58 protein-coding genes and 2 tRNA genes (1 of these 60 cut by a window edge) are annotated in these 55,015 nt (G+C 71.7%); 47 read left to right on the forward strand and 13 right to left on the reverse strand.

The annotated features are described in order from the left end of the window. Positions 1–104: 104 nt before the first annotated feature. Positions 105–428 (forward strand): histone-like nucleoid-structuring protein Lsr2, encoded by a 324-nt coding sequence (locus TR42_RS05090; protein WP_042213650.1) that lies wholly within the window; start codon positions 105–107, stop codon positions 426–428. Next, positions 425–1,492 (forward strand): lactonase family protein, encoded by a 1,068-nt coding sequence (locus TR42_RS05095; protein WP_052405626.1) that lies wholly within the window; start codon positions 425–427, stop codon positions 1,490–1,492. The genes TR42_RS05090 and TR42_RS05095 overlap by 4 nt, the downstream gene beginning before the upstream one ends. A 23-nt stretch (positions 1,493–1,515) precedes the next feature. Here TR42_RS05095 and TR42_RS05100 read toward each other — a convergent pair whose 3' ends face one another. The 3 genes from TR42_RS05100 to TR42_RS05110 are packed head-to-tail and all read right to left on the reverse strand — an operon-like array spanning position 1,516 to position 3,153. Next, positions 1,516–1,755, reverse strand: a complete 240-nt coding sequence (locus TR42_RS05100) for a thioredoxin family protein (RefSeq protein ID WP_042213652.1) — start codon at positions 1,753–1,755, stop codon at positions 1,516–1,518. Positions 1,756–1,777: 22 nt separating this feature from the next. Next, positions 1,778–2,824 (reverse strand): permease, encoded by a 1,047-nt coding sequence (locus TR42_RS05105; RefSeq protein WP_042213863.1) that lies wholly within the window; start codon positions 2,822–2,824, stop codon positions 1,778–1,780. Positions 2,825–2,832: 8 nt separating this feature from the next. Further along, positions 2,833–3,153 (reverse strand): ArsR/SmtB family transcription factor, encoded by a 321-nt coding sequence (locus tag TR42_RS05110; RefSeq protein WP_042213654.1) that lies wholly within the window; start codon positions 3,151–3,153, stop codon positions 2,833–2,835. 124 nt (positions 3,154–3,277) lie between these two features. On the opposite strand from TR42_RS05110, the gene trxB reads away from it, so the two are divergent. The 4 genes from trxB (at position 3,278) to TR42_RS05130 (ending at position 6,537) form a co-directional block, all read left to right on the forward strand. Further along, complete coding sequence (gene trxB, locus TR42_RS05115) at positions 3,278–4,243, forward strand: thioredoxin-disulfide reductase (RefSeq protein ID WP_042213655.1); 966 nt, start codon at positions 3,278–3,280, stop codon at positions 4,241–4,243. An 18-nt stretch (positions 4,244–4,261) separates the two neighbouring features. Then, entirely contained in the window at positions 4,262–5,305 is a 1,044-nt protein-coding gene (locus TR42_RS05120; protein ID WP_042213657.1) for a metalloregulator ArsR/SmtB family transcription factor, read from the forward strand. After that, positions 5,302–5,724: an arsenate reductase ArsC gene (locus TR42_RS05125; protein WP_425305728.1), complete on the forward strand. Its 423-nt coding sequence runs from the start codon at positions 5,302–5,304 to the stop codon at positions 5,722–5,724. Before TR42_RS05120 ends, TR42_RS05125 begins: the two co-directional genes overlap by 4 nt. 66 nt (positions 5,725–5,790) lie before the next feature. Continuing rightward, on the forward strand, positions 5,791–6,537 hold the full coding sequence (locus TR42_RS05130; protein ID WP_042213661.1) for a phosphoglyceromutase: 747 nt from the start codon (positions 5,791–5,793) through the stop codon (positions 6,535–6,537). A gap of 266 nt (positions 6,538–6,803) precedes the next feature. Here the strand turns inward: TR42_RS05130 and phoU are convergent, their stop codons facing one another. Beyond that, a complete protein-coding gene (gene phoU / locus TR42_RS05135; protein ID WP_042213664.1) occupies positions 6,804–7,463 on the reverse strand; it encodes a phosphate signaling complex protein PhoU in 660 nt (219 codons plus the stop codon). Between the two features lie 139 nt (positions 7,464–7,602). Between phoU and TR42_RS05140 the strand changes: the two genes are divergently transcribed. From TR42_RS05140 to pstB, 6 genes are all read left to right on the forward strand, one after another. After that, positions 7,603–8,715, forward strand: coding sequence for a sensor histidine kinase (locus TR42_RS05140; RefSeq protein WP_052405628.1), 1,113 nt, complete (start codon positions 7,603–7,605; stop codon positions 8,713–8,715). Beyond that, positions 8,712–9,407: a response regulator transcription factor gene (locus TR42_RS05145; protein WP_042213665.1), complete on the forward strand. Its 696-nt coding sequence runs from the start codon at positions 8,712–8,714 to the stop codon at positions 9,405–9,407. Before TR42_RS05140 ends, TR42_RS05145 begins: the two co-directional genes overlap by 4 nt. 184 nt (positions 9,408–9,591) lie before the next feature. Then, positions 9,592–10,734 (forward strand): phosphate ABC transporter substrate-binding protein PstS, encoded by a 1,143-nt coding sequence (locus tag TR42_RS05150; protein ID WP_042213668.1) that lies wholly within the window; start codon positions 9,592–9,594, stop codon positions 10,732–10,734. Positions 10,735–10,830: 96 nt separating this feature from the next. After that, entirely contained in the window at positions 10,831–11,829 is a 999-nt protein-coding gene (gene pstC, locus TR42_RS05155) for a phosphate ABC transporter permease subunit PstC (protein WP_174435458.1), read from the forward strand. Beyond that, positions 11,829–12,791 (forward strand): phosphate ABC transporter permease PstA, encoded by a 963-nt coding sequence (gene pstA / locus TR42_RS05160; protein ID WP_042213670.1) that lies wholly within the window; start codon positions 11,829–11,831, stop codon positions 12,789–12,791. The genes pstC and pstA overlap by 1 nt, the downstream gene beginning before the upstream one ends. 19 nt (positions 12,792–12,810) lie before the next feature. After that, a complete protein-coding gene (gene pstB, locus TR42_RS05165) occupies positions 12,811–13,590 on the forward strand; it encodes a phosphate ABC transporter ATP-binding protein PstB (protein ID WP_042213672.1) in 780 nt (259 codons plus the stop codon). 94 nt (positions 13,591–13,684) lie between these two features. On the opposite strand, the gene TR42_RS05170 is transcribed toward pstB, so the two are convergent. After that, complete coding sequence (locus tag TR42_RS05170; RefSeq protein ID WP_042213674.1) at positions 13,685–14,146, reverse strand: hypothetical protein; 462 nt, start codon at positions 14,144–14,146, stop codon at positions 13,685–13,687. A 173-nt stretch (positions 14,147–14,319) separates the two neighbouring features. Between TR42_RS05170 and TR42_RS05175 the strand changes: the two genes are divergently transcribed. From TR42_RS05175 to rlmB, 5 genes are all read left to right on the forward strand, one after another. Beyond that, complete coding sequence (locus tag TR42_RS05175; RefSeq protein ID WP_042213676.1) at positions 14,320–14,802, forward strand: CarD family transcriptional regulator; 483 nt, start codon at positions 14,320–14,322, stop codon at positions 14,800–14,802. Continuing rightward, positions 14,799–15,494 (forward strand): 2-C-methyl-D-erythritol 4-phosphate cytidylyltransferase, encoded by a 696-nt coding sequence (ispD, locus tag TR42_RS05180; protein WP_143058933.1) that lies wholly within the window; start codon positions 14,799–14,801, stop codon positions 15,492–15,494. The genes TR42_RS05175 and ispD overlap by 4 nt, the downstream gene beginning before the upstream one ends. Next, on the forward strand, positions 15,491–15,964 hold the full coding sequence (gene ispF / locus TR42_RS05185; protein ID WP_042213679.1) for a 2-C-methyl-D-erythritol 2,4-cyclodiphosphate synthase: 474 nt from the start codon (positions 15,491–15,493) through the stop codon (positions 15,962–15,964). Before ispD ends, ispF begins: the two co-directional genes overlap by 4 nt. 198 nt (positions 15,965–16,162) lie before the next feature. Then, the gene (gene cysS, locus TR42_RS05190) at positions 16,163–17,587 is read left to right on the forward strand and encodes a cysteine--tRNA ligase (RefSeq protein WP_042213681.1); all 1,425 of its coding nucleotides are present in this window, start codon (positions 16,163–16,165) and stop codon (positions 17,585–17,587) included. Positions 17,588–17,645: 58 nt separating this feature from the next. Then, entirely contained in the window at positions 17,646–18,611 is a 966-nt protein-coding gene (gene rlmB / locus TR42_RS05195) for a 23S rRNA (guanosine(2251)-2'-O)-methyltransferase RlmB (RefSeq protein ID WP_042213683.1), read from the forward strand. A gap of 46 nt (positions 18,612–18,657) precedes the next feature. Here the strand turns inward: rlmB and TR42_RS05200 are convergent, their stop codons facing one another. Together TR42_RS05200 and TR42_RS05205 are read right to left on the reverse strand one after the other, a co-directional pair. Next, entirely contained in the window at positions 18,658–20,130 is a 1,473-nt protein-coding gene (locus TR42_RS05200) for a DUF4032 domain-containing protein (RefSeq protein WP_074789307.1), read from the reverse strand. Positions 20,131–20,233: 103 nt separating this feature from the next. After that, positions 20,234–21,397: an ABC transporter ATP-binding protein gene (locus TR42_RS05205; RefSeq protein ID WP_042213684.1), complete on the reverse strand. Its 1,164-nt coding sequence runs from the start codon at positions 21,395–21,397 to the stop codon at positions 20,234–20,236. 190 nt (positions 21,398–21,587) lie between these two features. Between TR42_RS05205 and TR42_RS14185 the strand changes: the two genes are divergently transcribed. From TR42_RS14185 to TR42_RS05225, 4 genes are all read left to right on the forward strand, one after another. After that, positions 21,588–23,180 (forward strand): serine/threonine-protein kinase, encoded by a 1,593-nt coding sequence (locus TR42_RS14185; RefSeq protein WP_052405630.1) that lies wholly within the window; start codon positions 21,588–21,590, stop codon positions 23,178–23,180. Between the two features lie 104 nt (positions 23,181–23,284). Further along, positions 23,285–23,791 (forward strand): MauE/DoxX family redox-associated membrane protein, encoded by a 507-nt coding sequence (locus tag TR42_RS05215; RefSeq protein ID WP_042213686.1) that lies wholly within the window; start codon positions 23,285–23,287, stop codon positions 23,789–23,791. A gap of 54 nt (positions 23,792–23,845) precedes the next feature. Next, positions 23,846–24,673 carry a DsbA family protein gene (locus TR42_RS05220; RefSeq protein WP_052405632.1) on the forward strand — a complete coding sequence of 276 codons (828 nt, stop codon included), beginning with the start codon at positions 23,846–23,848 and terminating at the stop codon, positions 24,671–24,673. An 81-nt stretch (positions 24,674–24,754) separates the two neighbouring features. Then, positions 24,755–24,830 (forward strand) — tRNA-Thr (locus TR42_RS05225). Between the two features lie 180 nt (positions 24,831–25,010). Here the strand turns inward: TR42_RS05225 and TR42_RS05230 are convergent. Beyond that, positions 25,011–25,685, reverse strand: coding sequence for a uracil-DNA glycosylase (locus TR42_RS05230; protein WP_042213688.1), 675 nt, complete (start codon positions 25,683–25,685; stop codon positions 25,011–25,013). A gap of 90 nt (positions 25,686–25,775) precedes the next feature. On the opposite strand from TR42_RS05230, the gene TR42_RS05235 reads away from it, so the two are divergent. The 3 genes from TR42_RS05235 (at position 25,776) to groL (ending at position 28,548) form a co-directional block, all read left to right on the forward strand. Next, positions 25,776–26,048: a DUF3263 domain-containing protein gene (locus TR42_RS05235; RefSeq protein WP_042213691.1), complete on the forward strand. Its 273-nt coding sequence runs from the start codon at positions 25,776–25,778 to the stop codon at positions 26,046–26,048. 22 nt (positions 26,049–26,070) lie between these two features. Next, entirely contained in the window at positions 26,071–26,679 is a 609-nt protein-coding gene (locus TR42_RS14190; protein WP_143058932.1) for a LytR C-terminal domain-containing protein, read from the forward strand. 240 nt (positions 26,680–26,919) lie between these two features. Beyond that, positions 26,920–28,548 (forward strand): chaperonin GroEL, encoded by a 1,629-nt coding sequence (groL, locus tag TR42_RS05245; protein ID WP_042213692.1) that lies wholly within the window; start codon positions 26,920–26,922, stop codon positions 28,546–28,548. 74 nt (positions 28,549–28,622) lie between these two features. Here the strand turns inward: groL and TR42_RS05250 are convergent, their stop codons facing one another. From TR42_RS05250 to TR42_RS05260, 3 genes are all read right to left on the reverse strand, one after another. Continuing rightward, positions 28,623–28,889, reverse strand: coding sequence for a DUF4031 domain-containing protein (locus TR42_RS05250; RefSeq protein WP_042213694.1), 267 nt, complete (start codon positions 28,887–28,889; stop codon positions 28,623–28,625). Positions 28,890–28,924: 35 nt separating this feature from the next. Further along, on the reverse strand, positions 28,925–29,212 hold the full coding sequence (locus TR42_RS05255) for a WXG100 family type VII secretion target (protein ID WP_042213696.1): 288 nt from the start codon (positions 29,210–29,212) through the stop codon (positions 28,925–28,927). Between the two features lie 83 nt (positions 29,213–29,295). Beyond that, a complete protein-coding gene (locus TR42_RS05260) occupies positions 29,296–30,006 on the reverse strand; it encodes an HD domain-containing protein (RefSeq protein WP_042213697.1) in 711 nt (236 codons plus the stop codon). Positions 30,007–30,178: 172 nt separating this feature from the next. Here TR42_RS05260 and TR42_RS05265 point away from each other — a divergent pair, with 172 nt between their 5' ends. Genes TR42_RS05265 through TR42_RS05275 form a run of 3 tightly spaced genes read left to right on the forward strand, consistent with a single transcriptional unit; the run spans position 30,179 to position 32,761 of the window. Continuing rightward, the gene (locus TR42_RS05265; RefSeq protein WP_042213699.1) at positions 30,179–30,559 is read left to right on the forward strand and encodes a cold-shock protein; all 381 of its coding nucleotides are present in this window, start codon (positions 30,179–30,181) and stop codon (positions 30,557–30,559) included. Continuing rightward, positions 30,559–31,566, forward strand: a complete 1,008-nt coding sequence (locus TR42_RS05270) for a DUF3027 domain-containing protein (protein WP_042213701.1) — start codon at positions 30,559–30,561, stop codon at positions 31,564–31,566. Before TR42_RS05265 ends, TR42_RS05270 begins: the two co-directional genes overlap by 1 nt. Before the next feature lie 52 nt (positions 31,567–31,618). Further along, a complete protein-coding gene (locus tag TR42_RS05275; protein WP_052405635.1) occupies positions 31,619–32,761 on the forward strand; it encodes an MFS transporter in 1,143 nt (380 codons plus the stop codon). Here TR42_RS05275 and TR42_RS05280 read toward each other — a convergent pair whose 3' ends face one another. Beyond that, positions 32,762–33,655 (reverse strand): CAP domain-containing protein, encoded by an 894-nt coding sequence (locus TR42_RS05280; protein WP_042213703.1) that lies wholly within the window; start codon positions 33,653–33,655, stop codon positions 32,762–32,764. Further along, positions 33,652–34,776: a phosphoserine transaminase gene (gene serC / locus TR42_RS05285; protein ID WP_042213704.1), complete on the reverse strand. Its 1,125-nt coding sequence runs from the start codon at positions 34,774–34,776 to the stop codon at positions 33,652–33,654. The genes TR42_RS05280 and serC overlap by 4 nt, the downstream gene beginning before the upstream one ends. 32 nt (positions 34,777–34,808) lie before the next feature. Here serC and manA point away from each other — a divergent pair, with 32 nt between their 5' ends. From manA to TR42_RS05385, 20 genes are all read left to right on the forward strand, one after another. After that, the gene (gene manA / locus TR42_RS05290; protein ID WP_081953193.1) at positions 34,809–36,023 is read left to right on the forward strand and encodes a mannose-6-phosphate isomerase, class I; all 1,215 of its coding nucleotides are present in this window, start codon (positions 34,809–34,811) and stop codon (positions 36,021–36,023) included. Positions 36,024–36,049: 26 nt separating this feature from the next. Further along, positions 36,050–37,378 (forward strand): UDP-glucose dehydrogenase family protein, encoded by a 1,329-nt coding sequence (locus tag TR42_RS05295; protein ID WP_042213708.1) that lies wholly within the window; start codon positions 36,050–36,052, stop codon positions 37,376–37,378. Between the two features lie 4 nt (positions 37,379–37,382). Then, positions 37,383–38,069, forward strand: coding sequence for a metal-dependent transcriptional regulator (locus tag TR42_RS05300; protein WP_042213710.1), 687 nt, complete (start codon positions 37,383–37,385; stop codon positions 38,067–38,069). Positions 38,070–38,236: 167 nt separating this feature from the next. Further along, positions 38,237–38,992, forward strand: a complete 756-nt coding sequence (locus TR42_RS15395; RefSeq protein WP_052405637.1) for a C40 family peptidase — start codon at positions 38,237–38,239, stop codon at positions 38,990–38,992. Positions 38,993–39,104: 112 nt separating this feature from the next. After that, positions 39,105–40,091, forward strand: coding sequence for an aldo/keto reductase (locus tag TR42_RS05310; protein ID WP_042213712.1), 987 nt, complete (start codon positions 39,105–39,107; stop codon positions 40,089–40,091). Between the two features lie 146 nt (positions 40,092–40,237). Next, positions 40,238–40,313, forward strand: a tRNA-Arg gene (locus TR42_RS05315). 54 nt (positions 40,314–40,367) lie between these two features. After that, positions 40,368–42,659: a heavy metal translocating P-type ATPase gene (locus TR42_RS05320; RefSeq protein WP_042213713.1), complete on the forward strand. Its 2,292-nt coding sequence runs from the start codon at positions 40,368–40,370 to the stop codon at positions 42,657–42,659. Then, the gene (locus TR42_RS05325) at positions 42,656–43,813 is read left to right on the forward strand and encodes a lycopene cyclase family protein (RefSeq protein ID WP_052405639.1); all 1,158 of its coding nucleotides are present in this window, start codon (positions 42,656–42,658) and stop codon (positions 43,811–43,813) included. Before TR42_RS05320 ends, TR42_RS05325 begins: the two co-directional genes overlap by 4 nt. A 42-nt stretch (positions 43,814–43,855) precedes the next feature. Next, on the forward strand, positions 43,856–45,199 hold the full coding sequence (locus TR42_RS05330) for an ROK family transcriptional regulator (protein ID WP_042213715.1): 1,344 nt from the start codon (positions 43,856–43,858) through the stop codon (positions 45,197–45,199). Between the two features lie 151 nt (positions 45,200–45,350). Continuing rightward, positions 45,351–45,977, forward strand: a complete 627-nt coding sequence (locus tag TR42_RS05335) for a GntR family transcriptional regulator (RefSeq protein WP_042213717.1) — start codon at positions 45,351–45,353, stop codon at positions 45,975–45,977. Positions 45,978–46,121: 144 nt separating this feature from the next. After that, the gene (locus TR42_RS05340) at positions 46,122–47,144 is read left to right on the forward strand and encodes an ABC transporter substrate-binding protein (protein WP_042213719.1); all 1,023 of its coding nucleotides are present in this window, start codon (positions 46,122–46,124) and stop codon (positions 47,142–47,144) included. Positions 47,145–47,255: 111 nt separating this feature from the next. Continuing rightward, positions 47,256–48,095 carry an ABC transporter permease gene (locus TR42_RS05345; protein ID WP_081953194.1) on the forward strand — a complete coding sequence of 280 codons (840 nt, stop codon included), beginning with the start codon at positions 47,256–47,258 and terminating at the stop codon, positions 48,093–48,095. Next, complete coding sequence (locus TR42_RS05350; RefSeq protein ID WP_042213720.1) at positions 48,092–48,871, forward strand: ABC transporter permease; 780 nt, start codon at positions 48,092–48,094, stop codon at positions 48,869–48,871. Before TR42_RS05345 ends, TR42_RS05350 begins: the two co-directional genes overlap by 4 nt. 2 nt (positions 48,872–48,873) lie before the next feature. After that, the gene (locus TR42_RS05355; RefSeq protein ID WP_081953195.1) at positions 48,874–49,764 is read left to right on the forward strand and encodes an ABC transporter ATP-binding protein; all 891 of its coding nucleotides are present in this window, start codon (positions 48,874–48,876) and stop codon (positions 49,762–49,764) included. A 1-nt stretch (position 49,765) separates the two neighbouring features. Then, on the forward strand, positions 49,766–50,461 hold the full coding sequence (locus TR42_RS05360; RefSeq protein WP_042213722.1) for a 4-carboxy-4-hydroxy-2-oxoadipate aldolase/oxaloacetate decarboxylase: 696 nt from the start codon (positions 49,766–49,768) through the stop codon (positions 50,459–50,461). Continuing rightward, a complete protein-coding gene (locus TR42_RS05365) occupies positions 50,458–51,510 on the forward strand; it encodes a PrpF domain-containing protein (protein ID WP_042213724.1) in 1,053 nt (350 codons plus the stop codon). The genes TR42_RS05360 and TR42_RS05365 overlap by 4 nt, the downstream gene beginning before the upstream one ends. Positions 51,511–51,579: 69 nt before the next feature. After that, positions 51,580–52,467 (forward strand): NAD(P)-dependent oxidoreductase, encoded by an 888-nt coding sequence (locus TR42_RS05370; RefSeq protein ID WP_042213726.1) that lies wholly within the window; start codon positions 51,580–51,582, stop codon positions 52,465–52,467. Beyond that, positions 52,464–53,480 carry an amidohydrolase family protein gene (locus tag TR42_RS05375; protein WP_042213727.1) on the forward strand — a complete coding sequence of 339 codons (1,017 nt, stop codon included), beginning with the start codon at positions 52,464–52,466 and terminating at the stop codon, positions 53,478–53,480. Before TR42_RS05370 ends, TR42_RS05375 begins: the two co-directional genes overlap by 4 nt. Before the next feature lie 65 nt (positions 53,481–53,545). Next, a complete protein-coding gene (locus TR42_RS05380; RefSeq protein WP_042213729.1) occupies positions 53,546–54,844 on the forward strand; it encodes an MFS transporter in 1,299 nt (432 codons plus the stop codon). Positions 54,845–54,929: 85 nt separating this feature from the next. Continuing rightward, a protein-coding gene (locus tag TR42_RS05385) for an MFS transporter (protein ID WP_042213886.1) crosses the window boundary here: on the forward strand, positions 54,930–55,015 show its beginning. It continues 1,228 nt past the right edge of the window; only the first 86 of its 1,314 coding nucleotides appear in the window; its start codon is at positions 54,930–54,932; the stop codon falls past the right edge of the window.

The raw sequence follows: 55,015 nt of genomic DNA on the forward strand, positions 1-55,015 counted from the left end.
TCGACTTTCTCGGCGAATACGATATTCACGAGCGGCGGAACGCAATTGACGTATCCGTGCCCTGAATGCGAATATCGGGGCACGTGCTGAGGAGAGGAACTGCAGTGGCGCAGAAGGTTCAGGTAGTGCTGGTCGACGACATCGACGGTTCGGCGGCGAGCGAGACCGTGTCGTTCTCGCTCGACGGCGTCTCCTACGAGGTCGATCTCAACAAGGAGAACGCCGACAAGCTCCGCAGCGACCTCGCACCGTGGGTGTCCGCGGGCCGTCGCACGGTGGCGCGCAAGGCGTCCTCGCGTGCGAAGCGCGCCGCGTCCGGTCCGGACGCCGCGGCGATCCGTGCGTGGGCCAAGGACAACGGGGTCGACGTCCCCGAGCGTGGCCGTATCCCGGCCAAGGTGCGCGAGGCCTACGACGCCGCGCAGTGACGCTTCTCTGGGGCACCTACCCCGCGGCCGGGCTCGGCACACCCGCCGGCCTCGGCGAGGGGATCTGGCGCTCCGCGTCGCCTGAGTCCGTGGCCGCGGAGCAGGTGCTCGACCTGCCCGCGCCCTCGTTCCTGGTGGCGCATCCGACGCTGCCGCTCGTGTACGCGGCGTGCGAGCTGCCCGCGAGCGAGCTCGCGGTGCTCGACGTGTCCCGGCCGGCCGCGCCTCGCGTGGTCGCGACTCTCGCGACCGGGGGCGCCGACGCCTGCCATCTCATGCTCGCGCCCGACGCGCACACGCTCTACGTCGCGCACTACTCGAGCGGGGATGTCGCGGTGGTGCGGCTCGGTGCGGACGGGCTCCCGGTGGACGATGCGCCCGCCCAGCTCCTCGGCCACGCGGGCTCGGGCCCGAATGCGGCACGGCAGGAGGGGCCCCACGCGCATTCCTCGCTGATCGCGCCAGGCGGCCGCCACGTGCTGGTCGCGGATCTCGGCACCGACGAGCTGCGCCGGTACCGCATCGTCGACGGCGGGCTGCTCGAGCCGGACGGCATCGCCGCGACGCTGCCTCCGGGCGCGGGGCCGCGTCACGTCGCGGTGCGCGGGAACCTGCTCTACGTCGCGTGCGAGCTCGACCACCAGGTCCGCACCCTGCGGTGGGACGATGCCTCGGCCACGGCGGAGGTCATCGCCGAGCGGCCGTCGACCCTTGTCGCGCCGCGCTCGGCCGAGCTGCAGGACTCCCATCTCGCGCTCGTGCCCGGGCACACCGGCGACGTGCTGCTCGTCTCGGTGCGCGGCGCCGACGTCATCGCTGTCTTCGACGTCGCACCCGAGGGTGAGCTCGCCTACCGCGGCGCCTTCGACGCGGGGCATTGGCCGCGGTACTTCGCGGTGCTCCGCTACCGGCTGGTCGTGGGGGAGGAGCGCGCGCACCGCGTGCGGTCCTTCGCGCTCGCCGACGTGATCGGGATGCCGCCCGAGCTGGGCATCGGCGAGATCGCCGAGCTGCCTCACGAGGTCGGCGAGGTCGTCAGCCCGGCCTGCGTCATCGAGGTCTGAGCGGCACCCATCCGGGGCCGGTCTCAGGCGAGCGGCGCGAGCAGCTCCTTGACCGCCGACGCGGTGGGCACGCGGCCCGACACCAGCAGCTTCTCGTCGACCACGAGGCCGGGCGTGCGCATGACGCCGTAGCCGGCGATCGCGCCGTAGTCCGTGACCTTCTCGAAGGTCGCGTCGAGGCCCAGCTCCGTGGCGGCCTCGCGCGCGATGCGCTCGAGGTTGGTGCAGTTGGCGCAGCCGGGGCCGAGGATCTTGATGTGCATGGTGGTGTCCTTTCGTGGAGGTTCAGGCGGGGATCACGGCGTTGAAGAGGTAGCCGACGGTGATGATGCCGACGGTGACGACGCCGATGAACATCGCGATGAGGCGGGGCTTGAGCACGCGGCGGAGCAGGATCATCTCGGGGAGGCTGAGCGCGACCGTGGCCATCATGAACGCGAGGAGCGTGCCCATCGGCAGGCCCTTGTCCGACAGCGCCTCGACCATGGGCAGGACGCCCGCGGCGTTCGAGTAGAGCGGCACGCCCAGCAGCACCGCGAGCGGGACCGCGAAGAGGTTCTCGGGTCCCGCGTGCTCGGCGAACCACTGCTCGGGCGCCCAGCCGTGGATGGCGGCGCCGATGCCGATGCCCACCAGCAGGTACGGCCAGATCTTCCGCAGGATGTCGCGGACCTCCTCGAGGCCCATCTGAATGCGGTCGTTCCACGTGAGCGCGTAGCCCGGGTCGACCGCCTGGCCGCCGAGCGTCGTCTCGAACACGAACGGCTCGATCCAGCGCTCGGGACGCATGCGCCCGAGGATGAAGCCGGCGACGATCGCGATCGTCAGCCCGGCGCCTATATAGAGGAGCGTCGGACCCCAGCCGAAGAGCCCGAGCAGGAGCGCGATCGCGACCTCGTTCACCAGCGGGCTAGCGATGAGGAAGCTCAGCGTCACACCCACCGGGACGCCGGCGGCGACGAAGCCGATGAACGCGGGCACCGCCGAGCACGAGCAGAACGGGGTCACCACGCCGAGCGCCGCCGCCGCGACGTTGCCCACGCCCTCGCGCTTGCCGCCGAGGATCGCGCGCGTGCGCTCGACCGACATGAACGAGCGCAGCACCGTGACGATGAAGATGATCCCGGTCAGGAGCAGCAGGATCTTGACCGTGTCGTAGAGGAAGAAGTGGACCCCCGAGCCCAGGCGGGTGTCGAGGTCGAGGCCGGCGACGTCGCCCAGCAGCCAGTTCCAGAACGGCAGGTTCGCGCTGTAGAGCGCCCACCAGGCGAGCGCCGCGATGATCAGCCCGGCCCAGCGCTGCCGGGTGGTCGCGCGGTGGACGCGCTCCATCACCGCCATCAGAGGCTCACGTGGGCGGGGAGGGCCGCGGTCAGGCGGGACGATGCGTCGGGCGCCAGCGCGTAGTCGATCCACCGGCCTCGGCGGGAGGTGGTGACCAGCCCGGCGTCGCGCAGGATCCGCAGGTGGTAGCTGAGCAGCGTGCTCGAGACGTCGAGATGCTCCTGCAGGTCGCAGACGCAGCGCGGTCCCGCGGCGAGGCGCTCGAGCACCGTCCACCGGACCGGATCCGCGGCGGCCTGCAGCAGCGCGACCGCGTCGGCGACCTCGCGAGGCGGCGACGGCCGGAGCAGCAGATCGACGGCGGACGATTGAGCCATATTTGAAGTGTGTACCCGGAGGGGTATCCGGACACGGGACCCCGGTCCCGTGTCCGCGCGCTGTTCACCCGAGGTTCATGCGGCGCCGCTTGCGTTCGGATTCGATAGATGTCTAAATAGAGATATGTCGAATCAGCGAGAGCTCATCATCGTCGGGTCCGGTCCTGCCGGGTACACGGCTGCCATCTATGCCGCGCGTGCGGGGCTTGCGCCGTTGGTGGTGGCGGGGTCGGTCACGGCGGGTGGGGCGTTGATGAACACCACGGAGGTGGAGAACTTCCCGGGCTTCGTCGAGGGTGTCCAGGGTCCGGAGCTGATGGAGACCCTGCAGGCGCAGGCGGAGCGTTTCGGTGCCGAGGTGATCTTCGACGACGCGACCGCCCTGTCGCTCGAGGGTGAGACCAAGACGGTGGTGACGGGCATGTCCGGCACGTACACGGCGAAGGCGGTCATCCTGGCCACGGGGTCGGCCTACCGTGAGCTCGGTCTGGACGATGAGAAGCGGCTGTCGGGCAAGGGTGTGTCGTGGTGCGCGACGTGCGACGGGTTCTTCTTCCGTGATCAGGAGGTCGTGGTCGTCGGCGGCGGCGACTCCGCGGTCGAGGAGGCCACGTTCCTGACCCGCTTCGCGTTCAAGGTGTACCTGGTGCACCGCAGGGACGAGCTGCGGGCGTCGAAGATCATGGCCGACCGCGCCTTCGCGGACCCCAAGATCGAGTTCGTGTGGAACTCCGAGGTGACCGGCCTGGACGGCGACGCGAAGCTCGAAGGCGTGCGCATCCGCAACCGTGTCACCGGCGAGGACTCCGTGCTGGCCGCGACGGGCCTGTTCGTCGCGATCGGTCATGAGCCGCGCTCGGAGCTGGTCAAGGGTGTGATCGACACCGACGCCGAGGGCTACGTGCAGGTCCTCGGACGCACCACCGCCACCAACGTCGAGGGCGTGTTCGCGTGCGGCGACCTGGTCGACAACCGCTACCGCCAGGCCATCACCGCCGCCGGATCCGGATGCGCCGCCGCCCTCGACGCCCAGCACCACCTCGACACCCTCACCACCCCCGCGGCCGCGCTCGCCGGCGAGGCTGCGTAGAAATCCCAGGGAGAAGCCATGTCCACCACCGCCGCGACGCACCCGGACCACGAGTCCTGCGTCGCGACCAGCATCGAGGCGCACACCGTCGCGCCTGAGAAGGCCGACCGTGCCGCGGCCGTGCTCAAGGCGTTCGCGGAGCCGCTCCGCCTGCGCATGATCGCGCTCATCGCCTCGGCCCCCGGGGGCGAGGCGTGCGTGTGCGACATCAACGAGCTGGCGGACGTCAGCGGCCCCACGGTGTCGCATCACCTCAAGACGCTCAAGGACGCCGGGCTGGTCACCTCCGAGCGCCGCGGCACCTGGGTCTACTACCGCGTCGCGGAGCAGTACGGCCCCGCGGTGCGGGCGCTCCTCGGCGCGCTCGTGCCCGCCGCCGAGGCGAGCGCCCGGCCGCACGCCGAGGGTCTCGAGAACGTGGACAAGGCGCTCGACCGCGTCGCCGAGGATCTCGAGGCGCTCTTCCCGAGCCTCGATGGCACGCTGGTCACGCGCATCGTCCGCGAGTCCTACGCGTCCCTCGCCCGCGGCGCGACCATCCGCGCGCACCTCGTGCCCCTCGCGCGGCACTTCGCCCAGCAGCGGCTCGAGGACCTGCGCAAGGTCCACGACGCCGATGCGCCGCACCCGCCGCAGGTGCTCTTCGTGTGCGTCCAGAACGCCGGTCGCTCGCAGATCGCGGCGGCGCTGCTGCACCGCTACGCCGGCGACGGCGTCGTGGTCCGCTCGGCGGGCTCGGCGCCCGCGGCATCGGTGCACGATGCGGTCCGTCCCCACCTCGACGCGATCGGGGCGGGGGAGGCCGCCTTCCCCAAGCCCCTCACGGACGACGCGGTGCGCGCCTCCGACGTGGTCATCACCATGGGCTGCGGCGACGTGTGCCCGTACTACCCGGGCACGCGCTACGAGGACTGGCAGGTGGGCGACCCGGCGCTCGCCTCGGCCGAGGGCGTCGCGGAGATCGTCGATGACATCGACCGCCGCATCCGAGAGCTGCTCGCCGACCTCCTCCCCGATCTCCACCTTCCCGACCCCACCCCGTTCACCCACCGAAAGGCATGAGCATGACCGACCCCAAGCCCTCCGCGCTGTTCGTCTGCGTCCACAACGCGGGCCGCTCCCAGATGGCCGCCGGCTACCTGCGCCACCTGTCCGGCGGCGCCGTCGAGGTGCGCTCCGCGGGCTCGATGCCCGCGGACCAGATCAACCCGGTCGCCGTCGACGCGATGCTCGAGGACGGCATCGACATCCGCGAGGAGAGCCCCAAGGTGCTCACCACCGAGGCGGTCGAGGCCTCCGACGTGGTCATCACCATGGGCTGCGGCGACGTGTGCCCCTACTTCCCGGGCAAGCGCTACGAGGACTGGAAGCTCGAGGACCCGGCCGGCCAGGGCATCGAGTCGGTGCGTCCCATCCGCGACGAGATCAAGGGGCGGATCCTGACCCTGCTCGAGGAGCTCGGGGTGCAGCCGGTCGCCTGAGCCGCTCCCGACCGCGCTGGGACCTTGGGCCAGCGCGGTCGGCGCGGTCCGCACTAGGCTGACCGCATGACCTACACACTGATCCTGCTCCGCCACGGCGAGAGCGAGTGGAACGAGAAGAACCTGTTCACGGGCTGGGTCGACGTCCCGCTCAACGACAAGGGCTGGGGCGAGGCCAAGCGCGGCGGCGAGCTCCTCAAGGAGGAGGGCATCCTCCCCGACGTGCTGCACACCTCGCTGCTGCGTCGCGCGATCATGACCGCGAACCTCGCGCTCGACGCCGCCGACCGGCACTGGATCCCCGTGAAGCGCAACTGGCGCCTCAACGAGCGCCACTACGGCGACCTCCAGGGCAAGAACAAGGCCGAGACCCTCGAGCAGTTCGGCGAGGAGAAGTTCATGATCTGGCGCCGCTCGTACGACGTGCCGCCGCCCGAGATCAGCGCCGAGAACACCTACACGCAGGAGGGCGACCCGCGCTACGCCGGCGAGCCGATCCCCAAGACGGAGTGCCTCAAGGACGTCCTCGAGCGCGCGCTGCCGTACTGGGAGTCCGAGGTGGTCCCGGACCTCAAGTCGGGCAAGACCGTGATGGTGGCCGCGCACGGCAACTCGCTGCGCGCGATCGTCAAGCACCTCGACGACGTCGCGGACGACGCGATCGTGGGCGTCAACATCCCCACGGGCATCCCGCTGGTCTACCACCTCGACGAGGAGACCCTGAAGCCCACCAACCCGGGCGGCACTTACCTCGACCCGGAGGCCGCCGCGGCCGCCATCCAGGCCGTCGCCAACCAGGGCAAGAAGAAGTAACGCACCCGCGTCGCCGAAGGCCCCCGACCAGCAGGTCGGGGGCCTCCGTGCATCCGGGGACGATGCGCACCCCGCCGCTCGCCGCCCCGTGCCGGCCGCCGCAGTCGGGACATGAGCGGAGCGTTCCGTCATACGTGCTGCGGTCGGCATGCATGTCGGAGCCATCGGTCGCCGCTCCGACATGCGGGAGGGGCGCACGCGCATCGTCCGGGGAAAGCAGAAGGCCCCGACCATGCGGTCGGGGCCTTCGGTGCGTCTCGCTGGCGTCAGATCTTGGCGCCGGAGTCCGTGAGGTCGCCGGTGACCAGGTAGACGATGCGGCGGGAGATGCCCACCGCGTGGTCGCCGAAGCGCTCGAAGTAGCGGGCGAGCAGCGCGAGGTCGAGGGTCTCCTGCGGGGAGCCCTGGTACTCGCCGTCGACGATCGCCTTGTACGCCTGGGCATGCAGCTGATCGAGGTTGTCGTCGTCGGACACGATCGCCGCGGCGACGTTGAGGTCGCGGGTCTCGAGCAGGCGCACCGTCTCCGCGGCGGACTCCTTGGCGGCCTCCGACATGCCCGCGATGACGGTGCGGTGCGACTCCGGGATCGGCGACTCGGGGTAGGTGCGGCGCGCGGCCTCGGCGATGTGCTGCGCGAGGTCGCCCATGCGCTCGAGCGAGGCCGAGATCCGCAGCGACGAGATGATGGTGCGGAGGTCGAGACCCACCGGCTGCTGCTGCGCGATGAGCAGCACGCAGCGCTCGTCGACCTGCTCCTCGAGCTCGTCGAGCTTCACGTCCTTCGCGATCACGCTCTGCGCGAGCTCGACGTCGGCGGTGAGGATGGCGGTCGAGGCGTCGGTGATGGCGCCCTCGACGAGTCGGGCCATCGCGATCAGATCGTCCGCGAGCTCCGACATCTCGGCATTGAACAAGGTCCGCATGGCTCTCCTTCGGGAATTACCACCTTAGTGTGGCATCACTGCCAGGGGCCTTGGGCGAACCGCCCCCGCACCTCGGTGAACAATCGGTGCGCGTTGTGAACATTGGGTGAACGCCCGGGGCCATGGTTACTGTGTCGCCATGAGCCCGGAGGTGTGGATCGCCGCGATCGTCGGCGCCGCCATCGGCGCCCTCGTCGTGTGGCTGGTGCTGCTCGTGCGCGAGCGTAATGAGACCATCGCGGCGACCCTCGTGCCGCACCGCACCAGGCAGCTCATGGGAGCGCTGCAGTCCGGTGCCGTGGTGATCCGCCGCGACCGCAGGAGCGCGTACAGCAACCACGCCGCCGCCGCGCTCGGCGTGGCGCGACCGGACGGCGCGCTCAACACGGACCTCGCCGATCTCGCGGAGGAGGCGTGGCGCCGCGACATGCCGCTCGAGGACGAGATCGCTGTCCACCGCGGCGTCCTCACCACCCCGCGTTATGTCCACGTGCGGGTCACGCCGCTCGACGACGAGCTGTGTCTCGCGGTGGTGAACGACAACACGGAGTCGCGCGCCGCGGAGCAGTCGCGCCGCGAGTTCGCCGTCAACGTCTCGCACGAGCTCAAGACGCCGGTGGGTGCGCTGAGCCTGCTCGCCGAGACCATCGAGGACGGCGCGGACGACCCGGAGCTGGTCCGGAAGTTCTCGAAGAAGATGCGCAAGGAGTCCCGCCGGCTCAGCAAGCTCATCCAGGAGATCATCGAGATCTCGCGCCTTCAGGGCGGCGGCTCGGTGCTCGAGCACGAGGAGCTCCACCTCGAGGGCGTGGTCCACGAGGCGATCGAGGGCTCGCGCCTGGGCGCCGAGGCCAAGGACATGCGCCTGGTGACGGACCTGCGCGAGCGTCCGACGGTCGTGGGGGACCGCGACCTGCTCGTGATGGCGCTGCGTAACCTCATCGACAACGCGATCGCGTACTCCGACGAGGGCGCCGAGGTGGTCGTGTCGGTGGGCGCGCGCGACGGCGTCGCCTCGGTCGCCGTGATCGACAAGGGCATCGGGATCGAGACCAAGGACCAGGAGCGCATCTTCGAGCGCTTCTACCGCGCCGATCCCGCACGCTCCCGGGAGACCGGCGGCACCGGCCTGGGCCTCAGCATCGTCAAGCACATCGCCCTTCAGCACTCCGGTTCCGTGGCCCTGTGGTCCGAGCCGGGTGTGGGCTCCACGTTCACGTTCAAGCTCGCAGTCCATCAGGAGGGGTCATGACCGAGGCTCGGATCCTCGTCGTCGAGGATGAGGAGTCGTACCGCGACTCGTTGCAGGTGCTGCTCGAGCGCGAGGGCTTCACCGTCGCGCTCGCGGCGACCGGGACGGCGGGGGTGGAGGCCTTCGTGCGCGACGGCGCGGACATCATCCTGCTCGACCTCATGCTCCCGGGGATGTCGGGAGCGGAGGTGTTCCGCGCCGTGCGTGAGCGCTCGGACGTCCCGGTCATCATGGTCACCGCCAAGGACGACCAGGTGGACCGGATCATCGGGCTCGAGCTCGGCGCCGACGACTACGTCACCAAGCCCTACTCGGGGCGCGAGCTCATCGCCCGGGTCCGGGCGGTGCTGCGCCGCGTCGGCGCGGGCGCGCGCGACATCGCCGAAGAGCCCGAGCGGCTCACCGTCGCGGGGATCACGCTCGACCCCGAGCGCCTGCAGCTCACCCGCGACGGCCACACGCAGTCGCTGCCGCCCAAGGAGTTCGCGCTCCTTCACCTGCTCGCACAGAACGCTGGCCGGGTGCTGCCGCGTCAGGTGATCATCGACCGCGTGTGGGGCTCCGACTACTTCGGCGACACCAAGACGCTCGATGTGCACATCAAGCGCATCCGCAGCAGGGTGGAGGACGATCCGTCGGAGCCGGTGCTCATCCAGACGGTGCGCGGGGTCGGATACAGCTTCGAGGCGTGACCGCGGCGCATGATCCGGGCGCAGGTGGAGCCATCATCGTCACGTTTCGATAACGGCGCAGCGGCGTTCACCGGATGTTCACCGTGAGTTCAGAATCAACCCCGTGACCCGTTACCTCGCCTCCCTAACGTGTGGGTCATCCGGCAACGAGCCGGGATCACAAGAAGACGTGAGGAAATCGAACGTGAAGCTTGCCATCCGTACCGGCGCGGTGTTCACCGCGGCCGCGCTGTCGCTCTCGCTCGCCGCCTGCTCGGCCTCCAACGAGGAGCCCGCCGACACCGCCACCTCGGAGACCGCCGCCGAGGCGACCGAGACCACCGAGGCGATGGAGTCGCTCTCGGGCAACCTCCAGGGCGCCGGCGCCTCGTCGCAGGAGTCCGGCATGGACGCGTGGCGCGCCAGCTTCCAGGAGCTCTACCCCGACGTGACCGTCGGCTACGACCCGGTCGGCTCGGGCGGCGGCATCGAGCAGTTCCTCTCGGGCGCCGTGCCCTTCGCCGGCTCGGACGGCCTCCTCGACGCCGAGGAGTACGCGACCGCGGTCGAGCGCTGCGACGGCGACGGTGGCGCGTACCACCTGCCGATGTACATCTCGCCGGTCGCCGTGATCTTCAACCTCGAGGGTGTGGACTCCATCAACCTCGACGCCGAGACGATCGCGAACATCTTCGACGGCAAGATCACCACGTGGGACGACGAGGCGATCGCCTCGCAGAACGAGGGCGTCGAGCTCCCGTCGAGCAACATCACCGTCGTGTTCCGTTCGGACTCGTCCGGCACCTCGGACAACTTCACCGACTACCTCGAGCAGGCGTCGAACGGCGCGTGGCCCTACGAGGCCACCAAGGAGTTCTCCACCGCCGCGTCGCAGTCGGTCGGTGCGGACGGCACCTCGGCCGTGGTCGACACCGTGACGAGCACCCCCGGCGCCATCGGCTACGCCGACGCCTCGCGTGCGGGCTCGCTCGGCACCGTCGCCCTCAAGGTCGGCGAGGAGTACGTGCCCTTCTCCCCGGAGGCCGCCGCGAACATCGTCGCCGCGTCGCCGCTGTCGGAGGACGCCAACGGTGAGAACGACCTCGCGTACGCGATCGACCGCACCACGACCGACTCCTCGGCCTACCCGCTCACGCTGGTCTCGTACCACATCGTCTGCTCGCAGTACGACGACGAGTCCGAGCGCGCGCTCGTGACGGCCTTCGAGAAGTTCGTCGCCTCGGCGGACGGCCAGGCCGCCGCCGCCTCGGCCGCCGGCTCGGCGCCGCTGTCGGACGAGCTCTCCGCGCACGTCACCGCGATCCTCGACGAGATCGCGGCGGGCTAAGCACCTGCAGGACCCAGGGGTGGTGGGCTCACTCTCGACGAGTGAGCCCACCACCTTGCCCATTACGATGGTCGGACGACCAAGGGAGAGGCGCGCGTGACGACCACTGAGCAGTCGCCGGGGACAGAGCCCGCGAGCGACTACGGCACCCACCCCGGGGCGATCGCCAACAGCATCTTCAAGTACCTCTCGACCGGCGCGGGATCGCTGATCCTCGTCACGCTGGCCGCCGTCGCGACCTTCCTCCTCGTCGAGGCCTGGCCCGCGATCAGCGCCGCGGGCGGCGACCTGGGCGACAAGGTCTCCTTCATCAAGCCGGAGGACGGCCAGGGCCTGCTCGAGATCATCGGCTTCCTGGTCTACGGGACCGTGCTGATCTCGGTGATCGCGCTCCTCATCGGCACCCCGGTGTCGATCGGCATCGCGCTGTTCATCTCGCACTTCGCCCCGCGCCGCGTCGCGCAGGGTCTGGGCTACCTCATCGACCTGCTCGCGGCCGTGCCCTCGGTGGTCTACGGCCTGTGGGGCGTCGCGGTCCTCGTGCCGTTCCTGCAGCCGTTCTATCAATGGCTCGCGGACAACTTCGGATGGATCCCGCTCTTCGCCCCGCCGGAGTCCGGCGAGGTCTTCACCGGCCGCGTGGCGCTCTCCGCGGGCATCGTGCTCGCGATCATGATCATCCCGATCATCTCCGCCGTCTCGCGCGAGGTGTTCCTGCAGACGCCCAAGCTCCACGAGGAGGCCGCGCTCGCGATGGGCGCGACGCGCTGGGAGATGATCCGCATGGCGGTCTTCCCGTTCGGCCGCTCGGGCATGATCGGCGCGACGATGCTGGGCCTGGGCCGCGCGCTCGGCGAGACGATGGCCGTGCTGATGATCATCAGCCCCGGACTCACCTTCTCGTCGCACATCCTGCAGCCCAACCAGCACAACACCATCGCCGCCTACATCGCGCTGCAGTTCCCCGAGGCCAACGCCCTCGGTGTGAACTCGCTCATCACGATGGGCCTCGCCCTGTTCCTCATCACCCTGCTCGTGAACATGCTCGCGCGCTGGGTCGTGTCCCGCCGCAGCGAGTTCTCGGGAGCCAACTGATGACCCCCACCACCGCCTCGTCGCCCCTGGGCGCGCTCTCGACGTCGCGCCGGCTCAAGAACGTCGGCATGACCGTCGTCATCTACATCGCGTTCGCGCTCGCCGTCATACCGCTGGTCTGGCTCGCGGTGACGGTGGTGAGGAACGGCCTCGACCGCTTCTTCATCTCCGACGCCGAGGGGCTCGACGCGGGCTTCAACCTCGAGTTCCTGCAGCAGAGCATGCGCGGCGTGTTCGGCGCGGAGGCCTCGTTCGGCGGCATCGCGCACGCCATCAACGGCACGCTGCTCATGACGCTCGCCGCGACCGTCATCTCGGTGCCGATCGGCCTGCTCACCGCCATCTATCTGGTGGAGTACGGCAGCGGCTGGCTCAAGCGTGCGATCACCTTCTTCGTCGACGTCATGACGGGCATCCCGTCCATCGTCGCGGGTCTGTTCGCGTACTCGCTCTTCGCGATCATCGCGGGCCCGGGCACCAAGCTCGGCATCGTCGGCGCCGTCGCGCTGTCCGTGCTCATGATCCCGGTGGTCGTGCGCTCGTCGGAGGAGATGCTGCGTCTCGTGCCCAACGAGCTGCGCGAGGCGTCCTACGCGCTGGGCGTGCCCAAGTGGCTCACGGTCCTCAAGGTCGTGGTGCGCACCGCGATCGCCGGTATCACCACGGGCGTCACGCTCGCGATCGCGCGCGTCATCGGTGAGACCGCGCCGCTGCTGGTCGCGGTCGGCGTGACGGACTCGATGAACCTCAACCTCTTCGAGGGCCGCATGATGTCGCTGCCGGTCTACATCATCTCGGAGTACGAGAAGGGTGCGCTGCCGTGTGCGACCGACACCTGCATCGGCGAGATCACGCAGTACCGCGCGTGGGCGGCGGCGCTGGTCCTCATCCTCATCGTGATGGCCCTCAACCTCATCGCCCGCCTCATCGCCCGCTTCTTCTCCCCCAAGACCGGCCGCTGAGCCAGAACCCGGAGACACCGTGTCCAAGCGCATCGACGTCAACAACCTGAACGTCTACTACTCGAACTTCCTGGCGGTCGAGGACGTGTCCCTCGCGATCGAGCCGAAGTCGGTGACGGCGTTCATCGGCCCGTCGGGCTGCGGCAAGTCGACGTTCCTCCGCACCCTCAACCGCATGCACGAGGTCATCCCCGGTGCGCGCGTGGAGGGCGAGGTGCTGGTCGACGGCGTCAACCTCTACGGCGACAACGTCGACCCGGTCACGGTCCGCCGCCACGTCGGCATGGTCTTCCAGCGTCCCAACCCGTTCCCGACGATGTCGATCGCGGAGAACGTGCTCGCGGGTGTGAAGCTCAACAGCAAGCGCATGTCCCGCTCGGACGCGGACGACCTGGTCGAGTCGTCGCTGCGCGGCGCCAACCTCTGGGAGGAGGTCAAGGACCGCCTCGACAAGCCCGGCTCCTCGCTCTCCGGCGGTCAGCAGCAGCGTCTGTGCATCGCGCGCGCGATCGCGATCAAGCCCGACGTGCTCCTCATGGACGAGCCCTGCTCGGCGCTCGACCCGATCTCGACGCTCGCGATCGAGGACCTCATGCAGGAGCTCAAGGACGAGTACACGATCGTCATCGTGACGCACAACATGCAGCAGGCCGCGCGCGTGTCCGACCGCACCGCCTTCTTCAACATCGCGGGCACGGGCAAGCCGGGCAAGCTCATCGAGATGAACGACACCCCGACGATGTTCTCGACGCCGTCCGAGAAGGCCACCGAGGACTACATCTCGGGCCGCTTCGGCTGATCGACGTGCCGGGCCCCGCATGAGGGGCGGGCCCGGACAAGCAGAAGGGGCGCCCCATCCGGGGCGCCCCTTCGTGCGTCTGCTGGAGCGGCCGCTACAGGTTGTCGAGCTCCGGCGCGTACTCGGGCAGCGTGCCGTCGAGCACCGGCACGGACTCGACGATCTGACCCTGGTCCTGCGTCTGGAGGATGACCTCCTGCAGCAGGCCGGGCGCCGCGGTGGAGGTGCCGGTGACGTGCGTCTCGCCCTCCTCGCCGCCCAGGCGGACCGTCTGTCCCGCGGGGATCTCGACGGTGACGATGCTCGCGCCGTCGACGCTCGCGGCCACGGTCGCGTCCTCGTCGCCGGCGTTGCGCAGCGAGCCGGTGAGCACGGCGGGCGCGCCCTCCGCCTCGGTGATGACGAGCAGGTTCAGCCCGGTCACCTCGCCGATCTCGATGCTCACGCCGTCCGAGGCGTCGTACGCCTGCTGCGTCGTGATCGGGTTGACGGCGCTGCAGCCGGTGGCCAGGACGGCGACGGCGGCGAGCGGGATGGCGCGTGCGGTGAGCTTCACGGCGGGGACCTTTCCGGGGTGATGTCACTGGAAGGATAGTGGCTCCGCGTGCCGGACGGGCACCCCGGGAGGCGTACGGGGACCTCGGTCCCGCTGCCAGGCGGAATGCGCCTGTTATTGCGGTTTTGCGAACTGGTAGAATGGAGCTCCGTCGAGAAGGGGATTACTCCACCATGAACTTCGTCGTTGGCGAGACAGTCGTCTACCCCCACCATGGGGCGGCCCAGATCCAGGACATCAAGAAGCGCATCATCCGGGGTGAGGAGAAGACCTACCTCAAGCTGAAGGTGGCGCAGGGTGACCTGACGATCGAGGTCCCGGCGGAGAACGTCGACCTGGTGGGTGTCCGCGACGTCGTCGACCAGGCGGGTCTCGAGAAGGTGTTCGGCGTGCTGCGCGAGCCCTACATCGAGGAGCCGACCAACTGGTCGCGCCGCTACAAGGCCAACGTCGAGAAGCTGGCCTCCGGCGACGTCATCCGCGTCGCCGAGGTGGTCCGCGACCTGTCGCGTCGCGACACCGACAAGGGCCTCTCCGCCGGCGAGAAGCGCATGCTCCACAAGGCGCGTCAGATCCTCGTGAGCGAGCTCGCCCTCGCGGAGAAGTGCGACGAGGGCGCCGCCGAGGCGCGACTCGACGAGGTCCTCGCCTCGTGACCGTCGCGGCCGTCGTCACGGCCGCGGGCTACGGGACCCGGCTGGGGTCCGACCTTCCCAAGGCGCTCGTCGCCGTGGCGGGCGAACCGCTCGTCGCGCACGCCGTGCGCCGGATCGCGCGCGTCGCCACCCGTGTGGTGGTGACCGCGCCTCCCACCCACCTCGAGGACTTCGCGCGCGCCCTCGCGGGGGTCGCCGCGGCCGGCGAGGTGCGCATCGTCCCCGGCGCGGGGACCCGCCAGGAGTCCGTCAACGCCGGGCTCGCCGCGCTGGGGCTGGGCTCCCACGACATCGTCCTGGTGCACGATGCCGCTCGCGCCTTCCAGCCCGTCGAGGCGATGCGGGCCGTGATCGACGCGATCGAGGCAGGCGCGGACGGGGCGATCCCCGTGGTGCCGGTGGTCGACACCCTCGTCACCGCGCCCGATCCCGACGGCGCGCTCGGCGCCCCCGTCGACAGGACGGGCTTCCGCATCGTCCAGACCCCGCAGGGCTTCCGCGCGGCCGCGCTGCTCGACGCGCACGCGCGCGGCGGCTCGGGCGCGACCGACGACGCGACGCTCGCGCGCGAGCTCGGCTACCGCGTGGTCGCGACCGAGGGCCACGAGTGGGGCGTCAAGGTGACGCATGCGGGCGACCTCGCCCTCGCGGAGCACATCGCGGCGCTGTCCGCGGAACAGGAGACGGTGTGAGCCTTCCGCGTACCGGCATCGGCGTGGATGTCCACGCCTTCGGAGGCGGCCGCGAGCTGCGGCTCGCGGGCCTGGCCTGGCCGGGCGAGCAGGGTCTCGAGGGTCACTCGGATGCCGACGTCGCGGCGCACGCGGCCTGCGACGCGCTGCTGTCCGCGGCCGGTCTCGGCGACCTGGGCGCGAACTTCGGCACCTCGCGCCCGGAGTGGGCGGGCGCGGCCGGCACCGCGCTGCTCGCGGAGTCGGCGCGGCTGGTGCGCGAGGCCGGCTTCGTGATCGGCAACGTCGCGATCCAGGTGATCGGCAACCGCCCCAGGCTCGCGCCCCGGCGCGCCGAGGCGGAGGCGGCCCTGTCCGAGGCATGCGGAGCCCCGGTGACCGTCGCCGGCACCACCACCGACGGGCTGGGGCTCACCGGCCGCGGCGAGGGCGTCGCCGCGATCGCCACCGCGCTCATCGTCGCCGCCTGACCCCGCGCCCTCCTGGGCCGGGACGCTCACCATGCATTCTCGGGCGAAGCTGCACCGGACGGGACAGTCATCCGCGCCGCTGCGCAGCAGATGTGGGTGAGCGTCCCGCCCGATGCTCGGGAGCCCCAGAAGTGCAGGTGAGCGTCCCGACCGGCTCGGGGCCCCGCAGCGGCGCGCGCTCCCGGTAGCCTGGGGCGCGTGACCCTCCGCCTGTACGACACCGCCACGCGCGAAGAGCGCGACTTCCAGCCCCTGACCCCGGGCAAGGCGAGCATCTACCTGTGCGGTCCGACGGTCCAGAGCTCGCCGCACGTGGGCCACCTGCGCAGCGCCGTCGCCTTCGACGTGCTGCAGCGCTGGCTCGAGCGGTCGGGCTACCAGGTCAGCCTGGTGCGCAACGTCACCGACATCGACGACAAGACCCTGGTCAAGGCCGCCGACGCCGGCTGGGAGTGGTGGGCGTGGGCGCTGCGCTACGAGCGCGAGTTCCAGGCCGCGTACGCCGCCGTCGGCGTCAAGGCGCCCGCCGCCGAGCCCCGCGCGACCGGCCACATCCCCGAGATCCTCGAGATGATCACGCGGCTCATCGACAACGGGCACGCGTACGAGCAGGGCGGATCGGTGTACTTCGACGTGCGCTCGTTCCCGGGCTACGGTTCGCTCACGCGCCAGGCGCTCGACGACCTCTCCCCGGCCCAGGACTCGCCCTCCGAGGAGAAGCGCGACCCGCACGACTTCGCGCTGTGGAAGGCCCGCAAGGCCGATGAGCCCGAGACCGCCTCGTGGGACTCGCCCTGGGGCCCCGGCCGCCCGGGCTGGCACATCGAGTGCTCGGCGATGGCGCATCGCTACCTGGGCGAGGAGTTCGACATCCACGGCGGCGGCCTCGACCTGCGGTTCCCGCATCACGAGAACGAGCAGGCGCAGTCGCAGGCCGCGGGCTACGGCTTCGCCCGCCTATGGATGCACTCGGCCTGGGTGACGCAGTCCGGCACCAAGATGTCCAAGTCGCTGGGCAACGGGCTGCTGGTGTCCGAGGTGCTCGCGCACCACGAGCCGGCCGCGCTGCGGCTCGCGCTCGCGGCCGTGCACTACCGGTCGATGCTCGAGTACTCGCCCCAGACGCTGGACGAGGCGTCGGCGCAGTGGGCGCGCTTCCAGGGCTTCGTCAGCCGCGCCACCGAGAAGGTCGGGGTCGTGTCGGGCGAGCAGGTCGCCACGGCGGAGCTGCCCGCGGCCTTCGTCGAGGCGATGGACGACGACCTGGGCGTGCCGCGCGCGCTCGCGGTCATCCACGAGACCGTGCGGGCGGGCAACGCCGCCCTCACCGCGGGGGACGATGCGGCGGTCGCCGCCGCGCTGCTGTCCGCCCGCGCGATGCTCGACGTGCTGGGCCTCGACCCGGCGGCGCCCGAGTGGGCGGGGGAGAAGGCAGGGGCCTCCGACGCCGCGATGGCCGCGCTCGACTTCCTGGTGCAGGCGGACATCCAGGCGCGTGCCGAGGCGCGCGCCGCGAAGGACTGGGCGACGGCGGACGCGATCCGCGATCGGCTCGCGGGCGCCGGCATCGTCATCGCCGACGCGGCGGACGGCGCGCGCTGGTCCCTCGCCTCCGAGTCCTGACCACCCGTCGGGACCGCTGCGGCGGACGGGCGCATCGTCCGCTATTACCCTTGTAGTCATGGCAGGTAACTCGAAGCGCCGCGGCGCGACCCGGAACGCGGGGTCCAAGAAGGGCGCTCAGGTCGGCACCGGCGGCCACGGACGCAAGTCCCTCGAGGGCAAGGGCCCGACCCCCAAGGCGGAGGACCGCCCCAACCACAAGGCGTACAAGGCCAAGGTGCGCGCCGAGAAGGAGGCCGCCAAGCGGCCCCAGACTGCGGGCAGGACCACCCCGCGTGACCGCACCTCGCGCGCGAGCGACCTCGTGGTGGGGCGCAACAGCGTGCTCGAGGCGCTCCGCGAGGGCATGAAGGCCACGATGCTGAGCGTCTTCAACCGCATCGACGCGGACGACCGCATCACCGAGATCGTCTCGCTCGCGGTCGAGCAGGGGATCACCGTGCGCGAGGTCACCAAGGCGACGCTCGACGCGCTGGCCGACGGATCGCCGCACCAGGGCGTCGCGCTCGAGGTCCCGCCGTACGAGTACGCCGACCCGAAGGACCTGCTCGAGGCGCCCTCGCCGGTGCGCATCATGGCGCTCGACGGGATCCAGGATCCGCGCAACCTGGGCGCGATCGTGCGCTCGGCGGCGGCCTTCGGCGCGTCGGGCGTGCTCATCCCCGAGCGCCGCGCCGCCGGAATGACCGTCGCGGCCTGGAAGGTGTCCGCGGGCGCGGCCTCGCGCCTGCCCGTCGCGCGTGCGACCAACGTGGTCCGCACGCTCGAGGAGTACAAGAAGCAGGGCCTGTTCGTGCTCGGTCTCGCCGGTGACGGCGAGGTCGACCTCCACGAGTCGAACCTGCTCGACGGCCCGCTCGTCATCGTCGTGGGCGCCGAGGGCGAGGGCCTGTCGCGGCTGGTGCGCGAGGCGTGCGACCAGGTGGTCTCGATCCCGATCGCGGCCACCACGGAGAGCCTCAACGCCTCCGTCGCGGCCTCGCTAGCGCTCTACGAGGCATCCAAGGCGGCGGCGCGCGCGTAGCGGCGGGCCGGGCCCGCAGAGGCCCGGGGTCCCGCGAGGCTGAACGCTAGAAGCCGGCCTCCTCGGCCGCGGCATCGTCGTCCTCGTCCTCGATGGCGGCGCGCGCGGCCCTGGCCGCGAGCTCGCCCGTGAGCGGCGACCGCTCAGGCGCGGCGATGCGCGTCGACTGGCGACGCACCTGCGGGGGCGCGCTGGTCTCGGGCTCGGGCACCTCGCCCCACGCGTACGTGTTGTCGTTCTCGAAGGGGTCGCGCGCCTCGAACTCGGTGCCGACCTCGTCGGTGAGAGCGGGCAGCTCCGCGGTCATCTCCGCGATCGATCGCCCCAGCACCGCGCGCTCGTCGGGGCGCAGCGGCAGCACGTTCTTCACGTACGAGGCCGTCGCGACCGGCATCGGCACGTCCTCGCCCGCGGCCTCCGCGAGGTACCAGCGGTGGTCGAGCACCTCGTGGAACACCTGCGCGGGCTCGAGCTTGCCGCGCAGCTCGCGCGGGATGGCGCGCACCGTCGGCTCGAAGATGCTGGTGAGCCATGCGTGCGCGCCGAAGGCCTCGTCCTCGCCGATCTCGGGGTGGACGAGCCGGAACTCGTCGAGGTCGTTGAGCAGGCGACGGGACTGGTTCTCCTGGACGTCGAGACCCGTGAGGCGCATGAGGCGCCGCGAGTGGAAGCCGGCGTCCACGACCTTGGGCCGGATGCGCAGGCCTTGGCCGTCCGGGGTCGAGAGCATGTCGAGCTCGCCGACGTCGAAGCCCATCTCGTTGAGCGCGCGCACGCGCTCGGCGACGCGGAACGGGATGTTGGCGTCGAAGGTCTCGGTCGCGGTGAGCGCGGCCCAGAGCTTGTCGTACTTGGACTCGAGCCGCTGGCCGATCTTGAACGGGTCGATGCCCTCGTCCAGGTCCTCGTTGGCCTGGAGGTCGAGGATCTCGCCGATGATGTTGGTGGTCGCGATGTCGAGGTCGTACGCGCGCTGACCGTCGGTGAGCGTGTCGTGCAGGTCGCCGGTCTCGGCATCGACCAGGTAGGCGGAGAACTCCGAGGCGTCGCGCCGGAACAGCGCGTTCGAGAGCGAGACGTCGCCCCAGTAGAAGCCGTTGAGGTGGAGCCGCACCAGCAGCACCGAGAGCGCGTCGATGAGGCGGTTGAGCGTGCCCTTGCGCAGCGCGGTCGAGAACAGCGCGCGGTAGGGCAGGGAGAAGGCCAGGTGCTCGGTGACCAGGGCTGCGGAGAGCTCCTCGCCCATCGCGGTGCGGCGCTGCGTCACCACGGCGACCGCGTGCACGCACGGCGCCTCGAGGCGCTCGAGCTCGCGCAGCATCTGGAACTCGCGGTAGGCGATCTCGCGGTTGGTCTCCTTGACCGCGAGCACCGACGAGCCGTGGCGGACGAACCTCACCACGTGACGCGACAGACCGCGGGGGAGCGCGGCGATGACGTCCTCGGGCCAGGCCGAGAGCGGGATCTCCCACGGCAGCTCCATGAGGGCGGGATCGGCGGCGCCAGTGATGTGCGGCATGGGTCCAGCGTAACGACGGGTGCGTGGGACCTGGCGCACCGTGCCCGGGCATGCGAAAGGGGCGGCCCCTGACGGGACCGCCCCTTCCGGTGAAGCGCTGTGATCAGCCGGCGAGCGTGCGCGACGCGTCCGTCTGGACGACGTGCGTCGAGATGCGCTGCTGCGTGGCGGACGAGAACACGTGCTGCTCGCCCTCGCGGATGGTCACCCAGATGGTGTCGCCCTTGCCGGGGACGTCACGCGGGTCGACGCGGACGATGCCGTCGCCGGCGCCGCCGACCACGTTCTTCGAACCGGTCGCGACCGGGGTCGGGAGGGTGCCGTACACGTAGGCGTCGGAGCCGAGCTCCTCGACCACGTTGACCTCGACGGGGAACGCGCCGGGCGTGTTCGGCGCGACGCGGTCGAGCGACTCCGGGCGGAAGCCGAGGATGACGTCGCCGCCATCGGCCTCCGACATGTTCGCGATGGTGTCGCGACGCAGCTGGACCTTCGAGTCGCCGATGAGCGCGTAGCCGTCCTCGACGCGGAACGTCGAGAGGTTCATGGCGGGCGAGCCGATGAAGCCGGCGACGAACACGTTGGCCGGGGTGTCGTACATCTCGCGCGGGGTGCCGACCTGCTGGAGCACGCCGTCCTTGAGGACCGCGATGCGGTCACCCATGGTGAGCGCCTCGACCTGGTCGTGCGTGACGTAGACGGTGGTGGTGCCCAGGCGACGCTGCAGCGCGGCGATCTGGGTACGGGTCTGGACGCGGAGCTTGGCGTCGAGGTTCGACAGCGGCTCGTCCATGAGGAACACCTGCGGCTGACGCACGATCGCGCGGCCCATGGCGACGCGCTGACGCTGACCACCCGAGAGGGCCTTCGGCTTGCGGTCGAGGTACTCGGTGAGGTCCAGGATCTTCGCGGCGGCCTCGACGCGCTCGCGGATCGTGGCCTTGTCGACCTTCGCGATCTTCAGGGCGAAGCCCATGTTGTCGGCGACGGTCATGTGGGGGTACAGCGCGTAGGACTGGAACACCATCGCGATGTCGCGGTCCTTGGGCTGCACGTGGGTGACGTCGCGGTCGCCCACGAAGATCGAGCCCTTGTCGACGTCCTCGAGGCCGGCGAGCATGCGCAGCGAGGTCGACTTTCCGCAACCGGAGGGGCCGACGAGGACGAGGAACTCGCCATCTGCGATCTCGAGGTCGAGCGAGTCGACGGCGGGACGCTCGGTGCCGGGGTAGATCCTCGACGCCTTGTCATAAGTAACGGTGGCCATGGCCGTGTTTCCCTTCACCGGCAGGTACGTGCCGGACGATCCGTAGTGAAGAAATGCCGTTGTGGTGTCCACACTGACACTGCCGGGCTCATCCCGGCCCGCCCATCATGACACAGGCTGGGCGGGACCCGACACCACCCGTGGTCCCGGGCGTCGTGGAGGGGGCACGATGCGCCGGTAGGTTGGGTCCATGGCCGGACTTCAGCGTGAGGCAGGCGACGTCGTCGGGGGCTACCGCGTGCTCGGCCGGCTGGGCTCGGGCGGTTCCGGCTCGGTCTACCGGGTGGTCGACGAGGGCGGGGACGAGGCGGCGCTCAAGCTGGTCGACGCGCGCGAGGACGAGGTCGCGGCGGCCCGGCTCGCCCGCGAGGTGCGCGCGCTCCAGTCGCTGCGCCACCCGGCCGTCCCCCACATCCTCGACGCCGAGCTCGACGAGGACGAGACCTTCGTGGTCTTCGAGATCGTCGCCGGCGAGACGCTCTTCGACCATGTCCGGCACCACGGACCGTTCACCGGCGACGCGCTCGCGGCCTTCGCGGAGCGGACGGCCTCCGCGCTCGAGGCCGTGCATGCGGCGGGCGTGGTGCATCGCGACGTCACCCCGTCCAACGTGATGATCGGGCCCGACGGCCCGGTGCTCATCGACTTCGGCCTCGCGCACCGCACCGAGGACGCGCGCCTCACGCGCGAGGGCCTGGTGAGCGGCACGCCCGGCTACGTCGCGCCCGAGGTGATCGACGGCGCGGAGCCCGGGGCGCAGGCGGATCGGTGGTCGTGGGCGGCGACGGTCGCGTTCGCGATGACGGGCCAGGCGCCCTTCGGATCCGGGACGGGGGCGATCAGCCGCACGCTCGAGACCGACGTCACGCTCCCCGACCTTCCCGGCGCGGCGGTGCTGCGTGCCGCGCTCGGCCGCGACGTCAACGCCCGCCCGGGGATGCGCGACGTGGTCGCCGCGCTGAGCGGCGCGACCGAGGTGATGCCCGCGATCGCGCCGACCGCCGTCGCGCCGGTCGCGCAGGCCTGGGCCGAGCACGATGCCGCGACCGCGCCCACCACGGTGCTGCCGAGCGGCGAGCATGCCGTCGACCACGGCTTCCACGAGGCTGACGAGGACCCGTTCGACGGCGTCTTCGACGACCACGAGCACGTGCACGACGAGCACGACGAGCTCGAGGAGGAGCCGACCCCGCCGCCGCGTAGGCGCATGCTCCTGGTGCTCGCGGCGGTGGTGGTGGTCGCGGCGGCGCCGCTCGCACCCTTCGTCGCGTTCCTCGTCATGGTCGGCTTCGCGATCATCGCGCGCGGGGTGCAGCGCCGCGCGCTCGCGATCGGCGCGGCGGTGGTGCGGCGCGGCCGCCGCAGGACGTCCGACACCGTGGTGCAGACCATCGGCCTCCCGTGGCATGTGCTCCGCGCCGCCGTGGAGACCATCCCCGCGGCGCTGACCGCGGCGGCCGTCGGGGTGGGCGTCGCGGTCGGCGCACGATGGCTGGTGGTCGAGACCGATGCGCTGGGCTCGTCCGACGAGGGCCGCTACTTCGGCACCGCGCTGGCGCTCGCGCTCGGAGCGCTCGCGGCGATCATCGTGATGGCCTACGGGCCCTTCATGCGGACCACCCGGGACGGCGCGCATCGGCTCGCGGCGGCGGTCTCGCCCACCGGGGGGCTGACGGCCGCGTGGACGCTGGTGGCGATGACCGCGACGCTGGTCGCCGGCATCGGGATCTACGTGCAGGTAGACGCGTGGTGGTGGCCGCTCTCCGGCATCCCCGGGGGGTGACCGGAGGCGCGGGAACGTCGGGCCGCATCGGGACGTTGGGCGGGCAGGCCGGGTCCGCGCGGGCGGGTACCGTGGCGAGGATCGCAACACGAGGGAGTACGACGATGAGCAGCGAGACCGTCGAGGTCGAGGAGCGGGCGACCGGCGGCTGGGCGGCGGTGCAGCCGTGGCTCAGCACCGTGGTGCGCCTGGCGATGGCGGTGATCCTGGTCGCGGCCGCGATCCCCAAGATGGTCGACATCCCGCAGTCGATCATCGCGGTGCGCGCGTACGAGATCCTGCCCGAGGCCCTCGTGCCGCTGGTGGGCACGTTGCTCCCGTTCTTCGAGCTGCTGCTCGCGGTGTTCCTGTTCGCGGGCCTGTTCACCCGCCTGGCCTCCGTGGTGTGGCTGGTGATGATGGCCGCCTTCGTGACCGGCGTGATCTGGGCCTGGGCGCACGGCCTCAGCATCGATTGCGGCTGCTTCGGCGGCGGCGGCGAGGTCGCCGAGGGCACCACCAACTACCCTGTGCACATGCTCGAACGTGCGGGCTTCGTCGCGCTCGGCACCTACCTGCTCATCTGGCCGCGCAGCCGCTTCTCGCTCGACGGGTGGATGCGGGCGGCGTGACGGGCGTCCACTAAAGTTGTCGTGACAACCAACGACTGAAATCTGGAGAGATCGATGGCGAGCAAGAACACCAAGGCTCCGGACGCGCGCGCCGCGGCCAAGGCCCAGGCCCAGGCGCAGGTGCGCGCCCAGGAGCGCCGGACGATGCTGATGATCGTCGCCGGCTCGGTCGTGGGCCTCGCGCTCTTCGCGGGCCTGATCTTCTTCATCGTCAACCAGAGCAAGGTGCCCGAGCTCGGCACCGAGGGCGCGACCGAGCCCGCCTCGGCCGACGCGACCGGCGGCATCCCGGTGGGCACCGGCGGTGTCGCGGGTGCGGACGTCCCGACCGACGTCACGCGCGTCGACATCTACCTCGACTTCATGTGCCCGATCTGCAACGTGTTCGAGCAGACCAACGCCGACGACCTCGACGAGATGCGCGAGGCCGGCGACATCGCGGTGTACTACCACCCGATCTCGATCCTCGACCGCTACTCCAACGGCACGAGCTTCTCGACCCGCTCCGCCGGCGCGGCGGGCGTGGTCGCCCACCTCGCGCCCGAGCATTTCCTCGACTTCTCGGCCGCGATGTTCGCGAACCAGCCCGAGGAGAACTCGGACGGCCTGAGCGACGACGAGATCGAGCAGATCGCGCTGAGCGTGGGCGTGCCCGAGGACGTCGCGGCCAGCCTCGACGACGACGGCATGCTCAAGTGGGCGACCGCCGCGACCGAGCAGTCCTCGCAGGACGGCATGCGTGGCACCCCGACCGTGCGCGTGTCCGAGACCGGCGACTTCGCGGACGGCGTCATTCTCAACGAGACGGGCAACGACGACGCCCCGTCCGTCGACTACTTCACCGCGGGCAACCTCAAGGCGTACCTCGAGAGCCTGGGCTGATCCCGTCGCCCGAGCGCCGCATCGTCCTCAGGGGCGGTGCGGCGCTCGCGCGTTCCGGGCCCCGGTATCCTGGGCGCCCCGGCTGGCATGGCGCAATCGGTAGCGCAGCGCTCTTGTAAAGCGAAGGTTGCGGGTTCGAGTCCCGCTGCCAGCTCCACTCGCTCCTCGCGAACCCCGGCGGGACGCTCACCCCGCATCTGCGGGGTGAGACTGCGCCGTACGGGACACTCACCACGCTTTGGGCTGCTCGCGTCCGACCCCGGTGGAGGTGACGGTCCCGTGCGGCACCGATCCACGCTCAGAAGCATGGTGAGCGTCCCGGCGAGGATGGGGCGCGTCAGAAGAGCGCCGTGCGATCCGCTGGGGATCCCCAGCGGATGGGCGGCGCGCCCTGCTCCTCGAGCAACGCGTTCACCCGCGAGAACGGCCGTGAGCCGAAGAAGCCGTGGCGGGCGCTGAGCGGCGACGGATGCGCGCTCGCGACCGTCGGCACGGCGCCGAGCAGCGGGGCGGCCGACTGCGCATCCTTGCCCCACAGCACCGCGACCAGCGGTCCGCCGCGCGAGGCGAGCGCCGCGATCGCGTGCGCGGTCACGTCCTCCCACCCGAGCCCGCGGTGGGACGCGGACTCGCCGGGCCTCACCGTGAGCACGCGGTTGAGAAGCATCACCCCCTGGTCGTGCCAGTGCGTGAGATCGCCCGAGCCGAGCTCCTCGCCGGTGTCGTCGCGCAGCTCGCGTGCGATGTTGCGCAGCGACGGCGGCGTCCGCACGCCCGGCGCTACCGAGAAGCCCAGGCCGACCGCGTCGCCCGGCGTCGGATAGGGGTCCTGGCCGACCAGCAGGACGCGCACGTCCGCGAGCGGCAGCGTGAAGGCGCGCAGCACGGCGTCGGGCGCGGGCAGGTGCGGCTCGTCTCGCACCGCGTCGAAGGCGGCGAGCAGCCTGTCCTCGACCGGAGCGAGAGCCTCGGCCCAGTCCGGCGCGACCCCGGTGCGCCACGCCTCGTCCATGGCTCACACCCTAGCGACGGGTCGCCGCGCGCCTGTCCGAGCGCCTCCGCGCGCGCGATTAGGGTGGACCCCACCGACGAGGAGGAGACGATGGACGCGGCACCCGAGGCGCAGGGCTCTGTGCTCGATGAGCGCGCCGTCGCGATCCTCGCGCTCGAGCGACGCTTCTGGCGCTACGCGGGAGCCAAGGAGGACGCGGTGCGCGAGAGCCTGGGGCTCAGCGCGACGCAGTACTACCAGGTTCTGAACTCGCTCATCGACTCGCCCGAGGCGCTCGCGCACGATCCGGTGCTGGTCCAGCGTCTGCGGCGCATGCGCGACGCGCGCAGGCGCGGGGCCGGAGCGGCGCCCTTGAGCGCGTGAGGCGGAACGATAAGGTGTGCCCGTGACGAGCGACTACCAGCGTGACGAGTTCGACGAGATCGCCTCCTCCGGGGGCCCCGTCGGGGTGCATCGCGCCCCGCGCCCGTGGTGGACCGTCGCCATGGTGCCGCTCGTCGTCTTCATCGTCGCCGGACTGGTCGCCTTCATCGTCGCGCAGCTGTTCTGGAACACCGGTGTGACCCCGGCGTCCGAGTCGAGCGCGAGCCCCACGGTCGAGGCCACGGCGTCGGCCGAGCCCACGGCGGAGGCGAGCGGGTCGACCGACGGCGCGTCGGAGGAGCCCACCGAGGAGCCGTCCGAGACGCCTTCCGAGACCGCCGAGCCCGAGCCTGTCATCGACTACGAGGCGGAGATCGCGGTGCTCAACGGCTCCGGCATCACCGGACTCGCCGGCTCGAACGCGGCCATCCTCGAGGACGCGGGCTTCGCGGCCCCGGCGGCGGCCAACCTGTCGGGCGACATCCCGACCGCCAACCGCGTGGTCTACGCGGACGAGGCCTTCGCCGATACCGCCGACGAGGTCGCGTCGCTGCTCGGCATCGACACGGTCGAGATGGACGCGACCAGCACCGACGTCGACGTCGAGGTCCAGCTGGTCTCCGAGCCGTAGCCGGACCCGCGGCGCATCGCGCGCCGCAGCGGATCACGCCTGGGGCGAACACCGCTCACGGCGTTTGCACTCGACGGGGGAGAGTGCCAGAATCGGCGTTAGCACTCGGCAGGTCCGAGTGCTAAGAGACCTAGGGTTCTCCGCCGAGGTACGCGGTCGGGCGTGACAGGAACGCCGGCCCGCGCATCGTCCGTCGCGGGCGGTGGGGGACCGTCATCCATCGGAAGAGGTACTACCCCCATGGCAAAGATCATTGCCTTCGATGAGGAGGCCCGCCGCGGCATGGAGCGGGGCATGAACGCCCTCGCCGACGCCGTCAAGGTCACGCTCGGACCCAAGGGTCGCAACGTCGTGCTCGAGAAGAAGTGGGGCGCCCCCACGATCACGAACGACGGCGTGTCCATCGCCAAGGAGATCGAGCTCGAGGAGCCCTTCGAGAAGATCGGCGCGGAGCTCGTCAAGGAGGTCGCCAAGAAGACCGACGACGTCGCGGGTGACGGCACCACCACCGCCACCGTGCTCGCCCAGGCGCTCGTGCAGCAGGGTCTGCGCAACGTGGCCGCCGGCGCCAACCCCATCGCGCTCAAGAAGGGCATCGAGAAGGCCGTCGAGGCCGTCACCGCCCAGCTGCTCGAGGCCGCCAAGGAGGTCGAGACCAAGGACGAGATCGCCGCGACCGCGGGCATCTCGGCCGGCGACCCCGCGATCGGCGAGCTCATCGCCGAGGCGATGGACAAGGTCGGCAAGGAGGGTGTCATCACCGTCGAGGAGTCCTCGGCTCTGGGCCTCGAGCTCGAGCTGACCGAGGGCATGCGCTTCGACAAGGGCTACCTCTCGGCGTACTTCGTCACCGACCCCGAGCGCCAGGAGGCCGTCCTCGAGGACGCGTACATCCTGCTCGTCGAGTCGAAGATCAACTCGGTCAAGGACCTCGTGCCCGTGCTCGAGAAGGTCATGCAGACCGGCAAGCCGCTTATGATCATCGCCGAGGACGTCGAGTCCGAGGCGCTCGCGACCCTCGTCGTGAACAAGATCCGTGGCACCTTCAAGGCCGTCGCCGTCAAGGCGCCGGGCTTCGGCGACCGCCGCAAGGCGATGCTGCAGGACATGGCGATCCTCACCGGCGGTACCGTCATCTCGGAGTCGGTCGGCCTCTCGCTCGACAACGCGGGCCTCGAGCTCCTCGGTCAGGCGCGCAAGGTCGTCGTGACCAAGGACGAGACCACGATCGTCGAGGGTGCGGGCTCGGAGGAGCAGCTCCAGGGCCGCGTCCGCCAGATCCGTGCCGAGATCGACAACTCCGACTCGGACTACGACCGCGAGAAGCTCCAGGAGCGCCTCGCCAAGCTCGCCGGCGGCGTCGCCGTCATCAAGGCGGGCGCGGCCACCGAGGTCGAGCTCAAGGAGCGCAAGCACCGCATCGAGGACGCCGTTCGCAACGCGAAGGCCGCCGTCGAGGAGGGCATCGTCGCCGGTGGTGGCGTCGCGCTGATCCAGGCCGGCACGTCCGCCTTCTCGGGCCTCGAGCTCGAGGGCGACGAGGCCACCGGTGCCCGCATCGTCGAGGCCGCGATCACCGCGCCGCTGCGCCAGATCGCCGTCAACGCCGGCCTCGAGGGCGGCGTCGTCGTGGAGAAGGTCAAGGGCCTCCCGGTCCACTACGGCCTCAACGCCGCGACCGGCGAGTACGTCGACCTGCTCGCCGCGGGCGTCAACGACCCGGTCAAGGTGACCCGCTCGGCGCTGCAGAACGCCGCGTCGATCGCGGCGCTGTTCCTCACCACCGAGGCCGTCGTCGCCGACAAGCCCGAGCCCGAGCCGGCGATGCCCGCCGGTGGCGCGCCCGACATGGGCGGTATGGGCTTCTAAGCCCGTACCGCTGGGCTGAAGCCAGAACGAAGGCCCCCGTCCCCGGTTCGCCGGGGGCGGGGGCCTTCGTCGTGTCAGCGGCGCCGGTGCGCGGCCGTGACGCGAAGCCCGGAGGCCCGGAGCCTGGTGACGAGCTCGCGCGTCGAGACCTCGACGGCGCCGAGCGCGACGAGCGCGTCGAGGCGCTCGACCGGATAGTCGTAGTGGTCGAGGTCGAAGGCTCGCGGTGGGATCCCTGCGCGTCGGGCGAAGCCGTGGAGCTCGTCGAGCGAGGAGTCCGAGACGAGGTGGCCCCAGACCGTGCCGTGGCGGGGCCACAGAGGCGGGTCGATGAGGATCACCGTCCCAGGCTAGGCGGCGCATCGAGGCTGTCGGGTCACCTCGCGAAGAGCCGCGATGCGGTCGCCTCGGCCTCCTCGTACGAGCGAGCCGCGTGCGCGAGCGCCTGCGTGATGGCGTCGAGCGCGGACTCGACGTGCGTCTGCGCGCCGCGCCACTGCTCCCGCACGTCGCCGAAGGCGGAGGCCGCGCCGCCGCGCCACGATGCGTCGAGGCGGGTGAGCTCGGCCATGAGCGAGGCGACCTCCGCGCGGATCGCGTCGGACGAGCGCGCGGCGCGGGCGGAGGCGGCCGAGACCTCGGCCGCATCGACGTGGTACTGCATGGGATCCTCCTCGGGTTCGGGTGATCCCGACGCTAGGCGCGTACCGCGCGCGAGCGCCGCCGAGGGAGAGGCGGCGGGAGAGGTCAGGCGCCGTCGGCGGCCGGGGACATCGCCGCGATGGCCTTGTCGAGGCGCGCGAGCTCGGCGGTGAGGTTCTGGCGTGCCTGCGCCTCCCACGTCGCGCCCAGCGGGCTCGTGTACAGGCGGTCGCGCGACAGCAGACGCGCGACGATCGCCCGGCGGCTCTCCAGGAACCGGTCCTCGGGGATCTCCGCGTACTCCTCACGTACGTCGCGGATGTACGCCTTGTAGCGCTGCGGATCCGACGCCAGGATCGCGAGGTCGGCGTCGGACAGCACGGCCGCGTCCGGGCTGTCGGGCACCACGACGTGCCGCGTGAGGCCCTTCACCATCGTGGCGATCGCATCGATCTTCGCGTCCGGGACTCCGAGATCGCGCAGCTCCATCCGCGCATACTCCGCGCTCGCGTCCTCGTCCTCGCCGCCGCGCGCGGCGTAGGCCGACTCGGAGTCCGATGCGAACACCGCGCCGTGGTACCAGGCGGCCAGCCGCACGCAGTGGGGCCGCCGCGTCTCCTGCTGGAGCTCGTCGACCCGGTTGAGCAGCTCGACCAGGTGACGGACGTCGTGGAAGCGGCGCGCGGGGTTCTGCCAGCGCAGCAGCAGGCGCGCGCCCGCCTCGGCGACCTCCGCGTCCGATGCGGTCGCCCCCACCGCGGCGGCGTCCCGGACGTACGCCGGGAGCAGCCAAGCAGGCGCGGGTGCCGTGGCCATGTTCACCTCGAGTGGTCTGGGGATTCCCTCTACGCGACCAGTCTGCCCACATGACGCTGTTCGAGGCAAAGGTCTCGGCCGCGCGCCGTCGGCATGGGAGGGGTGCGCGCTGTCCGGTTAGAATCGTGCGGGGTGCCGAGCAGCGGCGCCATCCAGGACGAACGAGGTAGATGTGCCCACTGGCAAGGTGAAGTGGTTCGACTCCGACAAGGGGTTCGGATTCATCGCGAGCGACGACGGCTCGGAGGTCTTCCTGCACGCCTCGGCGCTGCCGGCGGGCACCACCGTGCGTCCCGGAGCCAAGGTCGACTTCTCGGTGGCGGACGGCCGCCGCGGACCGTCCGCCCTCAACGTCACCGTGGTGGAGGCGGCGCCGTCCGTCGCGGCGAACCTCCGCAAGAAGCCCGAGGAGATGACGGTCATCGTCGAGGACCTCATCAAGATGCTCGACGGCGTGTCGAACAGCCTGCGCAAGGGCCGGTACCCGGAGCCGGCTCGCGGCGCCCAGGTGGCCGCCGTGCTGCGGGCCGTCGCGGATCAGCTGGACGCCTGATGGCCAAGGACGCAGTGCTGATCGCGGCCGTCGAGGCCGCTCGCGAGGCCGCCGTCGAGACCGCGGGCGACGAGTCGCTGGTCGGCGAGCACCTCACCGCGACCTCTGTCGAGGACCGCCTGGTCACGCACCTCTTCGCGTGCACGATGCCGGGCTACCGCGGCTGGGTGTGGTCCGTCACGGTCGCCCGCGCGCCGCGGCAGAAGACCGCGACCGTGTGCGAGGCGCACCTGGTGCCCGCGGACGATGCGCTGCTCGCCCCGGCTTGGGTGCCGTGGGCGGACCGCGTCCGCCCGGGCGACCTCGAGCCCACCATGGTCCTTCCCTACATCCCCGGCGACAGCCGCCTGGTCCAGGGCTACGAGGCCACGGGCGAGGAGGACGAGGACCGCCTCGCGAACTGGGAGCTCGGCCTCGGCCGCCCGCGCGTGCTCGGATCCGACGGCCGGAGCGACGTGGCCGACCGCTGGTACCGCGGTTCGCACGGTCCGAGCGCCGGCTCGGCGATCGCCTCGTCGGCCCCGTGCTCGACCTGCGCGTTCTTCATCCCTCTGACCGGCTCGATGCGCATGCGCTTCGGTGCGTGCGCCAACGAGTGGTCGCCGTCCGACGGCCGCGTGGTGAGCGTGGACCACGGCTGCGGCGCGCACTCCGAGACCGACGTCGAGCGCGGCGCCACTCAGTGGCCCGACGCCGACCCGGTCTTCGAGAACGATGTCCCGGTCGCCCTGGATCTCACGCCGGAGCCGGAGCCCGAGCCCGAGCCGGAGCCCGAGCCCGAGCCCGAGCCGGAGCCTGCGGCCGACGACGTTGTCGAGGACGTCTCCCCGGGCGAGGCCCCCGTTGACGATGCCCCCGCCCCGCAGGAGGCCGGCGAGGACGCGTCCGAGCAGGAGGCCGCGGTCGAGGCTGCCGTGGAGGCCGGCCCCGTGGACGACGTCGAGCCGCGCGCGGACCGGTCCGAGACCCCCGTGGAGGACGGCGAGCCGGAGCGTCAGGCTGACTGAGGCGCCGGCATCGACGAGGCGCGTCGCCCGCGCGATCGCCGCGCGGGTCTACGTGCCCACCCTCGTCGCGGAGATCGGCATCGGCGCGATGCTGCCGGTGCTCGCGCTCTCGGTGGTCGACATGGGCCACTCGGTGGCGTTCGGCTCGCTCGCCGTCGCGGCCTATCAGCTCGGGCGGCTGCCCGGCTCCGCCCTCGGCGGCGCGCTCGTGCATCGGCTCGGCGCGGCGCACGCGGCGCTCACGGCGCTCGCCGTGCTGGGGCTCGGCGCGGTCGTCACCGCGATCGAACCGGACCTCGCTGTCTTCATGATCGGTGCGGTGCTGGTCGGCCTCGGGCACGCCTCGTACCACGTCGCCCGGCAGGAGCAGACCCTCGCCGTCGTGTCCCGTGCCGGCGTCGCACGGTCGCTCACCACGCTCGCGGGCGTGTGGCGCATCGGCAACTTCATCGGCCCGCTGCTCGGCTCGGTGGTGATCGCCGTGCTCGGCCTCTCGGCGACGTACTGGCTCGGTGCGGGCTGCATCGTGCTTGCGATGGCGCTGCTCGCGCTCGTGGGCATGCGCGGCGACCGGCGCATCGTCCGACCGTCGAGCCGGGTGGCGGTGCGCGACGTGATCCGCGAGCAGCGGCACGTGCTCTCGACGCTCGGCGTCACCGTGGTGGCGACGGGCGCGCTGCGTCAGGCGCGCATCGCGGTCGTCCCGCTGTGGGCCTCGCACGTGGGGCTGGATCCCGAGGTCGCGACCCTGGTGTTCTCGATCTCCGCGGGCATCGACATGCTCCTCTTCTACCCCGCAGGCGCCGTCATGGACCGCAAGGGCCGGCTGTGGACGGCGATCCCGTCGACCCTGGTGCTCGCGCTCGGCTTCCTCGCGCTGCCGCTCACTGACGGCGTCGCGCAGGTGACGGCGGTCGCGCTCGTGCTCGGCATCGGCAACGGATGGGGCTCGGGGCTCGTGATGACGCTCGGAGCGGATGTCGCGCCCGAGCACGGGCGGTCGGTGTTCACCGGCGTGTGGATGGTGCTGCAGGACGTGGGAGGGCTCGCGGGGCCGGCGATCGTCTCGGCAGGTGCGATGCTGGCGCTCCCGGTCGGGCTCGTCGCGGTCGGCGGCATCGGCCTCGCCGCTACCGCGGGCTTCGCCGCGTGGGTGCCGCGCACGCGGCCCGCGCACGCGCACCGCGTGGAGTGATCAGCGGAAGTTCTCGGTCGCGTACCAGGTGGTGCCATCGTCCGTGACGGCGGCACCCGCGCCCATCTGGGTGTACGCGGGGTTCATGAGGTTCGCGCAGTGACCCGACGAGTAGACCCAGTTGACGTGCAGCTTGTTCATCGCGGTGGACTCCGACATGCCCGTGGAGCGGTAGACGACGCCTACGTTCTCGGCGCCGGGCCGGGACGGGTTGTGCGCCAGCGCATCGGCGAGCGCCTCGGTCGAGGAGTCCTTCGCGGCCATCGACTGCGACCACGAGGTCGCGGCGGAGGCGAGCGATCCCGACCAGGACAGCGGCGCGATGCCGGCCTTCGCGCGCTCGGCGTTCGCGGCGCTCAGCAGGCCGCTCACGCTCGACGCGCCCGACGGGGACTGGGGGTTCGCGCAGTAGGCGGTGAAGTCCACGGTCTTCGGCTTGGCGCTGGTCGTGGTCGAGGTGGAGCCGGAGGACTTCTGCGACGTGGAGCCGCTCGACTTCTGCGAGGTGGAGCCGGACGACGTGCCCGACGAGCCGCCGGAGGACCCGCTCGACGAGCTGCTCGGCGCCGAGGCGGTGGTCGGGGCGGAGACGGGCGCCTCGACCGGCTCGGGCTCCGGCTCCGGCTCGGGGACCGTGACCTTCACCCGGTGGAAGGCGGTGGAGACGACATCGGCGTCGTCCGCGGTGATCGAGGGGAGCGGCTGGGGCTCGTCCGTGCCGATCTCGGGGACGTGGATCGCGTCCTGCGCGTACGCGGGGTTGGCGGGCACGAAGGTGTAGGCGCCCACGAGGGCCGTGGACGCGATCACGACCGGCAGCCCGCCGAGCAGGATGGCCGGAGCGTGACGACGACGTCGACGGCTGTGCTCCAGCACATCCTGCATCTCGGTCATGTCAGCAATCTCTCCACGAGGTAGTCCAGCGACTTCACCAGGCGGCCGACGTCCTCCGGATCCACCGCGGGGTACACACCGATGCGGATCTGATTCCTGCCGAGCTTCCTGTACGGATCAATATCGACAACGCCTTGAGCGCGCAGGTGACGGCGGAGCTCCGCACTGTCCACGCTCGGGTGCAGATCGATGGTCGCAACCACAGGGGAGCGAAGGACAGGGTCTGTGACGAACGTCTCAGTCCATCCCGTTCGCTCCGCCCAGGCGTAGACCAGGTCCGACGAGGCGCGCGAACGTGCCGCTGCGAAGCCCAGGCCGCCGCCCGCGAGCATCCACTCGAGCTGCGCGCGCATGAGGACGAGGGTCGCGACCGCGGGGGTGTTGAGGGTCTGGTCCGCGCGCGAGTTGTCGAGCGCGACCTTGAGCGAGAGCGACTCGGGGATCCAGCGGCCGCTCGCCGCGATCTCCTCGATGCGCGCGATCGCGGCCGGCGACACGATCGCGAACCAGAGCCCGCCGTCCGCCGCGAAGCTCTTCTGCGGCGCGAAGTAGTAGACATCGGCCTGGGCGATGTCGACCTCGACGCCCCCCGCGGCGGAGGTCGCGTCGACGACGGTGAGCGCGTCGCCGATCCCGGTCGGGCGCACCACGGGCACGCACACCCCGGTCGACGTCTCGTTGTGCGGCCACGCGTAGACGTCGATGCCGTCCTCGGCCTCAGGGAGGATCGCACCTCCCGCGGGGGCGGTGCGGACGGACGATGCCGACAGGTGGGGCGCGCCGCCTGTCGCCTTGGCGAACTTTGCGCCGAACTCGCCGAACGTGCAGTGCTGGGCGCGCTCGCGGACGAGGGAGAACGCCGCGGCGTCCCAGAACATGGTCGAGCCGCCGTTGCCGAGGATGACCTCGTAGCCCTCGGGGAGCGCGTACAGCTCGCCGAGCATGGACCTGATGTCGCGCACCAGTCCCTTGACCGGCGCCTGGCGATGCGAGGTGCCGAGCACGCCCGGCTGGCTCGCGACCAGGGCCTTCACCTGCGCGTCCGTCACCTTGGACGGACCCGACCCGAACCTCCCGTCGAGGGGCAGGAGGGCAGCCGGGATCTCGATGATGTCCGTCATGGCATCACTGTAGTGGCGCCCCGCCTGGCATCATGGCGCACGTGTACCGCCTGCAGCCCGCCCTTCAGAACTACGCGTGGGGGATGACCGAGGTCCTCGAGGACCTGGTCGGACGCCCTGTCTCCGGCGCGCCCGTCGCCGAGGCCTGGTGGGGCGCGCACGCGTCCGCCCCCGCGCTCGCGACCGCCGCGCACCATCAGGGCGCCGACGAGCTCGGGTTGCACCCCGGGGAGCAGGAGCCTCTCGACGCGCTCATCGCGCGTGCGCCGGAGACGATGCTCGGGCCGGCGCTCGCCGCCCGATGGGAGCGGCTTCCGTACCTGCTCAAGGTGCTCGCGATCGCGAAGCCGCTCTCGCTCCAGGTGCACCCGACGCTCGAGCAGGCGGAGGCGGGCTTCAAGGACGAGGAGGGCCGCGGCGTCCCCGTCGAGGCCCCGACCCGCACGTTCAAGGACCGGTCGCACAAGCCGGAGATGATCGTCGCCCTCACGCCGATGACGCTGCTCGCGGGCTTCCGTCCCGCATCGGCTGTCGCTCAGGACCTCGTGTGGCTCGGCCAGCCGTGCACGCGGCGCTGGGCGGAGGACCTCGCGAACGCGACGGAGCCCACGGTGGCGCTCGGCGAGTACATCCAGCGCGTGCTGCGTGATCCCGAGGCTCCCCAGGCGCTCGAGGCGCTCGTCGAGGTCGGCGGCCGCTCGGGCGTTCCGGAGTCGCTCGCGGTCGCCTCGGCGGCCGCGCTCGAGTTCCCCGGCGATCCCGGCGCGCTGGTCGCCATCGCGCTCAACGTCGTGCGCCTCACGCCCGGCCAGGCCTGCTTCACCGGGGCCGGCGTCATCCACTCCTACCAGTCGGGTGTGGGCGTCGAGATCATGGCGAACTCCGACAACGTGGTCCGGGCGGGCCTCACCCCCAAGCCCGTCGACATCGACCTGCTCGTCGAGCTCACCGACGGCACGCCGACCCCTCCGCCGGTGGTGGTCACCGAGACCGAGGGAGTCGTCACCCGCTACCCGGCTCCGGTCGACGAGTTCTGCCTGACGATGGTCGAGCGGGGGTCCGCGACCTTCGGACCCGGGCCCCGCATCGTGCTCGCCGTGGACGGCACCGCGTCGGTCCACGGGGAGCGCGGCAGCGTGGCGCTGAGGCGCGGCGAGGCCGCCTTCGTTCCGTACGCGGACGGTCGGCTCGTGGTCGACGCCGTGGGGACGGCGGTGGTGGTCGAAGCCCCTACCTTCAGGTCGTAGGCAGCCGCTAGCCTGTGCGCATGACAATGCGCATCTCCGTCTTCGGCACTGGCTACCTGGGTGCCACGCATGCCGCCGGCATGGCCGAGCTCGGCCACGAGGTCATCGGCGTCGACATCGACCCGGCCAAGATCGAAAGGCTCCAGCGGGGCGAGGTCCCGTTCTACGAGCCCGGCCTGCCCGAGCTCCTGAGGAAGCACGTCGACTCGGGGCGTCTGCGCTTCACCACGGACGCCGCCGAGGCGGCTTCGTTCGCCGACGTGCACTTCATCGGCGTCGGCACGCCGCAGAAGAAGGGCTCGTACGCGGCGGACATGACATTCGTCGACTCCGTGATCGAGACGCTCGCGCCGCTGCTGATCCGTCCCGCCGTGATCCTGGGCAAGTCGACCGTGCCGGTCGGTACGGCCGCGCGCCTCGCCGCGCGGGTCCGCGAGCTCGCCCCGGTGGGGGACGATGCGCAGCTCGGGTGGAACCCCGAGTTCCTGCGCGAGGGCTTCGCGGTCGAGGACACCCTGCGCCCCGACCGTCTGGTCATCGGCGTCGACAAGGATCGTCCGGGCCGCATCGAGGAGGTGGCGCGCGAGGTCTACGCCGACGCCATCTCGCGAGAGACGCCGTTCCTCGTGACCGACCTCGCGACCGCCGAGCTCGTCAAGGTGAGCGCGAACGCCTTCCTTGCGACCAAGATCTCGTTCATCAACGCGATCGCCGAGGTCTGCGAGGTGACCGGAGCGGACGTGACGGAGCTCGCGGATGCGATCGGGCACGACGCGCGCATCGGCCGCAAGTTCCTTGGCGCGGGTCTGGGTTTCGGCGGCGGCTGCCTGCCCAAGGACATCCGCGCGTTCATGGCTCGTGCCGGAGAGCTGGGCGTCGACCAGGCGCTCACGTTCCTGCGCGAGGTCGACGACGTCAACCTCCGTCGGCGCCAGCATGTGGTGAGCCTGGTCAAGCGCGAGCTCGGCGGCGCTCCGCTGAGCCGCAGGGTGGCGGTCCTGGGAGCGGCCTTCAAGCCGGAGTCCGACGACATCCGTGATTCGCCGGCGCTCGACGTGGCCGGGCAGCTGCACCTCGCGGGGGCTGATGTCCGCGTGTTCGATCCCGAGGCAATGGCGAACGCCGCCGCGGTGTGGCCCACCATCACGTTCGCGGAGAGCACTGCGGCGGCCATCGCCGACGCTGAGATCGTCGTGGTCGCCACGGAGTGGAAGGAGTTCCGGGGCCTTGACCCTCACGCGGTCGGTGAGGCCGTCGCGAACAAGGTCGTGATCGACGCGCGGAACTGCCTGCCTGCGGACTCATGGCTCGATGCGGGCTGGCGCTACATCGGCATGGGTCGTTACTCCTCCTGATGTCATGACCGACCTGATCGACACGACGGAGATGTACCTCCGCACCATCTACGAGCTGATCGAGGACGGGGTCACGCCGATGCGCGCCCGTCTGGCGGAGCACCTGGGCCATGCCGGGCCCACGGTGTCTCAGACGATCGCCAGGATGGAGCGCGACGGGCTTGTCGTCGTCACACCCGACCGGCACCTCGAGCTCACGCCCGAGGGGCATGAGCTCGCGACGCGCGTGATGCGCAAGCACCGGCTCGCGGAGCGCCTGCTGACCGACGTCATCGGACTCGACCTCGGGCACGTCCATGAGGAGGCATGCCGCTGGGAGCACGTGATGAGCGAGCGCGTCGAGAGGCGGCTTCTCGAGATCCTCGGCGAACCGACGGTATCCCCGTACGGCAATCCCATCCCGGGGCTGTCGGAGCTCGGAGTCGGCGCTGCCGAGGGCGCGGGCGATTCCGCCGAGAGGGGCCTCACGGACCTCGCCGCGGCAGGTGTGACGCAGGTCACGGTGACCCGCATCGGCGAGCACCCGCAGGCCGACCTCCAGCTGCTGGGCGAGATGGTCGAGAACGGGTTGCTTCCAGGCGCGACCGTGGGCGTCGCCGAGGAGGGCGATGCGATCGTCGTGACCCTCGGCGGAGCCAGGGGCGTTCTGGGCAGAGACCAGGCGCGACACATCTTTGGTTTGCCTTCCTAGGGTTCTTTGATAAATTTTCGGTAACAACGACGGCCTTCAGGGCATGGAGAACCCCTCCACCGCGCCCCCCACAAGAGGCAACGCTCGAAGATGACGCGAGCGTAGGGGTGCAGAAACATCGACGCGCACGGGGCGCGGAAGGAACGAACACTTTGAAGTACGGATACATGCGCGCCAAGACGCGCGCGGTGGCCGCGGCCACGGGCACAGCGCTCGTGGTGGTCCCCCTGACCGGAGCCGCCGCCGCCGCCCTCGTGACCGATGACACGGTCGCCGACGGCACCCGTCTCGACGCAGCGGCCTACTCCAGCGATGTCGCCGACATCCCCGAGCTGACCACCGAGACCAAGAAGAGCGCCTACGAGATCGACACCCCCACGGTGAAGGTCAAGGTGCCGCCGCCGCCGGAGCCCGAGCCCGAGCCGGAGCCCGTGGTGGTCGAGGAGACCACCACCTCGACCGAGTCCTCGACCTCGTCGAGCGAGTCCTCCGACTCCAGCAGCTCGAGCGAGTCCACCACGAGCGGCGCCACCGAGGTGTCGAGCAGCGAGTCGACCTCGTCCTCGTCGCAGTCCTCGGCGGTCCAGGCCGCGATCAGCGGCTCCGCCGTGATCGCCGAGGCCTCGAAGTACGTGGGCGTGCCCTACGTCTCGGGCGGCTCCTCGCCGTCGGGCTTCGACTGCTCGGGCTTCGTGTCGTACGTCTACGGCCAGCTCGGCGTCTCGCTCCCGCGGTCCTCCGGCGCCTACTACTCGGTCGGCACGCAGGTCTCGAGCCCGCAGGCCGGCGACATCATCGTGACCCCCGGTCACGTGGGCATCTACGCGGGCCCCGGCCTGCAGATCGACGCGCCGCGTCCGGGCAAGACCATCCAGTTCCGCGCGATCTGGCAGTCGAACCCGCAGTACCGCCGCGTCACCTGATCCACGCGTCGCACGAGGGCCGTCACCTTTCCGGTGGCGGCCCTCGTCGTGTCGGGGGCACGACCGCTCGGTACGGCTGCGGGGCCGCCTCGGATGCCGCTAGGTTGGAGCCATGAGGACGACGACGGTGCCGAACCTTGGACGTGAGATCTCCCTGGTGGGTCTGGGGACGTGGCAGCTGGGTGGCGACTGGGCCACCGTGGGCGACGAGGCGGCGCAAGAGGTGCTGAACGCCGCCGCCGACGCCGGCACGCGGCTGTTCGACACCGCGGACGTGTACGGCGACGGGCGCTCGGAGAAGGCGATCGGGCGCTTCCTCGCCGGACGCGAGGACCGCGACGACTTCGTGGTCTTCACCAAGATGGGCCGCCGCGCGGAGCCGCACGTCCCGTCCGAGTACACCCTCGACAACTTCCGCCGCTGGACCGACCGGTCGCGCGAGAACCTCGGCGTCGACACGCTCGACCTGGTGCAGCTCCACTGCCCGCCCACGCCGGTGTACTCGGACGGGCGCGTCTACGACGACCTGCGCACGCTGGTCGACGAGGGGCGGATCGCGCGCTGGGGCGTGAGCGTCGAGCTGGTGGACGAGGCGCTCGCCGCGCTCGAGCAGCCCGACCTCGCGACCATCCAGATCATCGTCAACATCTTCCGCCGCAAGCCGCTCGAGCAGGTGCTCCCGCTCGCAGCCGAGAAGGGCGTGGGCATCATCGCGCGCCTCCCGCTCGCCTCCGGACTGCTGTCCGGCAAGTACGACGAGCACACCACCTTCGCCCCCGAGGACCACCGCACGTGGAACCGCGACGGTGCGAAGATGAACATCGGCGAGACCTTCTCCGGCATCCCGTTCGAGGTGGGCGTGCAGGCCGCCCGCGAGGTGGCGGCGCTCACCCCCGAGGGGTGGACCACCGCGCAGATGGCGCTCGGCTGGCTCAAGCAGGTCGGCGTGGCGACCATGATCCCCGGCGCCTCGAAGGTGTCGCAGGCGCGGTCGAACGCCGCCGCGGCGGACTTCCCGGAGCTCCCGGCGGAGACGATGGACTGCCTCGAGCAGATCTACGAGACCTACTGCCGGGAGCACGTGCACGGCGTGTTCTGAGCGTCCCGCCGGACCTCAGCGTCCCGTGGGCGGTGGTCGGGCGGCCGCCACCGGTACTGACCGTCCCGATCCGGGCGGGGTGGGGTGGACGATGCGCGGGGCGGGGTGCGCGCAGCCGGTACCCTGGTGCGTGCACCCCGTTGCAGGCGCCTGTAGCTCAGGGGATAGAGCACCGCTCTCCTAAAGCGGGTGTCGCGCGTTCGAATCGCGCCAGGCGCACCATGCCGTGACCTTCGCCCCGGCGCCGGACCCCGCCTCGGGCATAGCGTGGAGGACATGGTCGGGGCGGTCCGGCGTCACCTCGAGATGATCGTGCTGATCCTCTCGGGCCTCCTGCTGGCCGGGGGAGCCGTCTGCTGGTGGAGCGGCGCGCCAGGCGTCGCCGAGGCCCTGTGGGTCGCCGGCACCGTCCTCGGCCTGGTCTTCGCGCTCGCGGCGACGGTCCAGGCCGCGCGCCACCGGCGCCCGACGGTCGACATCATCGCCGTCCTCGCGCTCGCGGGCGCGCTCGCCGTGGACGAGCCCCTCGCCGGCGCGATCATCACCCTCATGCTCGCCACCGGGCAGGTGCTCGAGGCCCGCGCGGACGCGCGCGCCCGGCGCGAGCTGAGCCTTCTCACCGAGCGCGCGCCGCGGACGGCGCGTCGCCTCACGGAGTCCGGCGTGGTCGAGGTGCCCGTGGACGAGGTCGGGGTGGGGGAGCACCTGCTGGTGCGACCGGGTGAGGTGGTGCCGGTGGACGGCAGGCTGACCGCGTCCGCCACCTTCGACGAGAGCGCCCTCACGGGCGAGCCCGATCCCGTCGAGCGCCCCGCGGGCGACGACGTCCGCTCGGGCGTGGTCAACGGAGGCCAGCCGGTCGAGATCGTCACGACGACCACGGCTGCGGCGTCCACCTACGCCGCTCTCGTGCGGCTGGTCGAGGAGGCGCAGGCGGCCTCGGCGCCGTTCGTGAGGAGCGCCGACCGCTGGGCCGTGATCTTCGTGCCCGTCACCCTGGTGCTCGCCGGTGCCGCGTGGTGGGCCGCCGGCGACCCCGTGCGGGCCGTCGCGGTCCTCGTGGTCGCGACGCCGTGCCCGCTGCTGCTCGCGGCTCCGATCGCGCTCGTGTCCGGGCTGTCGCGCGCGGCGCGCCTCGGGGTGGTGATCAAGGGCGGCGGCGCCCTGGAGCAGCTCGCGCGCGCGACCGTGATGGTGGTGGACAAGACCGGCACGCTGACGCGAGGCCACCCGGCGGTCGCGAGCGTGGTGACCGAGGGCGGAGCGGAGGACGAGGCGCTGCGGCTCGCCGCGAGCCTCGACCAGATGTCGGCTCACGTCCTCGCCGGACCCATCGTCGAGGCCGCCCTCGCGCGAGGGCTGACGCTCGAACGTCCCGAGGGGGTCGAGGAGGTTCACGGGCAGGGCGTGGCCGGCACCGTCGGAGGCAGCCGTGTGCGCGTGGGCAGGCCGACGTGGATCGTCGGCGACGGTCCGCCCGAGTGGGTGACGCGGGTGCGGCGGCGCGCCGAGCTCGACGGCTCGATGACGGTGCTGGTCGAGATCGACGGGACGCCCGCGGCGGTGCTCACGCTTCAGGACCCGATCCGCCCCGATGCGCCCCGCATGATGCGCGCGCTGCGGGACGCCGGGATCGACCGCGTGGTGCTGGCGACGGGCGACCGCGCCGACGTCGCGCACGCCGTCGGCCGCATCGTCGGCGTGGACGAGGTGCTGGCCGAGTGCACCCCCGCGGACAAGCTCGCGGCGCTGAGCCGGGAGGCGGGGCGAGGGTCGACGGTGATGGTCGGCGACGGCATCAACGACGCCCCTGCGCTCGCGGCCGCCGACGTCGGCGTCGCGCTCGCCGCGCGCGGCGCGACCGCCTCGTCCGAGGCGGCGGACGTGGTGCTCACGGTGGACCGTGTCGACGCGCTCGCGCAGGCCAAGTCCGTCGCCCGCCGGTCCCGGCGGATCGCGCTCCAGGCGGTCGCCGTCGGGATGGGGCTCTCCCTCGTCGCGATGGTCGCGGCGGCGCTGGGCTACCTCAGCCCGACGGTGGGCGCCGCGCTTCAGGAGGTCATCGACGTGCTGGCGATCGCGATCGCGCTGCGGGCCGTGCTGCCCGGACGGGCCTCGGGCCCGGAGCTCACCGCCGAGGAGCATGAGGTTCTGCGGCGGCTGCGCGAGGAGCACGACGGGCTCGGGCCCCTCGTCGAACGGATCGCGACCGTCGCCGACGCGATGTCGACCCAGGCGCCGGACCTCGCGGAGGCGCGCGCCCTCGCCGATGCGCTCGAGACCGAGCTGCTGCCCCACGAGCGGGCGGACGAGGAGCGGCTCGTCCCGATCGTGGCACGGGCGCGCGGCACGCGCGAGGCCGTGGCGGCGCTGAGCCGCACCCATGCGGAGATCGAGCACCAGGTGACGCGCCTGAGGCGCCTGCTCGAATCCGCGCCGGCGCCCGCGGACGCCGAGACCGTCATCGAGGCGCGTCGGCTCCTCTACGGGCTCCACGCGGTGCTGAGGCTCCACAACGCGCAGGAGGACGAGGACGCCTTCGGGCTGATCCCGGTGCCGCACGCATGAGCCCGGTCACGGTCGAGCGGGCCGATGCCGTGATCATCGGAGGCGGCGCGGCGGGGCTCTCGCTGCTGTGCCACCTCGCCGCCGCCGGGTGGGGCGAGCACGTGGTGCTGATCGACGACGGCGCGCGCCCGGTCGAGCACCGCTCGTGGGCGTGGTGGTCGGAGGGGCGCGGGCTGCTCGATCCGCGTGCCTCGGTGGCGTATCCGCACGCGGTGGTGGCCGACGAGGGCTGGGGCCGGCGCATGGACCTGGCCCCGTACGCGTACCGGGTCCAGACCGGGGTCGCGCTCGCCTCGGCCGCCGACGCCGTGCTCGCCGAGCATCCCCGATGGCGGCGGATCGCGGGGCGGGCCGCCCGCGTCGAGGCGGAGGGTGACGGCGCGCGGGTCGCGGTCGAGACCGATGCGGGCAGCCTGGAGCTGCGCGCGAGCCGGGTGTTCGACTCGGTCCGGCCCGGGCTCCCGGCGGCGGACGGTCCCGCGCTCGACCTGCTCGGGCTCCGCGTGCGGACCGAGGCCGCCGTGTTCGACCCCGGCGCCGTCACGCTCATGGACTTCCGGACGCCCCAGGAGGGCGGCGTCGCGTTCGTGTACGTGCTGCCGACCTCGACCCACGAGGCCCTCGTCGAGAGGACCGCGTACACGCGAGCGGGCGAGACGCCCGAGCACGAGCCTCGCCTCGCGCGGTACCTGAGCGAGGTCCTGCAGGCCGGAGCCGTGACGGAGGTCGGGCGCGAACGCGGGCGGATCCCGCTCCTCGCCGCGGCGCCCGCGCACGGCGGCGGGGCGATCGTGCCGATCGGGGCCGCGGCGGGGCTGGTCAAGGCATCGACCGGCTACGCCTTCGCGCGCATCCAACGCCACAGCGAGGCGATCGCGGCGCGGCTCGCCGCCGGACAGGACCCCGGCGGCGCATGGCCGGGCAGCCGGTGGCACCGCGCGCTCGACGCGGCGCTCCTGCGGCTGATCCGCGAGGACCCCGACGGTGCACGGGCCGTGCTCGGCGCGATGCTGCGCCGCAACCCGCCCGAGCGGATCCTCGCCTTCCTCGACGAGAGCGCGTCGCCCCTCGCGCAGCTGAGGCTGTTCGCGACCCTGCCGGAGTTCGCGCGGTCCATGCTGACCACCCTGATGCCGGGAGCGGGCGCGCGCTGAGGGTGCGCGGCGGCGTCCGCGGGCGCGCGTACCCTGCTCCCCATGGGATCCGTGCCCGAGACGCGTGGTGGCGTGCCGCCGCGCGGCGTCGCGCGCGCGTCGGGTCCGCTCGCATCGCTGCCGGGTGACGCCCCCGCGGACCCCTCGACGCTGCGCTCGCACAACCTCGGCATCGTCATGCGGATGCTCCGCGACCATCACACGCTCACACGCAAGGACATCGAGCGCGCCACCGGGATGGTGCCGGCGTCCGTGACCAACCTCGTCGCGGACCTCGCCGACCGGGGCCTGGTCCGCGATCAGCGCGCGGGCGCCGGCGAACCGCGCGGCCGCGGGCGTCCCCGCATCACGGTGGAGCAGGTGCCCGATCGCTGCCTCGGGCTCGCCGTCCGCATCGAGCGCGAGAGGCTCACCGCCGAGCTCCACTCGAGCGCAGGGCTCCTGCTCGACTCGGCGTCGCGCACCGTCTCGCACGGCTGGGGTCAGCCCGGCGACGTCGCGGACGAGATCGCCGCGCTCATCGCGCGCGCCGTGCTCCTCGCGGCGGAGCACGAGGGCGTGCTCATCTCCTGCACCGTGACGGTGCCGGGCCCGGTGGGGTCGGACGCGAGGATCGCCGACACCCTCGAGTTCGGGTGGGGCCACCTCGACCTCGTCGGGCTGGTGCGCGCGGCGGGCGCTCCGGAGGCGGTGCGGATCGAGGTTGTCAACGACTCGAGCGCGGCGGCGCTCGCGGAGCACTGGGCGCTGCCGAGGCCCCGGCCCGGCGTGATGCTCTACGTGGAGACGGGCGCCGGTCCTCTCCTCGGCGGCGGCATCATCGCCGACGGGCGGATCCTGTCCGGAGGCCGCGGCTACGGCGGCGAGATCGGCCACATCACCGTCGACTGGCGTGGACGCTCGTGCGCCTGCGGGGCGATCGGATGCGTCTCGACGTACGTGGGCCCCGACGCGCTGCTCGCCTCCGCACGCCTCACCGAGCTCGCGCACACCGCGGGGCGCGCGACGGCGCTCGACGAGCTCCGCGCGCGGCTCGACCGCGGCGAGAAGCGCGCCGTCGACGTGGCCCTGCGCGCGGGCGACATCCTCGGCGCGGCGCTGAGATCCGCGTACGACGTGGTCAACCCCGGCACCGTGGTGCTCGGCGGCTATCTCGCGAGCCTGCGGCGGTGGCTCGAGCCTGGGATCCACATGCAGCTCGCGCCCCGATCCGAGCGGCTCGCCCCGGTGGTGATCGAGTCGGGCAGGCTCGGGCGCCGCGCGGGGCTCGTGGGTGCGGCGCGGCACGGGCTGCAGCCGTTGTTCGACGACCCGACCATCGTTCCCTCGCTGCGGATGGAGGCCGGGACCGCGCCTCGCGCCGGGGCGGTGGGGAACCGCGGCTGACCCGCGCAATCGGCGTCCTGTGCAGCGTGCTGCGCCTGATGACGCGGCAACGACCTGTATTGTCGACAATATTGTCGGCGGGACAGCGGTGCGCAGCGTCGGGCACGGCTCACCGTCGATCGTGACGCCGGGCGTCAGGGGAGGAGGAGCCATGGTCGCGGACACGCGCGTGGTCGAGGAGCTCAAGGCCGCGATCCTTCGCGGGGAGTTCTCCCCGCGGCAGCGCCTGGTGGAGATCGAGCTGTGCGAGCAGTTCGACGCGAGCCGCTTCGCCGTGAGGGCCGCGCTCCAGGCGCTCGAGGCGGACGGCCTGGTCGAGCGTCAGCGCAACCGCGGTGCGCGCATCCGCGAGATCGGCATCGACGAGGCGGTGGAGATCACCGAGGTGCGCCAGGTGGTCGAGGGGCTGATCGCCCGGCGCGCGGCCGAGCGGGTCTCGGTCGACGAGGCCGAGGCGCTCGCCGCGATCGGCCGCGCGATGCACGAGGCGGTCGCGGCCGGCGAGGTGGCCGAGTACAGCGATCTCAACGCACGTCTTCACTCGATGCTGCGCGACATCGCGCGCCACGAGAAGGCGAACAGCATCATCGCCCACCTTCACGGCCAGATGGTGCGCCATCAGTTCGCGCTGTCGCGCGTGCCCGGCCGGTCCAAGGTCTCGGTGCATCAGCATCAGGCGATCATCGACGCGGTGGTCGAGGGTGACGGCGACGCGGCGGAGCAGGCCATGCGGACGCACATCGCCTCCGTCGCGGACGCGCTGCGCGGCATCGGATAGCGGTCGCATCGGGGCGGCGCCGCGCCTCCGCGGAGCGCGTGACCAAAACGTTGCCAATCTCGTCTACAAAATTGTCGACAATCTTGATACGGTGGCGCTTGCGGCGCCCTCAATGGTGAGGGTGCTGGTCTCAAGGAGGAGCCCATGCACATCAAGAACCCGTCCTCCCGGGTGCGAGCCGCACTCGGAGCCGTCGCCGCGCTGGGCGTTCTAGCGCTGGCGGCGTGCAGCTCGGACACCCCGGCGGAGACGACGTCCTCGTCGGCCGCGGAGCCCGCGGCCAGCGACTCGGCGATGACCGAGACCATGGAGGTGACCGACGTCACCGTCGGCCTCATCCCGATCCTCGACGTGGGGCCCATCTACCTCGGCGTCGAGAAGGGCTTCTTCGAGGAGGAGGGCCTCAACCTCTCGCTCGAGCTCGCCCAGGGCGGCGCCTTCATCATCCCCTCGGTCAGCCAGGGGGACTACGAGTTCGGGTTCAGCAACGTCACCTCGCTGATCCTTGCGACCGCCAACGGCGTGGGCCTCGAGGCGGTCGGTCCCGGCGCCTCGACCAACGGCACCGAGGAGGACATGGCAGCGGTGCTCACCACGTCCGATTCGGGCATCTCCACCGCCAAGGATCTCGAGGGCAAGAAGGTCGGCGTCAACGCCCTCGCCAACGTCAACACCGCCACCATCAACCAGATGGTGCGCGACGACGGCGGCGACCCCACCAAGGTCACGTACGTCGAGCTGCCGTTCCCGGACATCGTCCCCGCGATCGTGTCGGGTGACATCGATGCCGGCCAGGTGGTCGAGCCCTTCCGCACGGCCGGCGTCAACCAGGACCTGGTGAGCATCGGTTCGAACTTCCTGGCGATGAGCCCGACGTTCATGATCGCCGAGTACTTCACCTCGTCCGACTACGCGGCCGAGAACCCCGACGTGGTCGCGGCCTTCGAGGCCGCGCTCGCCAAGTCGTTCGAGTACGCCACCGCGAACCCCGACGAGGTTCGCGCGATCGTGCTCGACTACACGCAGATGGACGAGGAGACGGCGAACGCCGTGCGGCTGCCGGGCTGGCCGAGCGAGATCGACGCCGCGTCGGTCGACCTGCAGGCCGAGCTCGCCGTGACGGACGGGACCCTCGCCGAGATCCCGGACCTGTCCAACCTCAAGTAGCGGGACCGGGGCCGCGGCTTCCCCCGCCGCGGCCCCGGGTCCTCGCTCCGGCATCGTCCGCCTTCCCCCTCATCCCCACCCGACGGTCCGCCGTCGGATCGGAGGCCCCCTGTGTCCTCGAGCCCATCCACGCTCGCACCGCCCGCCCGGCCGCGGGTCGGCGCCCGCCCTCGACGGCCGCGCCGCAGCCGTGATCTCTGGCTCGGCATCGCCGGCGTCCTCATCGTCCTCGCGGGGGCCGAGACGCTGTCGCGCACGGGCATCGTCAACCCCGACTTCCTCCCTCCCGTCACCGCGATGTACGCGGCGCTCTTCGAGATGCTCGGCGAGGGCTGGTTTTGGGAGGCGCTGTGGCTCACGGTGCGCGGCTGGGCGATCGGCCTCGCTGCGGCCATGGCGCTCGGCATCGCGCTCGGCTTCGTGATCGGTTCCGTGCCGTTCCTGCGCAAGTTCACCAGCTCGACGATCGAGTTCCTGCGCCCGATCCCCTCGGTCGCGCTGATCCCGCTGGTGATCCTGCTGTTCGGCACGCAGCCGCAGTCGGCATTCGTGCTGGTGCTCTACGCCGCGTTCTGGCAGGTGCTGGTGCAGGTGCTGTACGGCGTCGCCGACGTCGACCCGGTGGCCCGCGATACCGCGCGCTCGTATCAGTTCGGGCCGATCCGTGTCGCACGGTCCGTCATCTACCCCACGGCGCTGCCCTACATCATGACGGCCTTCAGGCTCGGAGCGGCCGTGGCGCTCATCCTCGAGATCACCGCGGAGCTGGTGATCGGCGTGGATGGCCTGGGCCGCGAGCTCGGCATCGCCCAGAGCTCTAACGCGGTCCCCGAGACCTACGCGCTCGTGATCGTCATCGGCCTCATCGGCGTGGCCGTCAACCTGCTCGCACGGTTCGTCGAGCGCAAGGCCCTCTGGTGGCACCCCTCGGTGAGGAGCGAGAACTCATGACCCGGTTCCTCAAGGCGACGGGCTACGCCGTCGGCCTCCCCGCGATCCTGCTCACCGCGTGGTGGTTCGGCTCGGCGAACTCCACGAACACCTTCTGGCCGCCGCTGTCCACGATCATCGAGACGTTCCCCACCACGTGGACCTGGGACCGCATCGTCGCCGACGTGTTCCCGTCGCTCGCCCGTCTGGGAATCGGCTTCGGCATCGCGGTGGTGGTCGGCATCGTCCTGGGCACCGCGATCGGCCTGTCGCCGACCCTGCGTGCCCTGTCGGAGCCGGTCCTCGAGTTCTTCCGCGCCGTGCCGCCGCCGGTGCTGGTCCCGATCATCGCGCTGTTCGCCGGCTACACCGGCTGGCTCGGCAAGATCGTCACCATCGCGCTCGGCTGCCTCTGGCCCATCCTGCTCAACACGGTCGAGGGCGTCCGCGGGCTCGAGCCCACGCTCACCGACACCGCGAAGAGCTACCGGCTCAGCCCGTGGCGCCGGCTCGTGTTCGTGGTGCTGCCCGGCACGAGCCCGCGGATCTTCACCGGCGCCCGTCAGGCGCTGTCCATCGGCGTGATCCTCATGGTCATCTCGGAGCTGTTCGGGGCCAACCGTGGCCTCGGCGCCGCGATCGTCCAGTTCCAGAGGAGCTTCGCCATCCCCCAGATGTGGACGGGCGTGATCGTGCTCGGCCTCATCGGAGTCCTGCTCGCCGCCCTCTTCAAGGTGGTCGAGAACCGCATGCTCGCCTGGTACCTGGGCCAGCGTCAGATCGATCGAGGAGAGTAGACATGGCCATCACCAAGGCGCCGCTGTTCACGTCGCGTCGGGCGGAGGCCGAGCCGTCGGCCGCCGCGGAGGGCACGTCGGTCGCTCTCGACCTGCGCGGGGTCCAGAAGACCTACGACACCCCCGGACGCCCTCAGGTCGAGGCGATCCGTCACCTCGACTTCTCGATCCGCAGGGGCGAGCTCGTGTGCGTCGTCGGCCCCTCCGGAGCCGGCAAGACCACGCTGCTGCGCTCGATCGCGGGCCTGCTCGACCTCACCGGCGGCGAGGTGGTGCTCGACGGCAACGTCGTGACGGGGCCGCCGGAGGGCATGGCGGTCGTGTTCCAGGAGTACGGGCGCAGCCTCTTCCCGTGGATGACGGTGCGTCAGAACGTCGAGCTCCCGCTCAAGGAGAAGGGCCTCGACAAGGCGACGCGGCGCGAGAAGGTCAACCGCGCGCTCGAGGAGGTGGGCCTCACCGAGGCCGCCGAGCAGCATCCGTGGCAGCTGTCGGGCGGCATGCAGCAGCGCGTCGCGATCGCGCGCGCCGTCGCGTACGAGCCCAGCGTGCTGCTCATGGACGAGCCGTTCGCGGCCGTCGACGCGCAGACGCGCGCCGAGCTCGAGGATCTGGTGCGCTCGCTGTGGAAGCACCTGGGCGTCACGGTGCTCTTCGTCACGCACGACATCGACGAGGCCGTGTACCTGGGCGAGCGCGTCATCGTGCTGTCCAACCGCCCGACCGTGCTCATGGAGGACGTCGACGTCGATCTTCCCGCCGAGCGCGACCAGCTCACCACGCGCTCGCTCGCGCGCTTCGGCGAGCTCCGGGGCCACGTGTACTCGCTCATCCAGCGCGCGAAGCGCGGCGACCGGCCGGACGCGCCGCTGCCCGCCTCGAAGGGGGAGTGACGTGGAGACCGTGATCCTCACCGACCCCCCACGGCCCGCCCGGGAGACCGTCGAGGCGTTCTCGACCATCGGCGTCGCGACGGTGCACGAGGCGATGGGCCGCACCGGCTCGATCTCCGCGCTGCGCCCCATCCAGCAGGGCGCCCGGATCGCGGGCACCGCGGTGACGGTGATGAGCTGGCCGGGGGACAACCTCATGATCCACGCCGCCATCGAGCAGTGCGGGCCGGGCGACATCCTCGTGGTGACCACGCGCGAGCCGTCGTCCCACGGCATGTTCGGCGAGCTGTTCGCAACGGGCCTCCAGCGCCGCGGCGTCGTGGGGGCGCTGATCGACGCCGGCGCGCGCGACACGCAGGAGATGCGCGACATGGGCTTCCCGGTGTGGTCGCGGCACGTCAACGTCATGGGCACCGTGAAGAGCACGCCGGGCGCGATCAACGTGCCCATCGTGGTGGGCGGACAGGTGATCGACGCCGGCGACATCATCGTCGCCGACGACGACGGCATCGTGGTGGTGCCCCGGGCGACGGCGGACGATGCGCTGGCGAGATCGCGCGCGCGGCTCGCCAAGGAGGAGGCGACGCGCGAGGCGTTCGTGGGCGGCGAGCTCGGGCTCGACCGCTACGGGATGCGTCCCGTGCTGGCGGACCTCGGCGTCACGTACCGGCGCCACCCGGAGGCGGACGCCTCATGAGCGGTATCCCGTGCGCGCTCATGCGGGGCGGCACGTCCAAGGGCGGGATCTTCCTGGCCTCGGACCTGCCGGCCGAGCCGGCGCTGCGGGACGACCTGCTGCTGCGGATCATGGGCAGTCCCGACATCCGTCAGATCGACGGGCTCGGCGGCGCTCATCCGCTCACCAGCAAGGTGGGCGTGGTGAGCCTCTCGGAGGATCCCGACGCCGACGTCGACTACCTGTTCCTCCAGGTCGCGGTCGACCAGCCGGTGGTCTCGACCTCGCAGACCTGCGGCAACATCCTCGCCGCGGTTGCGCCCTTCGCGATCGAGCGGGGGCTGGTGCCCGCGCTCGAGGGACGCACCGTGGTGCGCGTGCGGATGGTCAACACCGGGACCGTCGCGGCGCTCGCGGTCCGCACCCCGGGTCGTGAGGTGACGTATCACGGCGAGGCGGAGATCTCCGGCGTCCCGGGCACCGCGGCGCCGATCGAGGTCGCGCTCGATCCCGCCGCCGGGGCGCTGCTGCCCACCGGCAACCTCGTCGACCGAATCGCCGGCGTCGAGGCCACGCTCATCGACAACGGCATGGCCTCGGTGCTCGTGCGGGCCGCCGACCTCGGTCTCGCGGGGGACGAGGCTCCCGCCTCGCTCGAAGCGGATGCCGAGGTGGTGCGCCGCATCGCCGAGATCCGCGCCGCCGCGTTCCCGCTCATGGGCATCGAGGGGACGCCGGAGACCACCACGACGCCCAAGATCGTGCTGCTCTCGGCGGCCGCCGCGGGAGGCACGCTGCGCACCCGCAGCTTCATCCCGTTCCGCGTCCACGAGGCCATCGGCGTGCTCGGGGCGGCGTCGGTGGCCGCAGGCGCGCGGCTCGCGGGGACAGTCGCGGACGGCCTCGCCACGTTGCCGGCCGACGGCGAGCCGATGCGCATCGAGCACCCCACCGGCTTCCTCGACCTCTACGTGGACCCGCACCCCGACGACCCCGCGCGCGTGGGCGAGTCCCGCGTGGTGCGCACCGCCCGCATGATCATGGACGGCAAGGTCCACCCCCGCCCGTGAACGCCCGTACGACGAAGGAGCGCGCATGACGACGCAGCCGATCACGCCCACCGCGGCGGGGGTCCGACGATGACCCGGGTCGCCCTCATCGGGCTCGGCGAGGTGGGCCGGATCTTCGTCGAGGACCTTCGCGCGCTCGGGATCACCGATCTCGCCGCATGGGACACGGCCTTCGGCGACGAGGCCTCGCGCGCGAGCCTCAACGCCCGCGCGCTGGGGATCCGGCCCGCGAGCTCCGCGGCCGAGGCCGTCGCCGGCGCGGACCTCGTGGTGAGCGCGGTGACCGCGATGAACTGCGTGCCCGCCGCATCGTCCGCGGTGTCCGGGCTTGCGACGGGCGCCTGGTTCTTCGACCTCAACTCGAGCTCGCCGGGTCACAAGCAGGAGGCCGCCGCGGAGATCCACGCGGCGGGCGGCCGGTACGTCGAGGCCGCGCTGATGTCGCCCATCGGCCCGCGACGGCTCGACTCGCCGTTCCTGCTCGGAGGTCCGCATGCCGCGCGCTTCGGCGAGGCGGCCGCCGGCTACGGGCTCACCGCGACGACGGTGGGCGCGGCGGTGGTCGGCGTCGCGGCGGCGACCAAGCTGTGCCGCTCCGTGGTGGTGAAGGGGCTCGAGGCGCTGCTGTCCGAGTCGCTCCTCGCGGCGCGGCACTACGGCGTCGACCGCGAGGTGGTCGCGTCGCTGTCGAACATCCTGCCCGAGGCCGACTGGGAGGCCATCGCGGGCTACTTCATCTCGCGCTCGCTCGAGCACGGCGTGCGGCGTGCGGAGGAGATGGAGGAGGCCGCCGAGACCGTCGCGGAGGCGGGGGTGACGCCGTGGATGGCGTCGGCGACCGTCGAGCGGCAGCGCTGGGCGGCGCAGTTCGGCGAGGTGCTGCCGCAGGCGAGCACCCCGGAGCTGGTCGACGCGGTCCGCCTCGCGGCGGGTCTGCTGGAGGAGGGAGAGTCATGATCATCGACTGCCACGGTCACTACACGACCGCGCCTGCGGCTCACACGGAGTGGCGGGGCGCGCAGCTCGCCGCCTGGGAGTCCGGCGCACCTGCACCCGCGTATCCGTCGATCTCCGACGACGAGATCCGCGAGACCATCGAGTCCAACCAGCTCCGGCTCATCCGCGAGCGCGGTGCGGACGTCACGATCTTCTCGCCGCGTGCCTCGGCCATGGGGCACCACCTGGGCGACCTCTCGACCTCGGAGGCGTGGACCGCGGCGTGCAACGACCTCGTCGGCCGCGTGGCCGAGCTCTTCCCGGGCACCTTCGTGCCGGTGGGCATGCTGCCGCAGTCCGCGGGCGCGCCGCTCGACGCCGCGGTTCGCGAGATCGAGCGCCGCGTGGGCGAGGGCTTCATCGGCTTCAACCTCAACCCCGACCCGTCCGGCGGGCACTGGACCTCGCCGCCGCTCACGGACCGGTACTGGTACCCGGTCTACGAGGCGCTGGTCGCGCACGACGTCCCCGCCATGGTCCATGTGTCGGCCTCGTCGAACCCCGCCTTCCACGCCACCGGCGCGCATTACATGAACGCCGACACCTCGGCCTTCATGCAGCTGCTCCAGGGCGACCTGTTCGCAGACTTCCCGACGCTGCGGCTCGTCATCCCGCACGGCGGCGGCGCGGTGCCGTACCACTGGGGCCGCTACCGCGGCCTCGCGGACATGCTCGGCAAGCCCGCGCTCGACGGCCACCTCATGCGGAACGTCTTCTTCGACACGTGCGTCTACCACCAGCCCGGCATCGACCTCCTGCTGTCGGTGATCGACCACCGCAACGTGCTGTTCGGCTCGGAGATGGTGGGCGCGGTGCGGGGCATCGACCCGACCACGGGGCGGTACTTCGACGACACGCTGCGGTACATCGAGGCCGCCGCGCTGTCGCCCGAGGACCGCGAGGCGATCCTGTCCGGCAACGCGCTGCGGGTGTACCCGCGGCTCACCGCGGCGCTCGAACGCGCGGGGGTGTAGCCGGCGCGCATCGTCCGGGGCGTGGCGGGGGATACTGGTGCGTCCCCTCGAGCCCAAGGAGCCGCATGCTCTCGGAGCGCGCACCGCGCCTCGCCTGGATCGTCTACGGAGCAGGGCTCCTCGCGTACTTCGTCGCGATCGTCAACCGCACCGTCCTCGGCGTCGCCGGGGTCGAGGCGATCTCGCGCTTCTCTCTCGAGGCGACCGGTCTCGCGGTGCTCTCGGTCACGCAGGTCGCGGCCTACGCGGGGCTCCAGATCCCGGCGGGGCGGCTGCTCGACCGCTTCGGCGCGCGCACGGTGATGACCTCGGGGCTCCTGGTGATGGCGCTCGGGCAGGTGATGCTCGGCTTCACGCACTCGTTCGAGGTGGCGGTCCTCGCGCGCGTGCTCATCGGCGCCGGCGACGCGCCCATCTTCATCGGCGCCAACCGGCTCATCGCGCTGTGGTTCCCGCCGCGACGCGTCCCGATGCTGGTGCAGGTGACCGGGCTCGTCGGTCAGGCCGGCCAGCTCGCGACGGCGGTCCCGGTGGCGGCGCTGCTGCACGCCGCAGGATGGTCGCTCACGTTCGCGGTGGTCGCCGCCGTCAGCGTCGCGGTCGGGATCGTCGCCGGGCTGGGCCTGCGCGCACCCGCCGCGGACGATGCACCCGTCGCCCGCGAGAGCATGTGGACGGCCGTGCGCGGCACCACCTCCGTCGCCGGGGCGCGGCTGGGCTTCTGGGTGCACTTCGTCACGCTGTTCCCGGTCAACACGCTCGCGCTGGTGTGGGCCGTGCCGTTCTTCCTCACGGCGCAGGACAAGTCGCCCGAGCAAGCGAGCCTGCTGCTCACGTGCCTCACCCTGTCCGCGATGGCGGGTGGGCCGCTCATCGGTTGGCTCACCGGACGGCATCCGCTGCGGCGCTCGTGGCTCGCGCTCGGCTCGGCCGGGCTGTCCTTCGCCGCCTTCGCGGCTCTGCTCGCGTTCGACACCCCGCGCCCGACCTGGCAGCTCGTGATCTTCATGATCGCCGTCGGGCTGGGCGGTCCGGCCTCCGCGGTCGGCTTCGACTTCGCGCGGACCTTCTCCGCGCGCCATCGGCTCGGCACGGCGAGCGGCTTCGTCAACGTCGGCGGCTTCGGGGCGACGATCGTGTCGGTGCTGCTGGTGGGGCTGGTGCTCCAGCTCGCCTCGCCGCCGGGCGCCACCGAGTACACGCTCGGCGAGTACCGGCTCGCCTTCGGCGCGCTGCTGCTGCCGTGGACGGTCGGCGTCGCGGGCGTGCTGACGTCGAGGACGCGGACGCGCGCGGACATGGCGCGCGACGGCGTCATCGTGCCGCCGCTCAGGGTGGCGCTGCGCCGGGCCCGCCGGCGCTGAGCCGAGGGGACGGGCGGGACCGAGGTCCGCCGCGTCCGGCCGCCGCCGCGCGTAGCGTGAGTCGACCCTGGGAGGCCCCGTGACCATGCCTGCGCCCGCCCGCACGCCGCGCACCGCGTGGCTCGTGCTCGCCGCCGGCATCGCGCTGTACTTCATCGCCGTGGTCAACCG

Origin of the sequence: Demequina mangrovi (assembly GCF_000759715.1) — a bacterium.
Lineage (GTDB): Bacteria > Actinomycetota > Actinomycetes > Actinomycetales > Demequinaceae > Demequina > Demequina mangrovi.

Excerpts from the sequence above, each read along its gene's own strand:
- TR42_RS05100 (WP_042213652.1), bottom strand. The coding sequence starts at position 1,755 with ATGCACATCAAGATCCTCGGCCCCGGCTGCGCCAACTGCACCAACCTC.
- TR42_RS05105 (WP_042213863.1), bottom strand. The coding sequence starts at position 2,824 with ATGGAGCGCGTCCACCGCGCGACCACCCGGCAGCGCTGGGCCGGGCTG.
- TR42_RS05110 (WP_042213654.1), bottom strand. The coding sequence starts at position 3,153 with ATGGCTCAATCGTCCGCCGTCGATCTGCTGCTCCGGCCGTCGCCGCCT.
- trxB (WP_042213655.1), top strand. The coding sequence starts at position 3,278 with ATGTCGAATCAGCGAGAGCTCATCATCGTCGGGTCCGGTCCTGCCGGG.
- TR42_RS05120 (WP_042213657.1), top strand. The coding sequence starts at position 4,262 with ATGTCCACCACCGCCGCGACGCACCCGGACCACGAGTCCTGCGTCGCG.
- TR42_RS05125 (WP_425305728.1), top strand. The coding sequence starts at position 5,302 with ATGAGCATGACCGACCCCAAGCCCTCCGCGCTGTTCGTCTGCGTCCAC.
- TR42_RS05130 (WP_042213661.1), top strand. The coding sequence starts at position 5,791 with ATGACCTACACACTGATCCTGCTCCGCCACGGCGAGAGCGAGTGGAAC.
- phoU (WP_042213664.1), bottom strand. The coding sequence starts at position 7,463 with ATGCGGACCTTGTTCAATGCCGAGATGTCGGAGCTCGCGGACGATCTG.
- TR42_RS05140 (WP_052405628.1), top strand. The coding sequence starts at position 7,603 with ATGAGCCCGGAGGTGTGGATCGCCGCGATCGTCGGCGCCGCCATCGGC.
- TR42_RS05145 (WP_042213665.1), top strand. The coding sequence starts at position 8,712 with ATGACCGAGGCTCGGATCCTCGTCGTCGAGGATGAGGAGTCGTACCGC.
- pstA (WP_042213670.1), top strand. The coding sequence starts at position 11,829 with ATGACCCCCACCACCGCCTCGTCGCCCCTGGGCGCGCTCTCGACGTCG.
- TR42_RS05175 (WP_042213676.1), top strand. The coding sequence starts at position 14,320 with ATGAACTTCGTCGTTGGCGAGACAGTCGTCTACCCCCACCATGGGGCG.
- rlmB (WP_042213683.1), top strand. The coding sequence starts at position 17,646 with ATGGCAGGTAACTCGAAGCGCCGCGGCGCGACCCGGAACGCGGGGTCC.
- TR42_RS05200 (WP_074789307.1), bottom strand. The coding sequence starts at position 20,130 with ATGCCGCACATCACTGGCGCCGCCGATCCCGCCCTCATGGAGCTGCCG.
- TR42_RS05205 (WP_042213684.1), bottom strand. The coding sequence starts at position 21,397 with ATGGCCACCGTTACTTATGACAAGGCGTCGAGGATCTACCCCGGCACC.
- TR42_RS14185 (WP_052405630.1), top strand. The coding sequence starts at position 21,588 with ATGGCCGGACTTCAGCGTGAGGCAGGCGACGTCGTCGGGGGCTACCGC.
- TR42_RS05215 (WP_042213686.1), top strand. The coding sequence starts at position 23,285 with ATGAGCAGCGAGACCGTCGAGGTCGAGGAGCGGGCGACCGGCGGCTGG.
- TR42_RS05220 (WP_052405632.1), top strand. The coding sequence starts at position 23,846 with ATGGCGAGCAAGAACACCAAGGCTCCGGACGCGCGCGCCGCGGCCAAG.
- TR42_RS05230 (WP_042213688.1), bottom strand. The coding sequence starts at position 25,685 with ATGGACGAGGCGTGGCGCACCGGGGTCGCGCCGGACTGGGCCGAGGCT.
- TR42_RS05235 (WP_042213691.1), top strand. The coding sequence starts at position 25,776 with ATGGACGCGGCACCCGAGGCGCAGGGCTCTGTGCTCGATGAGCGCGCC.
- groL (WP_042213692.1), top strand. The coding sequence starts at position 26,920 with ATGGCAAAGATCATTGCCTTCGATGAGGAGGCCCGCCGCGGCATGGAG.
- TR42_RS05255 (WP_042213696.1), bottom strand. The coding sequence starts at position 29,212 with ATGCAGTACCACGTCGATGCGGCCGAGGTCTCGGCCGCCTCCGCCCGC.
- TR42_RS05260 (WP_042213697.1), bottom strand. The coding sequence starts at position 30,006 with ATGGCCACGGCACCCGCGCCTGCTTGGCTGCTCCCGGCGTACGTCCGG.
- TR42_RS05270 (WP_042213701.1), top strand. The coding sequence starts at position 30,559 with ATGGCCAAGGACGCAGTGCTGATCGCGGCCGTCGAGGCCGCTCGCGAG.
- TR42_RS05280 (WP_042213703.1), bottom strand. The coding sequence starts at position 33,655 with ATGACCGAGATGCAGGATGTGCTGGAGCACAGCCGTCGACGTCGTCGT.
- serC (WP_042213704.1), bottom strand. The coding sequence starts at position 34,776 with ATGACGGACATCATCGAGATCCCGGCTGCCCTCCTGCCCCTCGACGGG.
- manA (WP_081953193.1), top strand. The coding sequence starts at position 34,809 with ATGGCGCACGTGTACCGCCTGCAGCCCGCCCTTCAGAACTACGCGTGG.
- TR42_RS05295 (WP_042213708.1), top strand. The coding sequence starts at position 36,050 with ATGCGCATCTCCGTCTTCGGCACTGGCTACCTGGGTGCCACGCATGCC.
- TR42_RS05300 (WP_042213710.1), top strand. The coding sequence starts at position 37,383 with ATGACCGACCTGATCGACACGACGGAGATGTACCTCCGCACCATCTAC.
- TR42_RS15395 (WP_052405637.1), top strand. The coding sequence starts at position 38,237 with ATGCGCGCCAAGACGCGCGCGGTGGCCGCGGCCACGGGCACAGCGCTC.
- TR42_RS05310 (WP_042213712.1), top strand. The coding sequence starts at position 39,105 with ATGAGGACGACGACGGTGCCGAACCTTGGACGTGAGATCTCCCTGGTG.
- TR42_RS05320 (WP_042213713.1), top strand. The coding sequence starts at position 40,368 with ATGGTCGGGGCGGTCCGGCGTCACCTCGAGATGATCGTGCTGATCCTC.
- TR42_RS05325 (WP_052405639.1), top strand. The coding sequence starts at position 42,656 with ATGAGCCCGGTCACGGTCGAGCGGGCCGATGCCGTGATCATCGGAGGC.
- TR42_RS05330 (WP_042213715.1), top strand. The coding sequence starts at position 43,856 with ATGGGATCCGTGCCCGAGACGCGTGGTGGCGTGCCGCCGCGCGGCGTC.
- TR42_RS05335 (WP_042213717.1), top strand. The coding sequence starts at position 45,351 with ATGGTCGCGGACACGCGCGTGGTCGAGGAGCTCAAGGCCGCGATCCTT.
- TR42_RS05340 (WP_042213719.1), top strand. The coding sequence starts at position 46,122 with ATGCACATCAAGAACCCGTCCTCCCGGGTGCGAGCCGCACTCGGAGCC.
- TR42_RS05350 (WP_042213720.1), top strand. The coding sequence starts at position 48,092 with ATGACCCGGTTCCTCAAGGCGACGGGCTACGCCGTCGGCCTCCCCGCG.
- TR42_RS05355 (WP_081953195.1), top strand. The coding sequence starts at position 48,874 with ATGGCCATCACCAAGGCGCCGCTGTTCACGTCGCGTCGGGCGGAGGCC.
- TR42_RS05365 (WP_042213724.1), top strand. The coding sequence starts at position 50,458 with ATGAGCGGTATCCCGTGCGCGCTCATGCGGGGCGGCACGTCCAAGGGC.
- TR42_RS05370 (WP_042213726.1), top strand. The coding sequence starts at position 51,580 with ATGACCCGGGTCGCCCTCATCGGGCTCGGCGAGGTGGGCCGGATCTTC.
- TR42_RS05375 (WP_042213727.1), top strand. The coding sequence starts at position 52,464 with ATGATCATCGACTGCCACGGTCACTACACGACCGCGCCTGCGGCTCAC.
- TR42_RS05380 (WP_042213729.1), top strand. The coding sequence starts at position 53,546 with ATGCTCTCGGAGCGCGCACCGCGCCTCGCCTGGATCGTCTACGGAGCA.